Below are 57,671 nucleotides of genomic sequence, written 5' to 3'. Positions count from 1 at the left end.
AACCAATAGCAACTACTAAAGCTGCTGCTACAAAGGCCACAATAATCAGGGCTTTACCTAATTGGTCAACCTCTTTGTCTAACGGTGTTTGTTGATCCTTTTCGCCAGACATCATCTCAGAGATGCGCCCTACTTCAGTTTTCATTCCTGTACCAGTTACAATCACTTGCGCCTTACCGCGTGTTACTGCAGTACCTGAAAAGACCATATTCAACCGGTCACCAATTGACTCTTCTTCGTCGTAAGTCGCATCTGGGTCCTTGTCCACAGCTTCAGATTCACCGGTCAATGACGCTTCCATGACTGCAAAGTTGTTACTTGTAAGCAAACGACCATCTGCAGCAATCGCATCTCCTTCACCAAGAACCATCACGTCTCCTGGGACTAACTGAGAAGAATCAATTTCAATCTCTTCTCCGTTTCGGATCACATGTACACTAGTATTGACCATATTTTGTAAGGCTTCCACAGACTTTTGGGCTTTAGTTTCTACAAAATATCCAGTCAGCACCGAAATAAAAACGGCCAACATCACGGCTATAGCTTCAATCCAATCACCCATTGCAATTGAAATTATGGCTGCGACGGCTAGTAAATAAACGATAATGTTATTTAAATTATCTAATAGGATCTCCCACTTAGACTTACTATCCGATTCTTGTAACTTATTTTCCCCATAAGTTTCTAAACGTTCAGAAACTTCCTGGTCACTCAATCCTTCAGTCTTCGATGTTTCTAATTCATCAATGACCTCTTGTAACTTTTTTTGATAGATGTTTTTGCTCATCGCCTCATCCTTTCTTTAATAGAACGTTCAGCTCTATTTACATATTATGTTAACATAATATTTTATCCATTAAAAATGATTCAACTTGCGAATACGACATTTTTAGCCATAGCTAATCTCAAACATAAATCTTTTCTACCAAAAAAGGCTGGAAGATGACTTCCAACCTTATATATATCTGACTTCATTAGCGGAACTACTCACTAGCGCACCCGATTTAGGCACCTATACCTATAAAAATTAGGCTCACTATCTTTCAATCATCTACCTATTTTACATCTTTTAAAGCACGTTTCGCTAATAACAGTGAACCAGTAATCCCAGCATTATCACCTAGCTTAGGTAACTGGATATAATCTGTCATTGCTGGCAATTCAACATAATTAGCAAGCGTTTTTTCTACTTGTGTACGAATCTTATCTAATAATTGATCTTGATGCATCACGCCACCACCTAGTACGACACGTTCTGGCGCTAAAGTTAAAGTATAATTTGCAATCGCTTGCCCTAAATAATTTGCCACATAGTCCCAGACTTCATGATCTGAAGGTAAGTCAGCACCTTTAATACCTGTCCTTTTTTCAATGGCAGGTCCTGACACAAGTCCTTCAATACAATTACCATGGAATGGACAAGCCCCTTCAAAGTGGTCATGAGGGTCTTGAGCAACTTTAATATGGCCCATTTCCGGATGACTGTGTGCATGGTAAATTTCCCCGTTCATAGAGAAACCACCACCAACACCAGTCCCAATTGTTAAATAAAGACAAGAGCTAGCACCCTCAGCTGCACCCATGGTATTTTCAGCGAGTGACGCGCCATTTACATCTGTTGTCCATGCAATCGGTTTATCACCAAACCAAGTTTTCATTTGCCCTACAAAATCATAATTCTGCCAAGGTAATTTAGGCGTTGAGGTGATATAACCATAAGTTGGCGAGTCATGATTGATGTCGATTGGCCCAAAAGATGAGATACCGAAACTTTCCACTTTATATTGGTCAAAGAAATCTTTTAATTCACCCATGGTTTCTTCTGGAACCGTCGTATCAATACGCACTTGGTCAATGATATTTAAATCTTCGTCAGCTACCGCACAGATAAACTTCGTGCCACCAGCCTCTATACCACCATATAATAAATCTCTTGTCATGATTAATTACCTCCATTGTTGTCATCTTTTCCCATATTATACAATACTTGCTACTATTATAAAAAGAGAGGCTGACACTTTTGTGGCCACCTCTCTACAAATTTGTTTTAGCTATATGATTTACTTGATGACTTATACTTCTTCAAAGAATTGACCAGGATGTTCAATTGCACGTACACGAACAATATCTGGAATTTCTTCTAATTTTGCCACTAAACGCTCAACTTTCTCATAATCTAATTCCTCTAAGTCAACTATTGTATAAGCAAAGTCACCACGACCACGGTTCACCATATTGGCGATATTCATGCCTTGTTCCGCAACAAAGGTTGAAATCTTACCAATCATGTTTGGAATGTTACGGTTGATAATGGTGATACGAACTGGTGAATTAAAGCTCATTTGTACAGATGGGAAGTTCACTGAATTTACAATATCCCCTGTCTGTAAAAAGCGTTTTAAGTTTCCAGCTGCCATACGGGCACAATTAATTTCTGCTTCCTCAGTAGAGGCACCTAAATGTGGTAACACACGAATTTTTTCATGGTGCAATAAATCTGCATCCGCAAAATCTGTTGTATAGCCACCAATACGATTTTCGTTGACTGCTTTTAAGACTGCGTCCTTATCAACAATAGGGCCACGGGCGAAGTTATATAACTGCGCATCCTCTTTCATCATAGCCAACTCACGTTCGCCAATCATACCACGCGTTGAATCCATTAAAGGTACGTGAACTGTAATAAAGTCACAGATTTTCAATAAGTCATCTAATTCCATCACACGGTTAACACGACGAGAAATACTCCAGGCAGTATCCACAGACACATATGGGTCATAACCATACACTTCAATCCCTAAACGGTAAGCATCGTTAGCAATCATAGCACCAATAGCCCCTAGGCCCACAACCCCTAACTTCTTACCTTCTAATTCATTACCCGCAAATTGTTTTTTGTTTGCTTCAACAATCGCTTCAACATCATCATCTGGACCAAACTTGTAATTTTGTATCCATTCATGTCCTTGTAAAATAGGACGAACAGATAATAATAAGTTAGCTAGCACTAACTCTTTAACCGCATTCGCATTCGCACCAGGGGTGTTGAAAACAACAATTCCTGCTTCAGTAGCACGTTGAGTTGGGATATTATTTGTACCCGCACCAGCTCGCGCAATCGCTTTTAATGAATCATTAAATGTCATATCATGCAGATTTTTTGACCGTAAAATCAATGCATCTGGATCATCATTTTCATTAATGGCATATTTCGCTCGTTCGAAACGTTCCATACCCTCAGCAGCAATCGCATTATAAGTCGTTATTTGATAAACTTTATCTTTTAATTCCATTTGTTCAATAATTCCTCCATACTTTAAAGCGGGCACAACATCCGGTTACATGTCGGTTGATAACCATCATTACACTGTAAGCCGACTATTTAAGTTGTTGATCGGCTATTTATTTTCCTCTTCAAATGATTTCATAAATGCTACTAGTGCTTTAACCCCTTCTAATGGGAAAGCATTATACAAACTAGCGCGCATACCACCCACTGAACGGTGGCCTTTTAATTGTTTGAATCCAGCAGCATCCGCTTCAGCGATAAATTTCTTATCTAATTCAGGATCATTCGTTAAGAATGGTATATTGGTTAATGAACGGTTTTCTACTTTTACATGATTTACAAATAAGTCAGATTGATCAATGTAGTCATATAATAAGTTCGCACGTTCTTTAGCGTTAGCATACATGGCTTCTTGTCCGCCTTGTGCTGCTACCCATTCTAATACTAAACCAACCATATAAATCGCAAATGTTGGTGGTGTATTAATCATAGAACCTTTATCTGCTTGTGTTGCATAAGAGAAGAAGTCTGGTAGAGATTTATCTTCTTTCAGTAAATCTTCTCGTACAATAACAATTGTCACCCCTGAAGGTCCCAAGTTCTTTTGTGCACCAGCATAAATTAAACCGAAATCTTCTACTTTATAGTCATTCGCTAAAATATTAGAGGACATATCCGCTACTAAAGTCACGCCATCAAAAGCTGGGATATCATGGAATGTAACACCACCAATTGTTTCGTTAGTTGTGATGTGTAGGTAAGCAGCTTCTGAATCAACAACTTCAATAGCAAAATCAGGTACAGAAGTAAAACCGTCCGCTTTAGAAGATGCAATGACATCAACCGACACATTATCTAAATTTTCGGCTGCTTTAATGGCTTTTGTAGCCCATGAACCAGTATTCACATATTGAGCCTTTCGCCCTTTCGCAAGGTTTGCTGGTACCATGGTGAATTGTTGTGTTGCACCGCCTTGTAAGAATAAAACTTTATAGTGATCAGGAATGTGCATCAAATCGCGTAGTTGTTGTTCAGCTCGTTCGATAATATCAACGAAGGAGGATGAGCGGTGACTCAATTCCATCACGGACATTTCTGTACCGTTGTAATTTAAAAGTTCCGCTTGTGCTTGTTCTAATACAGCCTTGGGCAATACTGCCGGACCAGCTGAGAAATTATAAACAGTTGTCATTTAATTTCCTCCATCTATTGGTTTACATATTTTGAACGACTTCACATCGTCACCACTATTATATATTTTCATCAAATTTTAATCTACCCTAATCTCAACTTATTTTTCTCTCATTTTTTATCCAAATAACACTTTGTGCATATAAAAACAGAATATAATCTTTAATTTTACGAGTTTTGTACGTTAATAAACCCATATTTCACAAATCAATTATATCAAAGTTCGTAAATTAAAGAAATAGAAAAGATACTGATTTCTAACCAATTAGTACATATATTGTTCTTTCTAAATTTTATAAGTTATAATTTTAAAAAAGAAGTGTAAGGGGATGGAAACATGAAATTGTATATCAACTACTCTCTGTTAAAACAGAGAGTTTGTCCTAAACATGGTGGTTGTACAAACGATATAATATCTCCAACCGTTTAAAGACACTAAGGGATGGTTGACTGGCACCCCATCAGTAAGCGGTCTGTAGACACTTACCGAATATTGTTTTACGTTTAATAATTTTGTATTGGCACAACTTTTTCAAACCGCGGGTTTTTCTCACTCGACAGATATCGGTGACCCAATTCTTGAATGTTGATAGCTGCCACACGGTCATCATTTGATTGATACCCACAATTTTGACAAGTAAACAAGTGCTTATCTTGTTGTCTATTAGCTCTATCAATTGATTCGCATTTCGGACAACGTTGGGACGTAAATTGTGCGGATACTTTTAAAACTTGCGAACCACTTTCTAAAGCTTTATACATTAACTTTTCTTCAAAATCGAAGAATCGCCAAGAATGGTGTTCATACCGTGCATCTTGCTTACGGTGGTGAGTCGTGTTAAAAGTAACGTTCGTAAGATCTTCCACCACAAACAAGGTATTGGCCCCGTATCGGTCAACGAGTGTCTTTGATAATTGATGGTTCACATCATTCATCCAGCGGTTCTCTCGTCTTTCAATTGTTTTAAGGCGTCTACGACTTGATTTGGTGTTCTTCGCTTGTAAGGACTGGCGCAATTCCTTAAAACGCCGTCTTTTCTTCATCAAGCTTTTACCCGAATAGAAGGTAGTATGAGCTGTATCATCCGCAATAGTTAGTATCTGTCTTAAACCACGGTCAATGCCTACAATACGTTGAATATTAGTTTCATCTGGGCTGTCTATCTCTTTACTTGCGGACACGTGTAAGAACCACTTACCCTTACGACAGAGTAATTCAGCTTGACCGAACTTGTAAGCATTCTGGCTACATTGTTGAAGATAATCGATATGTTGCTTATCACAAGACACTTTAATTCGTCCTTGATTGGTCGTCAGTGAATAGGTATTGTTTTGGTGATAAGCGTAGTTACGATTACGTACGAACACAGCGACTGGTTGCTTAAACCCTAGGGGTTTCGTTAAATGGTAAAGGTCTTTATATAGCGTATGATATTTACCTGTATGGATATCTTTATAACGCTTATGTTTTTGTTTAAACTGTGTTTTCACGGTCTTATATCTCGCGATTACCGTACGCATCACGGACTGGGCCATTTGCGATTGCAGCCCAAAATCCTGACGTATCTGATGATACAAGGCGTTGTGCAAAGTCGTTTGACCTAATTCAAAGTCATGGTCAAAGATATATGTCGAAACAAAATTACAAGCGTTTAAAAACTGTTGTTGAGTTTCTTCGAACTTTTCAATATCACTAGCACTTGGGTATAATTGCACTTTAATTGTTTTCGTTAACTGCATCTTATCACCTCTTTTCTCTTAAATACATTATACCCTCTATTTAGAGGAAACATAAAAGATAACCTAGTAAAATCAACAAAAAGAGCAGTCTATTTCGCTAATTCCTCCTGGGTATCAATACCTAGGAGGAATTAGCTGACAGCTTGTAAATGAAGCAAAAGTTATTTTCGTTGAAGCAGGATTTTAATATTTACGACCACAATCAAACACCCCTGTTTCGTGTATCTGGCAAATTATTTTCAGTTGGTCGCCAATTACGGATTTATGATGCCCTAACAAATGAGGAACTGGCTTATGTTAAAGAATCTCCTTTTCGCTTTTTAACCCAGCTAAAGGTTTACCAAGGCGATGATTACGTGGCGACTATCCAAAAAAGATGACCTTATTTAAAACCAAAATGGCCATTCAAGATATTGGATGGACAATTCAAGGAGACTTTTTAGGTTGGAATTACGTCATCAAAGATGAACAAAATCAGACAATTGCGGAGGTTAAAGCAAAAATGCTATCTTGGTCAGATACGTTTGAAATGACGATTGATGATACTCAAGTAGACCCCATTATTGTCCTCGCGATTATTCTTGCGATTGATACTATCCGAGACAAGCAACAATCTGGTTGAGAAAGGTAAAAATAACGACCGATAACAAAGCTGAAATCGCTATAACAGAGGTGTACTGAAAATACAACCCAACAATTTTCAGTACATCAATTCACTTTAGCGCCACAGCTTAATTTTTTTCTTCAATACAAACAGGCCTATTCTCATTCCAGGCAAGTTTTTTATGGATAAATTTCACAAATAGCATAGAGATTTGTCTAAAAGTAACACTTCAAAGTGATTGGATAGGGAAAATGCCTTAAATTAACATCGCAACCGGCAATAGTGACCAGAAATACGATTAACCAAAATTCAATTCTTTATTCTATATTCAAAAAAATAGACTAACTTGACCATTCATCTATGGCTTAAGTTAGTCTATTGCTATCTATTCAAATTAAACTTCTACAACCTCTTTAATTAATTGGTAAATGAATTTCTCTGCATCAAATACTTGCAGGTCATCGACTTTTTCACCAAGTCCGATAAATTTAACGGGAATATCCATCTCATAGCGAATCGCAAAAATCACGCCACCCTTGGCAGTTCCATCAAGTTTGGTTAAGACAATACCATCGATATCTACAGTCTTATCAAACTCTTTAGCTTGGACTAAGGCATTTTGTCCTGTTGTTGCATCGAGTACCAATAATATTTCATGAGGCGAACCAGGCAATTCTCTCGTTAAGATACGTTTCATTTTATCTAATTCATTCATTAGATTAATTTTAGTTTGTAGTCGTCCAGCTGTATCTACTAATAAGTAGTCATAACCACCTTCACGCGCAGTTTTAGCAGCGTCAAAAGCCACAGAAGCTGGATCTCCTTGCGCCTTACCAGTCACGATTGGTACATCAATACGGCGTGCCCATTCTTCTAATTGTTCAATCGCACCCGCACGGAACGTATCCCCTGCAGCAAGCAAGACTTTTTTACCATCTTGTTTTAATTGGTAAGCCATTTTCCCAATGGTAGTCGTTTTGCCGACACCGTTCACCCCAACAAATAGAACAACTGTTGGACCATCTGGATTTTCATTGATTTCAACATTCGGCTCGCCACCTTTGTCGTAAATCTCCACCATTTTCTCAATGATGACATCTTTTACTTGTTCACCTGAAATAGCACCGCGACGTTGTACTTCCTCACGTACTGCGTCAGATAAGGCAAGTGTCATGTCAAAACCAACATCAGAAGAAATGAAAGTTTCTTCTAAATCATCAAAAAATTCATCATCCACTTGGCGGAAACCAGCAAACAATTCATTCATACGGTCAGAGAAAGAACGTCGTGTCTTCTCAACACCCTTATCGTACTTTTCAAAGACAATCTGCTCTTGACTAGGTGATTCAGATTGACGCTGTTGCTCAACAATCTCATCCTCACCCGTAAACGCGCGTTTAATACGGTCAAATAATCCCATCGTATCACTCCTTTACTAAAATAAAATCTCGTGTGTAATCATAAAACTATAGGTCAAGTAATATATCAACGAACCTACTCTATATTATAAAATAATCGACCAGAATACTTTTAAAATATTATCCATGGAAAACAATTGAAACAGATTTTCAAGAACCAAATGCCATTTGATAAAGTTGACATTATGATACAAATTTTAAATTTATTGTACTGACTACTTCTTGTATTAAATAGTGTCAGTCGTGTTCAACATAAGGCTGGAACTATCCTAGCATGCCTTAGCAGTGAAAAAGGATGACTGACCCATATCAGAGAGTTGGCATTTATGCCTTACTCTCAGAATCGTCAGACAAGGAATTAGACTTTGGCTAATTCCGGTCCCACTGCATTTAAGGCAATGCTAGAAGTAGTGAAAGCCTACGGCTTACTTACAATTTTAGAAATTTAAAATAGTTATTATAACTATTAATTATCTGTTTCAAAGAAAACAAAATGGTCAATTGCTTTAGCAACCCCGTCATTTTCATTAGAATCTGTGATATAATCTGCGAACGCTTTTACATCTGGGCGACCATTTTCCATCACCACAGATGTACCTGCCCACTTAAGCATAGCTAAGTCATTCTCCTCGTCACCAATTACCATCACTTGGTCTTTAGTTAATTCTAAAATATCGGCTAGATGACTCACACCAGTTCCTTTATCAATCCCTTTAGGCATGATTTCTAATTGGAAAGGATGGCTACGCATCACTTCGAAATCTTCATATACCCAGTTTGGAATTTGATCAATCATACGCATTAAATGGTCTGTTTCTGTATTTATCACCACTTTAAAAATTGCCGTTTCTGGATCTAAATTGTCCATATCAAATTGTTTGAATGGTAAGAAATTCATTGTTTGTTGATAAAGACCTGGATGGTTTTCAGGGAATGGGAATTGGTAAACTGCGTCAATCAATACTGCTTCAAGTGGTAATTCTAGAGACGCCATCACGTCATATAACCGTTTAGCATCCGCCATAGACATGGTCACTTGGCTAGCCACCTTACCAGTCTTATTTTGAATAACTAACCCGCCGTTATAGGTGATAGAATAATGATCCGCCGTATTGGTTGCTAAAGTATCCAAGAAATTTTGGATTGCTTCAAGTGGTCGACCAGTACAAATCGCAACATCCACACCATTATCTATCGCCTTGCGAATCATTTCACGGTTACCCTCACTAATCGTCTTATCATTTCGTAGTAAAGTACCATCTAAATCAATTGCAATTAATTCAATCATAATGCCCTCATATTTCTGTTCAATATTTTCTACATTACCTACATTTTGACACATTTCCCCATGAAAAACGACTAAATCCTCTTTAATTTGATGATTCTAGTAATTTCTCATCAAATTCTTCTAAACGAACAGCCGCCAATTTAGACACACCAGAATCCTGCATGGTCACCCCATACAAGATATTAGCTGATTCCATTGTCCCCTTACGGTGGGTAATCACAATAAATTGCGTCTTATCCGCAAATTCACGTAAAAACCGACCGTAACGAGCTACATTGGCTTCATCAAGGGCTGCTTCCACCTCATCCAAGATAGAGAAAGGCACTGTTTTAACATCTAAAATGGCGAATAATAAGGCGATTGCTGTTAAGGCTTTCTCCCCACCTGATAATAAGGACAAGTGTTGAAGCCGTTTCCCTGGCGGTTGAGCTTCAATATCAATTCCTGATTCTAACAGATTATCCGGCCTCGTCAATTTCAAACTTGCCCGACCTCCACCAAACAATTTAGGAAAGATATCTTCAAAGGCATCCCGGATAGCAATAAAGGCTTGTTCAAACCGTTCAGCTACCTCTTCATCCATCTCAGAAATTGTTTGATAGAGTTTTTCTTTGGCAGCCAACACGTCATCTCGTTGCTTTTGCATAAAGGTAAACCGTTGATTTACTTCTTCAAACTCATCAATGGCTGCTAAATTAACTGGTCCAATTTGTTCAATTTCTTTTTTCAACTGACGAACTTTTAAGGATGCTGATTCCATAGACATGGTTAATTCTGACGTCGCTCTTGCCCGTTCAAATGTCAAACCATATTCTTCCCGAAGGTGGGTTAAATGGTTATCAATCGACACTTCATATCGAGAAGCTGTCGCCTCCACCTTAGCTTGTTTTTCAAGCAAGTCTTGGAGATGAGTATTCATCTCTTGAACTTCTTGGTCTAGGGCATCGGCCTTATTCTGCGCCTCATTGCGGATTTTTCGGACCGCTTTTAATTGAGCTTCACAGTCTTTTTGTGCTTTCACAGCTGCTTGATAGTCAGCTTCCAAGGTGCCAGAAGTTTCAGAATTGGATAAAATAGCTTCCCGCATCAACTTAAGTTCGGCTTCCACTTGGCTTACCTGATTTTCTTTTGCTTTTAATTCAGCTTCTTGACCTGCTAATTGACTTTCAACTTGAGTGTGTTGCGATTTTAAGACCGCTAAATCTGTTTCAGCAGCCTGCAATTGCCCTTGTAATTGCCGCCGCTTTTCAGCCTTATCAGTAGCGGACAAGTTCATATCCTCAATTACATTTTTCAATTGGTTGACTTGATCGTCAACAACTTTTAAATCCGCCTCTAACTTCGCTTTGGCTTTTTCTTGTTTTGCCTTTGTTTTTGCAGCAGAAGCTTGCAGGCTTTCACCAGTTTTTAAAGCCTCAGTTAAATCAGCAATTTGCCCGGTTAACTGGTCAATTTGACTCGTTAAAGTCCGTTCACTAAAGCGTGCCTCATCACCTTGTGCTTTGACTGTTTCAAGCTCTTTCACCATCTTTTCAGATACTTGTGACGCTTGGTGCATCTCTTCTTGCAAGTTGGTGACGGTTGCAGTCAAGGTCTTGATTTCCTGACTTAAATGATCGATATCCGTTTTCCGGGACAATAAACCAGCATTGTTATTACGTTTCGTTGCCCCACCAGTCATTGACCCGCCAGCGTTAATCACATCTGATTCAAGGGTCACAATCCGGTAGCGAGAATACAGTGCTTTAGCAATCGCACGGGCATTATCAAGATTATCAGCGACAATGACATTCCCCATTAAATTGGCCATAATTTGTTGGTATTGGCTATCAAAGTCAACCAAATCAACCATCACACCGATAAATCCAGGCATTGACTGAATTTTATTCAAGTCACTGGGATTTACTGACCGGCCTTTAATCACATCAAGGGGTAGGAAAGTTGCCCGCCCTGCCCGTTGCCGTTTCAATTCGCCAATTAATTGACTGGCTACCTGGCCATTTTCTGTCACAATATTTTGCATGGCGCCAGCAAGTGCTGTTTCAACGGCCCCAGTATAAGTATCTGGTACGCGGAGCAATTGGGCAACTGCCCCGTGGACACCCTGAATTTTATCTGATAGGTCTAAAGCTGCCTTAACCCCCTGGTAGAAACCAGCATGATCGCGGTCCAAATCTTCTAACGACTCTTTACGGGCAGTAGCCTGCATTAGCCGTTGATTCGCTTGGTTCATTTCTTGATTAGCTCGGTAAGCTTCATCTTGCTTGGCTTTGACCGCTTGCTCTTTAGATTGATATTGCCCTAGTAAAGCTTCAATCTCTTGACCCAAACGTGCTTTCTCCGCTTCAGCCTTTGCGAGTTGATCTTTCAATTCAGCTAAAGTAGTTTCTTTAGCTGTTCGCTCAGACTGGTTTTTTTCAACTGAGGCGACTTCATTCGCCATATCTTTTTCCAGCTGACTCAAGTCATTTTGTAGACTGGACTGTTTTTGTAAGGCTGTAATATATTCGGTCCGTTTAGCTTGAACTGCTGCTTCAGAGTCATCTGACAGGTCTTCAAGCGCAGACAGTAAACTATCGCGGTTAGTCGTTTTTTCTGCGATATCTTTTTCCATATCCCCTAATTGGGCTTTTAATTGGATAATGGAAGCTTTAAAGTCTTTTACCGCAGCCTTCAAACTATCAAGATTCTCAGCTTGGCTGGCTTGGTTATTTTCCTTGAAAAGGACTTTTTGATGGTGAACCTGAATTTTAGCTTGTAATTGCTCCGCATTTTTCACCAAATCAACATATTGCTCTTGCATTTGATTAACAGACGCATCTGCTTCATTCGCTTTACCTTTATAATCCGTAAGCGAAGCTTGTGTTTTAGTTAAAGCAGCTCGACGGTTATGAATATCCTCACCGTAAGCTAAGATATCATTCTTGGCTACTTGCCATTGTTCATTCAAGGTTTCAATCTGAACTGCCGTTAATGCAATCTCAATGTCCGACAATTCTGCCTTTGATGCTTTATAACGTAAAGCTGCATTCTTCTGTTCTTCCAAGGGCTCAATCCGGTCAGCAAGTTCAGATAAAATATCATAAATCCGGTGCAAGTTCTCCTCAGTATGCTTCAACTTCCGTTCAGCTTCATGCTTACGTGACTTGTACTTCATAACACCAGCAGCTTCTTCAAAAATACCTCTTCTATCCTCTGGCTTCTGGGTGAAAATCTGTTCTACTTTACCTTGTGAAATAATGGAGAAAGAATCCCGTCCAATTCCCGTATCCATCATTAATTCGGTGATGTCACGTAAACGGCAGGGACGACGGTTAATCATATATTCAGAATCCCCGGAAGCTGTATAACGACGTGAAACAGCCACTTCATCTGTTTCAAAATTCAAGGCGCGGTCGCTGTTGTCAAAAGTGAGGGTTACTTGGGCGTACTGTCCCTTACGGCGGTCTTCAGCACCTGCAAAAATCACGTCAGACATCTTAGATCCACGCAAGGACTTGGCAGATTGCTCCCCCAGAACCCACTTAATGGCCTCTGTAATGTTCGACTTCCCTGAGCCGTTTGGTCCTACAATAGCTGTAAACCCATTATCAAATTCGATTGTCGTCTTATCCGCAAAACTCTTAAAGCCGACCATTTCAACTGTTTTTAGGTACACAGGCTAATTCCTTTCTCCTACTATTTCTTCAACATTTCTAAGGCATTGGCCGCCGCAGCTTGTTCCGCTGCCTTCTTAGAATGGCCCACACCTCGTCCAATGATTTCATCATATAAACGAACTGCCACATGAAATTCTTTACTATGGGCTGGACCAGATTCATTTTCAAGTTCATAGGCCAATTGGATCGCACCTTCTTTTTGTAACTCTTCCTGTAAGGCCGTTTTCGCATCAGATAAACGTGTAAAATCACCATTCTTGATCTTAGGATAAATGGTTAGGGACATCAAATGCTCTATCGCATCTAACCCAAGATCAAGATAAATCGCACCTAGAACCGACTCAAATAAATCACATAATAAAGACGGGCGCTTGCGACCATTACTCGCTTCCTCACCATTACCCAAACGTACAAACTGGTCAAAACCACACTCAACACAACGTTTAGCCAATGACTCCTCGCGAACAATTAAAGCACGTAAAGACGACATCCGTCCCTCATCCATCTCGGGATAATTTCGGTATAAATAATTAGATACCACTAACTCTAAAACCGCATCCCCTAAAAATTCAATCCGCTCATTATCCTCTAAAGCTAGCTTTTGGTTTTCATTCACATACGAAGAATGGGTAAACGCCTCAATATAATGCGTTTCATCTTGTAATTCCAAATCAAACTGTTCAGCCAATAAAGCCTTCACACCTGACAAATCCATGAAAATTCCTCCTTCTTTATTTTCAATAAAATAAGGCTGGACAACCAACTGCCAGCCTCCTCAAACATCGAATCATAAACCTACTTATGGCTATCGATATACTTCACAATATCCGCAACAGTTTTAATTTCTTCAACATCATCATCAGAAATCTGGATGCCGAAATTATCTTCCAATTCCATTACCAATTCCACAACATCCAAGGAATCAGCACCCAAATCGTCCGTAAACGACATCTCAGGCGTCACACTAGAAGCCTCTACACCGAAACGTTCCACAATTAAAGCCGCTACTTGTTCAAAAGTTGTATTCTCTGCCATGAAAATCCTCCTAAATAAAATCCTAACTTACACATCAACTAAAACCTTTTATTTTTTGAAAAGGGGGAAACTAGGTCAAGCTAGCCCCACTTTTAGTAAATTTATTCTGCCTTCTTAGCAGCCATTTCTTTTTCAAATGTTGTGGCCAATTCCTCAATAATACCTGCATCTACAATTGTCGCTGCTTGTAAAATTGTATGGAAGACACTGGTCGCATTTGAAGAACCATGTGCTTTTAATACTGGTGCTTTAACACCAAATAAAATACCGCCGCCTGCTTGGTCTAAATCAATTTTAGTCATCGTATCTTTTAATGACCCTTTGATTAGTAAACCACCAAGTTTAGAGCCAATCCCACCATCCATAATCGCATTTTTAACCAATTTCATTACAGCAGCTGCTGTTCCTTCCACTGATTTTAATACGGCATTTCCAGTAAATCCATCGGCTACGACAATATCTGCTACCCCGTTTAAAATTTCACGAGATTCGATATTACCAGTGAAGTGAATCTGATCATTGGCATTTAATAAACCAAAGGCTTCTTTCGTCAAATCATTCCCTTTATTGTCTTCAGTACCGTTATTTAATAAACCAACTGAAGGTGCAGCTTTTTTCAAGACTGCACGGGCATAGGCTGTTGCCATGACTGCATATTGATTTAAATATGACGCTTTTGATTCCGCATTGGCACCACAGTCTATTAATAATACTGAGTCCCCAATATTGGCTAAGTTTGGTAGAGCTGCCATTAAGGCTGGACGCTCAACACCTTTCATCCGGCCGACCACTAGTAGGCCTGCTGTTAATAAGGCGCCTGTGTTACCAGCTGAAATCAAGGCATCTGCTTCACCGTTTCGTACTGCCCGCGCTGCCATCACCATAGATGATTCACGTTTTGTACGTACAGCTCTTACTGGGTCATCTTCAGATAATATCTTATCTGCTGCGTGAACAATTTCCACGTTTTTAGGTGTAGACCCTTCAATTTCTGCTTTGATCGCATCTTCATCTCCATAAAATATGATGGTGACGTCTTTACGTTCAGCTGCAGCTTTTAAGCCACCCAAGACGATTTCTTTAGGCGCGTTATCGCCACCCATTGCATCTACTGCAATTCTCATTTCTATGCCTACTTTCTACATTCAATAAATTCAAAAAGCTGCTCTTATTATATCATACCCAGAGCCACTTGTAGCCTATAAGGGAAAAAGGATTTCAGCTTGAAAACTTACACCACCTTGGCCCTGATTGTCTTTATTTTGCCTAAATTTTTATTTAAAGTCGCCCCTTGAGAAAACCGTGTAATTCATTACATGGATGAATCAAGTTCTAGGGCGACCGTCATTGTATTCCGTTAATTGATTTTCTATATACTTTTTAACAGTTTCTTTAGACATACTGCCTACTGTTGACATGAAATAACTAGGTGTCCATAAATGGCCACCCCATAACATTGTCTTTGTTTCTGGATATGCTTTGAACCATAGACGTGCAGATTTTTCCTTTAAGTGTTTTGACGATACTACTTGCGGCATGTGTAGGGTTGAACGAAATCAACATATGGATATGGTCAGGCATAACTTGGAGCGATTGGATGACAATATCGTGTTCATCACAAATATGCGTCAATATATCTTGCATGGCATTTTGTTTTTCAATGGTTGTAAATATTTCTTTACGATACTTTGTTACCCAAACCAAATGGAAATTAAAATCATAGACATTTGTCCTTGTTTTCACTATCATATGTAAACACCTATTTAATTATATTATAGCAATTGTTATCGCTGTAAACAACAGTCACACGTATGGTATAATATATCTATAAACGCAAGGGGGGTGAAAACATGTATCAAGGAATTGAGTGTAAAATCTATCCTAACGAAAAACAGCGTCAGTTAATTCATATGACCTTTGGTCATACCCGATTCATCTGGAACGAAATGTTGGCCATGTTGAATGCGCGGTACGAAAACAATCCTGACCTTCAAATGCTATCTTATAATGCGTTATCCTCTCTTATTCCACAAATGAAGAAGGAATATCCCTGGTTGCGTGAAGTTGATAGCGTAGCTGTTCAATGTAGTGTTAAACGCTTATCCGAAACTTTTGTCCGTTTTTTTAAAGGCTATTCAAAATACCCAAAATTCAAATCAAAGAAGAACACCAGACAGTCGTATTTAAGTACCATACGTGGCAACAACATTCGTTTTAATGACAATCAACGGTATATCAAATTACCTAAATTAGGTTGGATAAAATGTAAGTCAAGTGTGTTTCATATTGAGAATGAACGCATAAAATCTGTCACCGTTAAATATACACCTAGTGGGGACTACTATATCTCCCTTTTGGTCACAAGCGATAATCAAGCAATGCCCAAAACAGGAAATGTAGTCGGTGTCGATTTAGGTGTAAGTGATTTAGCTATTACGTCTGATGGTCAAAAATATCAAAGTCAGCGACTACATTTGTCTTATAAGAAGCAATTACATTATTGGGAAAAGCGAATGGCCCGTAGACGTTTACAAGCCAAAAAGAACGGTGTAGCTTTAGTGGATGCGAAAAACTACCAGCAAGCCAAACGCCAAGTGGCCCGTATTCATCAACGTATCAAAAACATCCGTAAGGATTACATTCATAAAATCACAACCGATATGGTTAAAAGTTATGACGTTATCGTTCTAGAGGATTTAAAGACGACTAATATGATGAAAAATCATCAATTAGCCCGTTCAATCGCTGGCCAATCCTGGCGGATGTTTAGAACAATCTTAGAGGCAAAGTGCGAAATGTACGATAAGACATTTGTAGCTATTAATCCGTACAAGACATCCCAAAAATGTTCTAATTGCGGTTATGATAGCGGTAAAAAAGCGTTAAATATACGTCATTGGACTTGTATGAAGTGTAATATGCATCACGATAGAGATATCAACGCAGCTAAAAATATATTAAATATTGGCCTGGAACGGGCCTTAGTTAAATAGCTTAGACCGCTGTTTTGCTTTGAAATAAGTGGAACAAGTCATGAGTGTTCCTAGAAACACGCCATTTTAATGGCGTTGTAGTTCATTGCACCAATAATCCTAAGCGTTGATTGTTGTCACTTGCTGGTCAAGCCATTCGGCTAATTCAGTGAATTCATTTAAATGGCCTTCAAAGTAAGGCATAAATTGAATGGCGTCTTCACGAGCCACTTCTAAAATGACACCATCTTCAATTGGGTCAGCCACCTTAAATTCTGGTAGACCAGACTGACGGGTACCAAAGTAATCACCGGCACCACGTAATTCTAAGTCTTGCTGGCTAAGGTAAAAACCATCTGTCGATTCAACCATGATATTCATCCGCTGTTTCCCGTTATCTGTTCTTGGATCAGCTACTAAAACACAGTATGATGCATGCTCACCACGTCCCACCCGTCCTCTTAACTGATGGAGCTGTGCTAAGCCAAACCGGTCAGCATCTAGAATCACCATATAAGTCGCATTTGGCACATTAACCCCTACTTCAATCACCGTTGTTGACACGAGTATTTGAATATCATTCTTCTTAAAGGCTTCCATGACTTGGTCTTTTTCATCCGCACTCATTTGCCCGTGCAATAAACCTACTGAGAATTGCCCACCAAATTGAGCGGCATAAGTTTCATATATATGCTCAGCATTTTGCGCTTCTAGGGCTTCTGATTCACCGATTAAAGGGCAAATAATATAAACTTGTCGGCCTTTTCTCACTTCTCGCCAAATTTGTTCATCCACTTGGGCTTGTCGGTTATGACGGACCCATGATGTTTCAATCGGAATTCGTCCTGAAGGCATTTCCTTTAATTTAGAAACGTCCATATCCCCCATCATCGTAATCTCCAATGTACGCGGGATTGGCGTTGCAGTCATATACAGGACATTGGGCGCTTTGAATTCGCCTTTTGCCACTAATTTAGACCGTTGGTTAACCCCAAACCGGTGCTGTTCATCAATCACAACCATCCCTAAGTCAGCGAATTTCACATCATCTTGAATCAAGGCATGCGTCCCAATTAAAAGGTCAATGTCCCCGTTTACCAAATCGGCTAAAATTTCCCGCCGAGCTTTAGTTTTCGTCGACCCCGTCAGTAAAGCTACTTTGTAATCCGTTTTTTCAAAGAATCCTGAAATGGAGGCATAATGTTGGTCAGCTAAAATTTCAGTTGGTACCATCATAGCACCTTGAAAACCCGCATCAATCGTTGCCACTAAGCAAATCATAGCTACTACCGTCTTCCCAGACCCAACATCTCCTTGAAGGAGGCGGTTCATCTGGAAGGGTTGCCGTAAATCCGCACAAATTTCATTGACTACAGCCTTTTGGCCAGCTGTCAATTCAAAGGAAATCGTCTGGATAAAGTCACGAAGATGGTCGTTATCATAAAGTATTTGAGCACCATTGGCAATGCGGCGTTGTTGTAATTTGCGCCATTGTAATTTCAAGGCGTACAAGAAGAGTTCTTGGTATTTCAATTGCCGACGTGCTTGCCGGTTATTTTCTTCACTATCTGGAAAATGAATTTGCTGGATGGCTAACTTATGCGGCATGAGTTGGTATTTTTCCCGCAAAGCTTCGGGCAATAATTCCACAACTAGGTCTCCATATAAATCAATCGCTTGTTTGATTAAGTCCGTTAACGATTTAGTCGACAAGCCTTGAGTTAAATGGTAAATCGCTTCAAAATCATTATCACCATTCTCCTCATCTTGGTGGTTGGAGAACAGTTTAATCCCTACAATTTGCTGTTTAGCCGCTTCAAATTTCCCATAAACAACAATTTCTTGGTTGACCTGAATATTCTTTTTTAAGTAAGGCTGGTTAAAGAAGATAACCTGCAATACCTCATGGTCCATAGCTAAGCGAAACGTCAAACGGTTACGGTTGCGCCCAAAATATTGTACAACGGGTTCCGTCACTATCACGCCTTTTACTGAAGCTTTGGTATTATCCATTAATTCACCGGCCGATTTTACAGACACATCTTCGTAGCGGAAAGGAAAATGGTAAAGTAAATCTTCAACCCTTGAAATCCCAACCTTTTCTAATAATGCCGCTTTTTTTGCGCCAACACCTTTCAAAACTGTCACTGAATCGGATAAAGTTCGTGCCATCATAATCCCCCTTTCCATAAAAGTAGCTAGTTATAAGGAAAGAAACCCGGTTAAACCAGGCTTCTTCCATTAAATTCACCTTATTATTAAGATCATTAGCGTTTTGACCTTTAAATATTGACCTGGCTCAAGATTTCAATTAACGCACGGCGATTCGCAAACCCAGATAAATGATTGGCAATTAAGAACCCATCTGCGTCGGTTTCTTCTTTCAAACGGCGCAACTGCATTTCCACTTGTTTAGGTGTGCCGTATACTTTTTTAGACGCATGTCTATCTATTTCATCCGGATCAATAGTTGTGACAAAATCTCTTGCTTCAGACACTTCCATCAATTCTAAATAAGCACGTTTGTCATCTTCTAGTGCATCTATCCAATCATTTAAGGCATAGTTTAATACTTCCTTCAGATTGCGCTTTGTAGAAGTCACTGCATAAAGGGCGATGAATACTGAAGGTTTTGCCATCCCTTTAGAAGGTTTGAAGTGTTTTCTATAAATCTTGATTGTTTCAATACATTCTGCCAAATCTCCTGAGAAGAATAAACCGAATACCATTCCTAAACCTTTCTCCGCAATAAACTGCGCGTTACGGCGTGAACCTAGCATAGTATAAAGTGGCGTCACGCCGTCAAAATAAGTAGGCATTACACGTAGCCCATGCATCTCATCTTCAGTTGCTAGATCATCATAAAGTAAACCTGCAATTTGTGAAATCGTCTTTTCATAATCTAGTCCACGGTTAATCTGCATCCCTAATGTTTCCTGACGGGTAATTTCTTTTGGCATAGAATGGCCAACACCTGCTTCAACACGTCCAGGATACATGGCTTCAAGCACCATATAGTTTTCTGCAATTTGATAAGGAGTAGAATTATTGATAATCACCGCCCCCGTACCCAACTTAATCTGCTTTGTTGCTGCACCGAAACGGGCTAATAATAACTGTGGCGTTGATGATAAGACAGCTGGCGTTGAGTGGTGTTCTGTTAGCCAGTACCGGTCCAAACCCTTTTCATCCGCCAGTTTAGCTAGTTCTATTGACTGCTCAAAGGACTCTAATACCGAGGTATTTTTATCCCGAGGTATAAAATCTAAAATACCTATCCCTAAAGTCATTTTGTCACTCCTCTTACTGATTTCAATAACCTTATTTTAACATATGTAGAAATAGAATAAACTGTTCAATTACTTTTACAAAATTTGAAATAAAACAACTCTCTATCAGTAAATCAACCACAAGCAGTAACCCTACACAAGCATATTGTATCTCAATTCATGACAATCTGTGATAAGTTTAAGTGGATGAATAAAACACCTTTGGGAGGTAGAAAAATGAAAAAATATTTGCGTTATATTGGACTGGCTTTAATCACTTTGGTGGTCGCTGCTTGCGGAAAGCAGACGGAAGATACACAAACCATCAAAGTGGCCACCTCACCTGGCCCCTATTCTATTCTATTTATGGAAGAAGTGGCCCCCAGATTAGAACAACAGGGCTACACCGTTGAAGAAATTCAGTTTTCCGAACTACGACAAGCCATGATTGCTGTTGATGAGGGTGAAGCGGATATCAATGTTGACGGTAACCGGTTGAACACTGAAAGTTACAATGATACTCTGGACGCTAGCTTTCAACAAATTGTCCGTATCCCAACCGTACCGGCAGCTATTTATCCGGGGCAAAAAGACAGTCTTGATGATGTTGCAGAAGGTGATACCATCGCTTTCGGTAATGGTACAGTTTCCATGATGCGTGGTTTATTATTGATGCAAGACCTTGGGTGGATTACATTAGATCCAGACGTTGAACCAGCCAAAGTTACCGTTGACGATATCGAAGAAAATCATGTAGGTATTGAAATTGTCGAAATGCAAGGTGCCGCTATCCCACCCGCAATTCAAGACGTTTCTTATGCCTTAGTTGCTGGATCAATTGCTTATGATGCAGGTATGGACTTAGACTCTCGTTTAGTCACAGAACAACCAATCGAAGGTTTACTACTTGAAGCTATTACCACTGCAGATAAAATGGACCAAGCTTGGGTAGAAGATATTAAAGCTATTTACCAATCAGACGATTTCAACCAAGCAGTTCTTGACCGTAACGAAGAAATTGGCACAGAGTTTTGGATTATCCCTGAAGAAAATCAATAGATTATAGACTTATACAAAAGGCAAAAAAGCCATCGCGGTAAGGGTTCATCCCCAACCACGATGGCTTTTCTTATATACACATTGAAGTAATTTTAGGTCTTTCACACATCGCTATGACACAGTGACCCTAGCTAGCGCGTACACTGGCATACTTTATCATCAGCAATTTGGAAGCCGACTACAGCTTCCACCATATTTTTAGCCACTAAGTCTAAATTAGCTAAATAATAGTGTCGGTCAGTTGCATCTGCTAGGAAAAATAATTCTAGTAACCGGTAATTAATTCCCCAACGGCGTGCATTGTTACAATTCAACAAGTCGCCTCTTTTTGATAAGCCTAAACCGTTTCTAGTGACTAAGCCAAAATGCTTTTGAATCATCGCAATCAAGTTATCATCTATGGCATCTGTCACATAGTCCGAATGAATGATTATATGGCCACCTTTTTGTGGTTTAGCCGCCGCATCCATATGTACTTCAACCACCACCCAATCCGCATAGGTCTTCATATCTGTTGCATGTTGGTAAAGATTGTCCATATAGAAAGCCACTTTGATGCCAGCTGCTTTAGCCCATTTTTCAATATAGGACTTTAACTTCCGCACCATTTCTGCCTCAGTAAATTGCCCAGATACGGCGCCTGGGTCTCCATTTCCATGTCCAAATGCAATTAAAAGGCCTTTATATTCTTTAAATGTTGTTGATTTCATCTTGTCTCCTAACCCACCAACAAATGGCGAATAGATTGTAGTTTGTCCATCAAATTGCGCTTCTTATTGTAAATCGCTTGGCGAGAAATCGGGTAAATTTCAAGTAATAACTTGGTCTTGCCCTGACAAGCAATCACCTGGTATAGAAAGTCTAAATCACGATGCTGTAATATTTTCGCCGCCTCAGCTAAGAAATGCTGAATATCAGCCGTTATTTCAATCGGATGCCCCGCGCCCAAACCAGCCTCAAATACCCATTCATCCGTTGTTGAAAATTCCTGACCACCCAAACGTGTATGCTTACGCAATTCATCCAACACCCGCCAAGCCATCACCCGCTTCACATAAGCTACAAACCGGTAACGGTCAGCCTCACTTAGCGGGTCCCCATCAAAGTCTTCCGCTGCTTGATATAAAGCAATCTGAGCTAACTGGTAAATATCATCATAATAAGACTTATACACATCCACATGATACCGTTTTAAGACATGTACAATCACGCCATGATATTGGTCCAACAACTCCGGATACTGATATTGATCAAACATAAAAGCAATTTCCTCCCCTAAACGAGCCTAAAGTATCTTGTCATCACCTGCAGGTAACTTAAAATACGTTTAATACTCGGAAAAAGGCAAGCCCGCGCCACGCTGATTGCCTGGTATTTTTGATTGCAATTATCACCTAAAAGATAAAAACATTGAATCAAAACGGCTAATTCCCGTCAAATTATCACTTATTCAATATAAAACAATCTATTTTCAAGTCCTTTCAATTATTTGGTTTCATAAAAATAAATACAATGTTATAAATAAGATAACAAAAAGTATAAAGGTGGTAGAACATGCGCATAGATAACAGTAATCTTGAAACAGTCCCAGAAAAATTCATTTGGCAAGACCATCTCAACATCCTCATCGAAAAAGCCATCACTGGCAATCCCCGTCACTTCAATCAACTGCTTCAAAACATGTCCCTCCTCTACAATGTATCGACATTCAAACTACCGTTTAAGACAATTATTCTTTTCACCGACCAATCCTTTGGCATTAGTCACCTAGACACCATGTCACTCTTGAAAGCTTGGCATGACCAATACGCCTTCCCGGCGACTTATTTCAACCAAACACACGCGGATATTCTGGATAGTAATAAGCGGTTACCGGTTACCCTTGGAAAATTTGCCTTCCAACGCTTTGATGACAAAAAGGAGATCAATCACATCCTGGCCTTACATAATATTCAAGTCTACTATGCAGACGCCCAGTGCAAGAAGGATACCTGGATTGAAGTAGACAACCACTTAAAATATAAAATCAATCTAAAAAATAAATATTTAAGAGAAAAAATAGGTTTTTATACTACCTTCCGCCAACAACACTTACGATTCTTTAATCAAATGGCTTTTTATAGTCAGTTCAACCACTTCACTCATCATCAATCATTAAGCAATCAAGCGGATGAGGATACACTTGACAATCAACAATTTATGGTCAGCGAATCTGCCTATCAACCCATTAAAGCATATCTAGACTTTGGCCAGCTAGATAGTATGTACCAACTTTTCGCCAATATTCTCTATTATGTTTTTGGTCAAGAGAAATTAAAGAAAATCGCTGGTAAAAATACACAAAAAAAGATACGGAAAATTCAAAAAGGCGTTAAAGAATAGAATCAAACGCTGTACACGGATAAGTGTAAATTAAAAAAGCTGAGCTACCATTAGCCCAGCCTTATGAGTGATTATCTTCTTTAACTAGATATCAATTTCTAACAAAATTGGTGTATGATCTTGACGCGTACCAGAGTCTAGCATTTCAGATTTTTGCACTTTGTCTGCAATTCGGTCACTCACCAACCAGTAATCAATGCGCCATCCTGAATTATTGATTTTACTTGTTTTCACTCGTTGTGCCCACCAAGTATAAACACCTTCAACGTCGCCATGAATATGACGGAAAGTATCTGTGAAACCGCGGTTTAATAGGTTGGTAAAGCCAGCACGTTCTTCATCAGTGAAACCAGCAGAAAAATGATTATTTTTGGGGTGTGCCAAGTCAATTTCCGTATGGGCGACATTAAAGTCACCACAAGCTATCACTGGTTTCTTAGCATCCAAGTGCGCTAAATAGTTTGCATACTGAACGTCCCAAGCTTGGCGGTCTTCTAAACGTGCCAGAGCAGAGCCTGCATTAGGTGTATAAACATTGGTTACATAGAAATTAGGAAATTCTAATGTAATCATCCGACCTTCGTAATCCATCGTCGTTGGTGCCCCAATTTGCGGGAAAGTGACTTCTGGCGTGTATTCTTTCTTGTATAAGAACATGGTACCAGCATACCCTTTACGGGCAGGCTCCACACTAGACACCCACTGAATCTCATAATCTGGTACATTCGCTTCCAATATCTCAAGGTGCTTTTTCGTAGGCCCCTTCGCAGATAATTTCGTTTCTTGAATCGCAATCACATCTGGTTGATGTTCACGAATCATCTTTAAAACCGCACGTGATAATTCTGCACGCGGAGACGCACCAGTTAAGGCTGCATTTAAAGAATCAATATTCCATGAAATTAACTTCATTATTAAACCCCTTTACTCATATGATGACTATATTTTAGCATAATCACTAACGTAACCGAAATGAGACAGAGGGAGTGAGTTAGTTGACTTGTTGTAAATATTGCGCAAATAGTGGTGCTAATATTTTTGTCGCTTCCACATCGGGCTGTATCACTTTATATTTTCCCTTGGATAACACATCGTGCACTAAATGTATTGTGCCCACAGTTTCAGCATTTTCAATTTGTGGAATATATAAATCCTTATTCAAAACATCGGCGATTAACTGGGTTAAACCCGTCATCTGCGTTACACCGCCCACTAAACCAATTTTATCAAAGGCAACTAAGTCTCCTAAATGCGTTACATTTACCTTTATATTGAACACCATGCCTAAGATAATGGCATATAAAATGGATTCTCGACTAGCATTTCTAGTTAAATTTAATAGACTTGCTGTCGCATAATCCTGCCAAATGGGCGCTCGTTCCCCGTTAATATAGGGGATAAATATTGCTTGGTCAGCAGGTCTATTTATACAAATTTCATTTAATTCATTAAAATCAGTTTTGAAGATATCACAAGCCCAAGCTAAAATATCTGCCCCATTATTACTCGCTAAACCAATAAGATAGTGGTGAGCATCTATGGCATATGAAAAATTATTTAAGTTAGCATTGGTTGATGGTGAATCAGCCACTACACGTACTGCATGACTGGTACCTATGGAAAGTACAGCATGATGGTCTAAATCATTAAAAATATAGTTAGAAGAAACACCATCAGATGTCCCGATAATGACTTTTATAGGAATTTGTAAGGATTTATGAAAAGTCATCACTGAATAATTGACTGGTTGAATCTTTGGTAAATCTTCCACACTCAAACCTAACTGTGTTAATAATGCCTGATCCCAATCCAAACTAGACAAATTTAGTAAGCCTGAACTCGAAGCATTACTTAAATCAATCGCCCATTCACCTGTTAAACGGTAGAATAACAAATCTTTTATAGAAGCTATTTTCATATCCGGTTGATAAATGGATAATAGCTTGATATAAGGATTCATCGAATGTATCGGTGTCCCTGTCCGTTGATAAACATTTTCTTTTTCTGTTTTGGATAATTGTGGTATTAACTCATGCCCTCTTTTATCTGCCCAAGTAATCGTTTGTCCGAATAAATTAAAATCTTGATCCAACAATTGAACGCTATGCATAGCTGTTGTTAGGATAATTTCTAACGCTTCTATTTCATACAGGTTGATTAAACCTCTTAAGCCATCTGTTACAATTTGCCAAATTTCTTCAAAATCCATTTCATGTAAATCGTTCTGCTTATTTGTTCTCTGATAACCAGCTTTAAACGTATCGATTAATTGATCATCACGGTTAAATAGATTGATTTTAGTATTCGTTGTGCCAACATCAATACTCGCGGTATAAGTCATCAATATTCTTTATGCCCCCCAAATCGATAACGCATTGCTGAAATCACTTGATTTGAGAAAGAAACTTCATGTAGACTCGCATTCCGGTTCATCAATGATAAGGCGATGACAGGTGTTGGGACTTCCTCAGTTAAGGCTTCATTAACCATCCATTTCGCCTCACCTGAAGCAGCAACTTTATGTTGGAAATTGCCTAATAAAGTATCTTGATTCAACTCATCGTAAATATTGTCTAATAAAGCTGATTCAATAATAGAGCCTCTAGACCAGTTACCAACTACATCATCCAATTTAAAGGCATAATGACTTTGCGCTTTCAGTAAATGAAGTCCCTCAGCAATTGCCTGCATCATCCCATATTCAATACCGTTATGAACCATCTTTAAATAATGGCCACTACCCGGCTCAGGATAAAAGCGATAACCACCAGGTACACAAAGCCCCTTCAATACATCATCCACTTGCTGATCCAATGGGTCTGGCCCACCTACCATCATGCAAGCTCCGTGTAAAGCACCCTCAACCCCACCTGAAATCCCGCAATCATAATATAGGATAGCTTTTTCTTCAAATAGCGCAAAATTATCCAAAGAATCCTTATAAAAAGAATTTGAGAAATCAACAACCACATCACCCGGGCGTAGGATATCTTTTAAAGTTTTCATAGTAGATTTGGTTGGTTCACCAGAAGGCAGTAAAGAAAATACTACATTCTTGTCTGCAGTATCCGCCAAAACTCTTAAATCAGTTAATAGCTGACACTTATCGGTTTCTAATTGGTCAACAATTAACGGATTCAAGTCGAATCCGTTAATATGCTGTCCTTGTTTCATTAATTGTTTAGCTAAGGCTAAACCCATTTTACCTAATCCTATCACTGTTATCTTCATACATGACTCCTATTTTAATTCCGGCCAAAATTCGCCATTTGCTTGAATTAAGTCATCTAATACTTCACGCGCTTTAGTAGCTGTCGGAATTGTTCTTGATAATGTATAAGCTTGCCAAACCTTTTGATAGCTACCTTCAATAAACCCTTCCACTAATAACTTCTCAGATGTTAATTGTTGGAACATTAAAGCTTGTTCAAATTGTGGAATTTTCCCTTGGGTGATTGCCTCTGGCCCCTTACTACCGATAATACACGGTACTTCAACCATTGCATCATCAGGGAAGTTGGCAATTGCCCCGTTATTTTCAACAATCATAATCATTCTTTCATGCGTATTAAAAGCAATTGCACGTGCTAAATCTACAATAAAGGAAGCGTGACTATCGATATGGAAATTATTTTCTTTTGCTGTACCATTTCTAATAATATTTCTTGCTGTATCAAATACTTCTTTCTCACGGCCATCCATTACCTCATTAGCACGAGTATAATCTTTATTGGCGTGGGCCACCATATCCTCTGGGAATAAGTAGTATTGTAAATAGGTATTTGGCAAGAAGCGTGGTTCAACAGCAAATAAATCTTTAGCTTTTTTGTGCGTTTCTTGCCAAGAAGGATCTGTATGCTGGGTATCAATCTCCACTTGATTAAGATAGCCATTCTCCTTAACATAAGCTTTTACTTTTTCGGTGTAGTCAGTACCATCCTTACCGCGAATAGAAGTCCACCAACCAAAGTGGTTTAAACCAAAGTAATCGACTTCAAGGTCATCTGGTGTCATCCCTAAGATTTGTGACATCCGGCGTAATGTACCCACGGGCATATCACAGATATTCAATACTTTAGACGTTGGACGTAATACTCTACAAGCCTCAGCAACGATTGATGCAGGATTTGAATAGTTCAACATCCAGCAATCCGGTGCATATTCTTCCATCAAATCAATCAAGTCCATCATGCCACCAATAGAGCGCATTCCGTAAGCCATACCGCCTGGTCCACAGGTTTCTTGCCCCACTATATCGTGTTTTAACGGTATTTTCTCATCTAATTCACGCATAGCATATTTCCCAACCCGAATATGGGCCATACAGAAATCCATACCAGTAAAGGCAAGCTTTGGATCATCTGTATAAGCAAATTCAATTTCTGGTGCTTCTTCTTTTAGCATGATATCAATCGCTTCACCAAGAATGGCTTGACGCGCTTGATCATTGTCATATAAGTAAAGCCTTTCTAATGGAAATCGTTCAAGATTATCCACCAACATTCTCACAATACCTGGTGTAAATGTGCTTCCGCCACCTGCAATAACAACTGAAAATTTTTTCATCTTTATTCGCTCCTCATTTATGCCTATAATCATTCTATTTAATCTTCTGATTCGAATCCTAGCACTTGGTCGACTGCTTTTCTGACAGATCCAACTTGAACCCCGTACACAACCTGGACATTGTTCCCTTTCTTGACCACACCACTGGCTTGGGTTTCATTTTTCAAACCAGCTTCGTCAACTAAATCTGGATCTTTTAAAACGGTTCTTAATCTTGAATAACAGTTTGTCACAGATTCGATATTGTCCTTACCACCTAACAACTCAACAACAGTCAACCCTATACCCTCGCGATCATTATTTGAAGCAGTGGCTGTTTGCGTTTGTCCAGTAGATTTTTTCTCCATATAGTCTTGCTTAGAATAAAGTTTGGTTTCATTTCCATCATCTTCTCGACCAATCGTTTTTAGATTCATTAATTGAATTAATACTCTAAAGACAACAAAGTAAATAACAAAGAATACTAGGCCCACTAATATATACATTGGCCAACCTGTCTTTTGAATACCCAAAGGTACATTCATTAATAAGAAGTCTATAAAACCATTTGGACCAATCGAGCGTACGTTTAATACATTTAAAACTACCATACTTAAACCACTTAAAGCTGCATGTACAACATATAGAATTGGTGCAATAAACATGAATGAAAATTCAATAGGCTCTGTAACCCCTGCTACAAATGATGTAAAAGCTGCTGGGATTAGAATTGCTTTAGCTTGTTGTTTCTTCTCTGGTGTTGCTGTAACATACATCGCCAAACAAGCACCTATTAAACCAAACATTTTAGAAATACCACGCGCATCCCAAATCACACTTTGTGATAACTGTTGGATAGCCGGATCGACCATTTCAGCATAGTAAATATTTCTTGATCCTTCATAAACCACATCACCAATCGTTTCAATCCCACCCAATGATGTATAAAGGAATGGTGTATACACTAAATGGTGTAAACCTGTTGGAATTAATAAACGTTCTAATGCACCGTAAACGAAAATTCCAAAATTACCTGCTTGCTGAATCCATCCCCCTAAAGAATTAATCCCTGCTTGGAAGAATGGCCAGATAAAGGTCATACCAATTGCAAACATCACAACTATTGGAATCAACACAATAAAGGCAAACCGCGTACCACCATAAATATTAAAGGCATTATTAAATTCAATCTCAGCATATTTATTGAAAATAAGCGCAATGATTAAACCTAGCATAATCCCGGCAAATACACCCATATCTAATACTTGAACGCCTAACACCATTGTTTGTCCGCTACCTTGTAAGGCTTCAGGATCTACCAACATACCGCGCAAGTCCATAAAACGATTCATCGCATTGATAAAGACAAGAAAGGCTAACATTGCAGTGAAACCAGCTTCACCTTTTTTCTTGTTAGCTAAACCAACTGAAATTCCTACACAAAATATCAGTCCTAAGTTTTGTAGAATCGTTACCAGTGACCCTGTTAGGATACTACCAAAACTAGTTAAGACTGGGTTATCTAAAAATGGCATAGCGGCTAACAAGTTAGGATTTACCAGTATGTTGCCAATCGCAATTAATAAACCAGCAATCGGTAGAATTAAAACTGGAATAAACATCGCCTTGGAAAATCGCTGCATTACATCCATTAAATTTTGACTCTTGTTCATATTTCGAACCTCCTTTGAATAAAACTACTTTAACATTAAAACGCTTACAAATGTTTGCTCTTAGTATTTTTGAACATTTTTTCTTAAAAATGAAACATTTTCCATAAAAAAAGCGTCAACCCAATCAAAGGATAATGACGCTTTGCTTACTATTTAAACGATTCTTCAATGACATACTCCAAGTAAAGAAAGAGTAAAGAATAAAAGTGGGTTGAATATACATTATTACGATCTAAAAACTGGTTATCATCTACTATAAAAGCGATATCTGATTGCTTGGCCAACGTATTGTCAGAGGAATGCGTGAAAGAAATCACCCCTTTACCATGTTCTTTCGCAATCATGGCCTTATTATTGACCAGTGCTGTTTCCCCGCTTTTAGAAATACAGATAATGTTTGAAATACGATTTAGGTTGTTTAAGTATAATGTATTTGAATCAGCACCATTCGCGTAATAAACAAGTTCACCTTTCCCAAGCACCTTTTATAAAAATACTCACCTAAAATACCAGAATACCCCGTTCCAATTACGTATAAGGCACTTTTATTTGCTCGTATCATTTGTCTAAATTGTGCTAGTGCCTTTTCATTTTGTATGAAAATATTTCTCACATCTTCATTAATGCCCCTGACGTAGGTATCTAGGTCCTTATTTTCAACATTTACATCCTGTTTACTCAAGTGATATATCATATCCGTAAACCCTTCAAAACCTAACTTCTTACTTAAACGAAAAATCGTCGACTTTGATATATACGTCTCATCAGCTACTTTTTGAATAGTTAGCTGCTTAAGATTACTTTTATGTAACTTTAAATATTCTAAAACTGAATTTTCCATTTCTGAAAAAGATTTACCGGATGTAAAAAATTCGTTAACCATATATACCCCTTAGCTTTTTTAAAAAATTTCGGAATTTTCGTTGTCTTCATTATACATTTTACTATGCACTTAAACAAAATTTAGCAGACCGACTGCTTGTATCGTGTTATAACTGTAACGCCCGTACCGAGTACTTAGCGCTTATTCTAAGGATTTGAGAAGTCCCTTGTCCCTACTAGAGTAATACCTTGGCCTGCAATAGGCGAAAATACGTCAAATATGCCGCATTTACGGCTAAAAAAAGCCACCCTAGTTGGATGACTTTTTTACTCACTTGCTAGTCTTCATCTACCCAATGGTAAAGGAAGAACATGTAGCCCCAAAATTTCTTGATTTCTTTAAAGCCAGCTTGACGATTGGCTTGCCACCAAGTCACTTCCTCACCGGCAACATCATGATAGGTAGCGACGTATGTTAAATCAAACCCGTAATGGCGATTTTGCCGTTCGTAAATCATTTTTGTCCGCAGCATATGGTAGTCAGATGAAGTAATAATGGCTGAATCATAGCCCATTTCTTGCATCATCTTCAAGGTGTTTCGTGCGTTGGTATAGGTAGACGTAGCGTTCCCTTCGTTAATTAAAGCATCACTTGGTGCACCCGCTCCCACATAAAAATCTAGATTTGACTGGGTTAGTGGACTTACAATAATTTTTCCTGACCGTGAATAACCTGCTTCAAGCAAATCAACTGCTTCACCAGCCCGCTCACTAGCGCCTTCTGGTACAACAATAATATCCGATACTTTCGGTTCCTCATCAACAATGAGGTTACTGATGGTAATCACACATACTAACCCAACAGCGATACTCATGCCGGCAAAAAAGCCCGCAAGTCGAACAAGATTAATTCCTTTCATCTGCATTCCCCATTTTGATAAGCAATTTCCTTTTGTCTTATCTTACCACATGGAAATCATCGAATGAAAAGAAAGGAGTCATTTTCAAAAATCAAATATAATCGTATTATTGTGTTTCCTTGCAAGCGAAGCAACATCCCTTTGGATCAATTCAGTAAATTGATCTGCAAATTTAAACATATCGATTGGCTGTTGATTTAAGTCAGCGTTCTCGATATATGCTTTTAATCGTTTTTGTACTTGCTTCATTTCAAAATCAATCTCATCTGGATGCTCAGCACTCGCTACAGTATAGTAAAATTCATCTATCGGTAAGTCTTCACAGATGTCAATAATATTGAATAACCGTTCCTCATAGTTAATAAGTTTTGGAATATCACAGATTTCTGTAACTACCGGTAATATCACAATCCGCGCTTGCTCCAAGATATCCTCAACAATCGCAGTATCCCCCGGTTGAATAAAAATATATTCCACACCGGGTAAGTTTGGAACTTCAACATCTTCATAATGTGCAGCGATGACTTCATAGCCCGCCATAGAAAATTGTTCTACCGCCTGACGGCCAATCGCGTTCGTTGCACCGATAATAGCTACTTTATCCATTTTCTCCACCACAATTTCATTATAAAAATAAATGCCACGCACCAACTGTTACTGATCTTCATATCAATAAATGTACAATCATATTCTGTATTTCAACATATATTAAAACAACATCCCATAGAATGTATACTGACTAAAAATACAAAATAACAACAACATACTTTTGCGTTTTTTCTCTTCATAACCGTGAATGTAAAACGGATATTTGAAAAAGGTTATTCACACAAACATTGGCAAAACGAAATTACATGTTTTATTTAGAAATCTCCCTCAGTTTAGAATATAAAGATACAAATTTGCTCGCAATTATATATCATGTTGTGTTTCTTGATCAATTTATATTGCTAGATAAACTTTGTATCCCCTTACATTATAGTCCTAGATATAGCTCGAAAGAAAGGTTTTTTCTTATTTATACAATATTACTTGTCATATACTCATTTTTATAATCTATACGTAATTGAATCAGTACAATTATGTTTTCTAAGAAAAAATTGTGATATGTAGTGATTTTGCTGTTCAACCTATGATAGTAAAATTTTTCACCATTTCAAAAGTATCTGCGAAATTTATTTTCATTAAACGTGTCTCATCGATACCTAAATCATCAAAAACTTGTTGAGTTAAACCACCATTTATTATTGTAGTAATCCCCTTTATCGCCCACCTCATCCTTCATCACTGAAAAAATTAGCCCCTTATTAGCAATGGACAAAACTAAGGCATGATAATGAGAAGTAATCACTATTTCTGCTTGACCCAAAATACGCAACGCATTTTGCATCGGTAAATAATCTTTATCTGAATAATTGATTAAAATCAATTCAAGAATTCGCTCGTTCAAGAACTGTTCCAAATCATTTCCACTATTAATGATAGAAAGACAATAACTAAATCATGATAGCGCTTCATATCTCCTACAAAATTTTTATTCACATTCAATAGTTGTTAGCCCTCCCGCACAATATAGCGATCTGGATCGACCTAATTGTTAGTGTCATAGCTTGAATATCTAGATGAATGATAGGCAAGTCATCACGAATGAAAGTAACCTCATGAGACGTTGCCAATTGATCAACCCAGATTTTTGAATATATTTGGTCTCTCGCTGCCACCTTTAAGGACTTCATCCGCCCAAACATATTGGTAAAGAACGCTTTTCCCAAGTAAAAAGGTCCAAGCCTATTGCCAGTAAACACCCTCGGAGTACCCATTTGGTCTGCCAATAACATAGGTATGAAAAATCTTAAATAGCTTAGCCATTTGCCCTTCAGTCCACTCATCATTAAAGTAGCTGCCACTATTAACAAACAGCTTATCTACTCCACGTAAATGCACTTTTATCACATCCAAATTCTTCACACTACCAAGGATTTCAACAGTTATATAGGGAAAATGAGATTTCTCATCAAAATCATCCAAAAGCACTTCTACAACCTCAATATCATAATCAGCCAAATTCGCCGGACCATCAGGTAATCTTACAAATGTCGTTCTAAAGCCATACTTAATAATATCTTCAGTCGATTCATTTTTGACTCCACACGCATCACAAGCCCTAAGCTTGAATATAAGGATACCGATAATTGGGATATAAGTCAGTTTGCCTGAAGTTTCTTCACCAGAAACGTTGCATGCCGTTGCGATATCTTTAAGTGACCACGCATTGGTAGCAAAGTCTAATATCATCCGTTTAACGCGCTTATAAATAAAATAGTTATCACCGACTACCTCTGATTTAGCAGTGAAGTAGCTATCACATTCTCTACAGTGATAGCGTTGTTTTCGTAATTCAAGGTAGGCAGGTAACCCTGATATATTTGTTAGCGTGATTCTGGATTTTTTTAGCCCCATTCTTAACGATACTATTTCCTTGTTTAACACAGCCGCAGGCTGGACAATACTGAGGATTTACATCTAACCTGCCGAAATAGATCGGTGACTTTATATTCTTAACTGTTATTTCTTCAACTTTATCTTCAAAGGTTATATTTTCATCTTTCAATTGCAACGTGGTATTGATAACCTTATTCATACGGGAATCTCCTATTCTATCTATGATTGTGGTTAACTTTATGATAATAGAGATTCCTCTTATTTTGTAAAAAAATATAGAACTAATGACTTTTTGATATGCTCCCTCTAAAGCAGACACTTAATAAAATAAGTCTACTTTAGAGGGGATTTTTTTATGAATAGAAAAGTATATTCTGCAGATGTGTTAGAAAAATATATTCTGATGTTCATCAAAGATGGTATAAATTATCCAACTTTGGTAACAGAGTATGGGTTATCGATACATAATACAATATTCTATCAATATGATAATAAATATCGAAAGTATGGTTTAGAGGCTTTGAAACCTAGAAAATTAAATAATATATATTCTGAAGAATTTAAACAAGAGGTAGTTAATGCTTATTTAAACGATGAGGGATCTCTTCGAGATCTAACACTAAGATTCAATGTTCCTGCTGTAGCAACTGTAAGTTATTGGATAATGAAGTATACTGAGGGTAAAAGTAGTAAGAGTTACAGTACGAAACCCGAGTTGTACACTATGAAAATGAGAAAAACAACGACCAGTGAGCGAATAGAAATGGTCAAGGATTGTTTATCCAATAACTTATCATATATGCAAACAGCAAAAAAATATCAAGTATCTTATAATAACGTTTACTTATGGGTTCAAAAATATAAAAAACATGGAAGTGAAGGCCTAATAGATGGACGAGGACGCCGAAAACCTTCTACGATTCAAACTGAAACTGAACAGTTACGTACAGAAATAGCTACTTTAAAAGCTAAAAATGAGTACTTAAAAACAGAGAATGCGGTATTAAAAAAGCTCGAGGAGATAGAAAGAGGGTCGATATTAAAAGAGCACGATATGAAGCGGAATTTCAAACCATCTCCTGCCTAAAAGAAAAAGGATTCAAAATAACTCTTTTATGTCAGGTATTAGGGGTTAGTCGTGCTGGATATTATAAGTGGTTAAAACGAAAGCCGACGGCTGAGGAAATACGCTTAAATAATATCATGAAGACAATTATTGACGTGAATGAAGAAGTTAATGGTATATATGGATATAGGAAATGACGATTTATTTGAATCACTATTGTGAGGAGAAAGCTAATCATAAATGTGTATGCAGAGTAATGACTCATTTAGGTATAAAATCAGTTATTCGTAAGAAACGATACCACTATAAACCGCATAAACCACAAAATGTAGCTGAAAATGTGTTAAATCGCGAATTCAAAAAAACTTATAAAGCAAATGAAGTCCTGTTAACTGATGTAACAGAATTAAAATACAATAACCACTCTAAAGCCTATTTGAGTGCAGTTTTGGATTATGGTGAGAAGAAAATTATTGCGTGGAAATTAGGAATTTCCAATAACAACCACCTCGTAGCTGAAACATTTAAGCAAATTGAAGGTCAACTGTTACCAAATAAGACTTTGATACATAGTGATCGTGGTTATCAGTATACTTCCCATTGGTTCAAAGAATATATAAAGAGAAATGAGGTTATACAAAGTATGTCGAGACCAGGCTATTGTATTGATAACGGACCTATGGAAAGTTTCTGGGGCATCCTTAAGGATGATTGTTATAGAAGAAGACATTTTGAATATTTTGAAGATTTAGAGAGCGCCATTAATACTTACATTAACTTTTATAACTCGAAACGCGTTACTTTATCAATGGGATTACGGATTCCATTATAAGAAAAAGCCATGCATGAGAAATTCATACATGGCACACAAAAATTTGTTTATTTGCTTGTCTACTTGACAGGGGGCAGTTCATTTTTGAAGTCATCAGTCCTATATATTGTAGAGCCAAATTCCTAAGAATTTCCTACCAACACTATTTGATACAGAACTCTTTCTTCAAAAAAGTTATCAGCCCTATATACTATGGAACCATAATTTTCTGATACATTATCGATTATGAGCCTTTAGTTCTTTTCTAATATATTTACAATTTGTTTTGCAGCCGTACCATCTCCATAAGGATTGCTCGCATTGCTCATTGAATCATAAATCTGTTGATTTTCTAGAAGCTCTTTAAAAGTTTTATAAATTACTTCTTCATCTGTTCCAACTAATTTTAAAGTACCTGCTCGTATACCTTCAGGTCTTTCAGTAGTTTCCCTCATTACTAGTACTGGTACACCAAGTCCAGGGGCCTCTTCTTGGATACCCCCGCTATCAGTTAAAATTAAATAAGAACGCGCTATAAAGTTATGAAAATCAACAACTTCTAAAGGATCAATTATTTTAATTCTGTCCACTTGTCCTAAAATTTTCTCTGCAGCGTCCCTAACCATTGGATTCATATGGATAGGATAAATTGCTTTAACATCGGGTGTCTCATCTATAATTCGTTTAATAGCTTTAAACATATTTTCCATGGGCTTACCTAAGTTTTCTCTTCTGTGTGCAGTAATTAAAATTAGCCTACTATCTGATGCCCAATCCAAATAATCATGAGTATATGTATCGTTTACTGTAGTCTTTAAAGCATCGATAGCTGTATTTCCTGTTACATACACATCATCAGAATTTTTCCCTTCACTTAGAAGATTATCTTTTGCTGATATTGTCGGTGCAAAATGATATTTTGCAACTAATCCTACAGCTTGCCTATTAAACTCTTCGGGAAATGGAGAGTATATATTATTCGTCCGCAAACCTGCTTCAATATGACCTACTGGAATTTGTTTATAATAACAAGCTAATGAAGTTACAAATGTAGTAGATGTATCACCATGAACTAAAACAACATCAGGATTCTCTTTTTCCAAAACTATCTTAATACGGTCTAAAATATTGATAGTCACATCAAATAGTGATTGGTTATCTTTCATAATTTCTAAATTATAATCCGGTATAATATCAAATGTACTCAAAACTTGTTCCAACATCTCTTTATGTTGACCTGTAACACAAACAATCGTTTGAATTGACTTTCGCGCTTTTAATTCTTTTACCACAGGACTCATCTTAATGGCTTCCGGTCTGGTTCCAAATACTACCATTATTTTTTTCATTATTTTTGACCTCCATTTTTAAATTTTCCTTTTATTTTTAAACTTAGGATAAATGTAAGTATCAGTTCAGATAAAAATGGAGCAATTGCTGCACCATTTCCTTCAAAAAGTTTTATTAATACAAAATTCAAAAATATATTAATACAAATACTAATTTGAAATGCGTTGCTGTACTCTTTTTCAAAACCTGCTGCTAATAGAATTTGCACGCCCATAAAATTATTCACTATTGAAAATATCATCCATCCTAGTAAAGGAAATATCCAATAACTATAAATATAATACTCATTTCCGAAAACTAATTTTATTATTGATTCTGAAAATATAGCGATAGCTAATGCTACTATGATAAAAATGGGAACAATATATTTGGAATTTTTTTTCACTGATGACAGACCCTCAGTGAAAGATTTCTCCATTTTTTTGCTGGAGATAGGATACAGTATTTGGCTTATAGGTTGCCATACCATAAGTAGCGTCGTTGGGATCTTATTTATAGCTGAATAAATTCCAACTATACTACTAGAAGAAAATATTCCTAGAAAGGTAATTCCAATTGACCCGAATACTTTACTACTAAAGGAAGTAGTAAAGACATACCAACCGTCCCTCAATTCTTCAACAAGATTATCTATGTGTACTTTAACAAACTTTAGTTTAAATTTTGTCAAAGCCAGTAAAACCGACATAATCCCTCCAATAACAGGAGAAATTGAGTATAACAAACCATAAATTATTAAATCGTTTGGGCCTTTAACTAACAAAAATGTTAGTAATATTGATATTGACCTACCTGTTATATTAATTATAGAAATAAATTTCATTTGTTGTAATCCTTGAAACAACCAGTTATGCTGTAACGAATATCCTATCAATGAAATAAATAAAACCATAAATACCAAATTTTGAGTTTGATTATAGTCGGAAAAATATAAATATGTTATAAGAATAATCAAAGCAATTAGTAGCAAAAACTGTTTGATGATTACAATTGTAGAAAATAATCTATTTAAGCCTTCTTTGCTATTGTTTAGAGCAACTTTTCGAGTCGCTGATAGATTAAAACCATAATCTACCATAACAACCATGTAATTTATAATGTTTAATGCTATTGCAAAATCTCCGTACTGTTTAGCTCCTAAAACTCTAGTCACATAAGGTAACGTTATTAATGGTATTACAGTATTGAATATTTGGAGCATGTATAACCATATTCCATTATTAATATTACTATTTTTCAAAATTTTATTTAATTGATTCACTCCCTTTCTCTCCTTCTAAGTTCAACGTTAACTTCCTTCAAAACATTATCTATAATCTCATGAACATTTACTGAATCGTAGTATTTTTTTGCATTGGAACTAAATAAATTATAATTTTGTTCTACTAATAGTATAGATTTTTTAATTTGATTGACATTATCCTGTGAATAGATAGCTCCCATATTAAACTTTTCAATTGGGAATTTAAGTCCTGGAACATCATTTCCTATAACTGGAATGCCAAAAGAAGTATATTCAAACAATTTATTAGGAGCACAATAAAGTGCATTTAATTTTGAATAATTACTGTCAACTGGTTTATAAGAGAGTACACCGATAAAAGCATATTTAGTAATTCTTAAATGTTCGGGTGGATTAACGAAAGGGATGTATAAGTAATTTTCCTTTTGTAATTGCTCATAAGGATTTTTATTAGACATTAAAACAAATACGTAATCATCACCCAACTGATTTACAGCTTCAATTATATTATCTAACGGTCTCTCCTTACTCACTACGCCTTGATACAAGACAATTTTCCGATTAGATAATTTTGAAATTTCTATTTCAAAATCTCTTACTTCTTTTGTTTCAATTACATTTTCATATGGTTTATTGGGTAAAATAAATGGCAGTTTTTCTAGATTCCACCATATTTTTGAAATTTGAGATCGGTTATATTCTGCTTGTATGACTGCAAGTGCTGATTTTGCATATCTTTCTGTAGAAATTGTTAAAAAAGGTAATTTAGAAATGATACGGATTTTTTTACTCAATTCGTACATATGCAGAATATAATTTTTATTTAGTAATTCTTTCCCTAGATGTTTTATGGCATTATCCGAACAGACCCAAACTACAGTGTTATCATCATAGATTTTATTAATTTCTTTCCAAATTAATTTTCTTACTTTGAAAAGTCTTCTTATCTTTTTAGTAACTGAAATATCATGTGATAGCTCAGGTAAAATCTCAATATACTTTATATTTCTATTTAAACAAATTTCCTTAACTTCTTTAGTAATCTGGTTAGTTATTAATATAACTTCCACGTTTAAATCATCAAGAGTTTGTAAGACATTCATTGCAGGCGGGAATTGAGCTATCGGTCCTATTTCAACTAGTATATATTTCATTTATTATCTCCTAACTATATTAAATAAAAAATTATATTAATTATTCCAAAAAAATTTATATGGATAAATCGAATCCCATTCTGGTCTAATGGCATTTACTATCATTGTATACATAAAGAAAATAAAAATTATAGTGAACATTAAAGCCATTCGAAGATTTCTTTTCTTTACCAACTTTGTTACATTCGGAAGTAATAAAATTGACATTATCATGAAGTAATAGCTAACTCTAGTTAGTAAACTAAATCTAATTGCTAAAAAAGAGAGAGAAACGCCAATAAGGAGAATGTTTAGACTTTTATTAAATATATTGATATCTTCTGGACGCATTAGTTCCCTATTAACATATGAAGAATTGTACAGTAAATAAATTATTATAAATATTAGTAAATTAATAGAAAAATTTATGACACTAGCTAATTTAACGCCATCTTCGTAAAAACTACTACTCAAGTAATTCAAATATGTGGGAAATACAATCACTATTAACCTAAGCAGTAATGGCAAAAACAAAAAGATTAGTAAATTTAAGCTTGTGAAAATTAGGAGTGTAAATTTATTCAATTTAATTTTTGAAATAAACCATGCTATTATGAATATAATAGCACTTTGGTGAAAAGTGGTTGCTACCATAACAACTATTAAAAATTTAAAAAAGTCGTTTTTAAAAATAAACTGAATAGAGAATAAAAGTATCACTAAAGATAAGAAGGTTCTGGTTGTATTCATCGATGATGTAAAAAAATTTAGTCCAAAAAACAAAAATGTACTCATCCATATATTTTTTGAGTATCTATATACAATAATGCCAACCCCAGTAAATACAATTGCGCTTGTAGTTATTAATAACCATTGAGGATTATTAAATAATATTGCTAGAATTTTATTAAAAAATAAATAACCCGCCTCCATATCAAAAGATTCAAAGTTTAACGAAGCTGCAGTTGAAATTATTTTAAATGTCTGAATATAATTTTGTGTATCTGTACCTACACTATCTGAGCGAAAAGCAGATAGTATAAACAAAAATAGGAATAATACAATTGTAGTCAACCCTCTATTCATATTTTTCTCGAAATTTGAAAAAATTATACCGATTAGCAATATATATATCCCAATTGTGAAATGTAAAATCATAAAGTTTTCCCTTTTGTTTTTTGTAAGCTTACTATTTTCCCATATTCTTCAAGAGCGATAGTGCTTATTTTTTCCCATCCATAATTAACTTCTACAAACTTGGTTGCATTTGCCTTATACTCATCAATCTCTTCTTCTGTAGAATTGATTAAAACTTGTTTAATTTTACTAGAGATTTCTTTAGTATCAGCTTCAACTTTCCAACCGCATTTATTTTTTTCTACTTCATCTGCAAGGTTAGTACCTGGTGTTAATAGTGTAGGAATACCATAAGAAAGAGCTTCTAGAACAGTTGTAGGCAATCCTTCGTGTCTTGATAATAATATATTTATATCAGTATTTAAGAACATTTCTTCCTTTTCAATACCGTATATTGGTCCCATCATATTTACAATTTTATCTAATTTATTCTCTTTTATATATTTAGAAATTTTTTCTTCATTATTCTTCTTACCAGGACCATATATATTTATACTAATGAAATTATCCTCTAAATGTCTTTTGATTATATTCACAGATTCCAATAAATAATCTAACCCTTTATGGCTAATATCTAATCTTCCTATATAGTTAATATTTATTGGCTGATTATTTTTATTTTTAAAGTTTCGCTTATTACTTTTCTTTGGTATATCTATACCGTTTCCTAACACAAAATAATTACTACTCCATCCCGTAGAAGCTTCCGCCTCTCCACTAGATAGGTACTGAATTTTTTTTGCATTTTTAACAATGCTATTGAAAAATAGTTTATTACCAATTTGTTTTTTTATTTTATTTTGGTTTTGGGCAGTAACCGTTATAGATCCATGAGGCACGAGAATATAAGGAATCTCCTTTTTTATAATTTCTTTAATTAGATCATTTATCCTCCACTGGTATACTCCATGTATTATCACTATATCCGGCCTATCAAACGGAACAGATAACCCTTCAAGTGATTTAAGCTGCTTATTGTATGGGATATAATCAAAATTATAATTTTCGTTAATTTGTTTATCAGTAAGTTCTACATTCCTACTATAATTTAATAATGCTACATTTGTATTTTTAAGTCTATTTTGCTCCTCAACTATCTTAGGTATAACAACACTAGTTCCAGACTTTTTGTTAAAAGAAACAGCTGCTATGTGTAAAATGTTCAACTTATATTATCCTTTCTACAACAAAAAAATATCAATAAATGGCTATTGTCTTGTACTTTCTGCTTTTTCCCAAACCGGTTTCGCTTTTCCACTTAAAATATTTATTATACCATTCCATTGTGCTATTATCGTTATAACATAATAATGAATTAAATTTATATACCTATTATTGCTGCTATAAAATGGTTTAAATAAGCCTAAAATTAATATAGCAATATGAATTATAAAAGCGTAAAAATAAAATCGAGCATACAATGCCAAAAATACGTTTGAAATTAACAACAAAGCATGAGCTAACCACAATAAATTACGTGCGGTTCTATGTCCTAGATAAAAATAAGAAAACCAGCGAAATTTAAAAACGTTTAGTATTCTTATATCAGGTATAATATGCGACAGTAGTGCTCTGTTCATCCTAACCTTACGCCCATACTCATCCGAAATAGTCTCACCAGCTTTTTCATAAACTAATGCCTGATGATTAGCAATTGCTCTTTCTTTCTTAAGTGCAAAAAATAGAGGCATCATACTATCATGACTATTTATGGGATTGAAATCGTAATATTTATCATTTTTTATTGCATATAAAGCCCCATTGCCTGCAGTAATAGTCTGAATTCTACTTTCTATTTCTCTAACAGTTAAATCTAGTTTCCAATAAAAAGATTCATTTGAACTGGTTGTACTAGATTTTTCATTTATATATTGTAATTTTCCTGTTACATACGCGATATTATCTGATGTAAAACTAGACATTAGTTCAATAATAGCATCTTTATCAATCATAGAATTTGCATCTGTCATTACTAAGTATTCTGTTTGTACTCTTTTTTGTGCTTCATTTTGTGCGTTGGTCTTACCTTTATGCTCTTTGGATATATACAGTTCTAAAGGGAAATCAGGATTTTTTTTCTGATATTCTTCTACTATTCTATTGGTATTATCCGTACTATTATCCGATGCTATTAAAAACTTGATATTTTCTTTAGGATAATTCAACTCTTTTAGATTTATTAATTTATTTTCAATAACCTTTTCCTCATTGTGGGCAACTACCATGACAGTAACCGAAGGTTTATTTGAATAGTTTTTTTTATTATCTCGCTTAATTACTTTTCCTATCGCTAAAATTGATAAAGGATACCCTATGTTAGCCCAAAAAATTATAAACAAACTCATATAAAATATACTTCTCATATTTACTCCCTATTTGAATAATTTACTTAATAGAATATTTCTACTCATCCGCTCTATATGCAGGGAAGTAACTGGAATTATATGAATTCCCAGTCATTTTGCATAATTTCTGATATAAAGGTTCTTGCCATATCTTTTTACCTACATGGAAATCAAATGTTGTATTTTTCCCAAACTTCTTTTTAAAACTTAATAAGCTATCTTCTTCAGAAGATGTCTTGCCTCCACCATAATGAATTAGCTCAAAACCATTTCTCTTACCAAATTGAACTAAAGCGAATTTCAGTAGATAGGCCGGTGAAAATTCTATATATTCTGACAATGTTCCCGATAAATGAGTGTGTAGTACATTGTGGTATTTAAAATTTATATTCATTGCTATTAAAGTACCTTTAAAGTAGACTTTTACGACAACTATATTCTTTGACAATTTTTTAATCATATCATTAAAATAATTTTCTGAAAAAAAATAGCTATCATTGGCTTCATTTCGATCCATAGTAGAATAATATATTTTTTCAAAATCTTTTAACGAGGACGGTTCCTCAATTATTTCAAATGTAATATTGTTGTCTTTTAAAATTTTTCTAATAAGTTTTTTTGTAGATTTTGAAAATTCAGAAGTAAAAGGATCATCATAATTTAAATTAGTACCAACAGTTTTTCGATTAAAGGAAATTTCATAGATATCTTGGAAATCATGAGCATTTCTAACTATAGGATGGAAACGTACAAATTCAGAAACTATATTGTTTTCTATCGCATATTCTTTAAAACTTTTCTCATATCTTTTTAGTAACTCTTCCTTTTTCTCGGGTATGTTAATTTTTTCTATTACGGGCCCCCCATAACCATATGGAGTAATCAGGTCAAAATACTCTTCTATAGAGTCTAGTATATTCTCTGGGATTTTCCTTTTTAAAAAACGATTAGTTATCACCCCAATTTCATCTTCATATTTAAATTTTATAAATTCTTGGGTAGGTAATTTTTCATACAATTCTCCATACTCATCTTTAAAATATATATCAATCATCTATATTTCTCCTCATTAATATCCGTTCAACTTCAAATCCATGATTAAATATCCGTTCAACTTCAAATCCATGGTTATCGTAAAATTTCTTTGCTCCCATGTTAGCTTTTGATACAAAAAGCTCAATTTCATCTATCCCCTCTTTCTTTGCTTCTTCAGTAAGCATATTCATTAATTTACTACCCACACCTAATCGCCTAGCTTTTTCTGAAACGACTAACTGGTTAACATGATAAATAAAGCCATTTTTAGTAAAATACCAGAGAATGCCTATTATTTTGTCATCTCTTATTGCAGCTAATACTTTTGCTTTTTTTAGCATAATATATTCTACTAAAGACTTATATCTGGCTCTCACTTTAACTTCCTTGTCAAAATCATTTGGAAAACTGATTTCCCACGATTCCATCATCATAGAAATGATATAATCTTTCTGATCTATTAAATTTTCTACATTAAGATAATCGATTTTCGTTATTTCTTTCAATATCTAAACTCCTAATTTCTAATTCATCCCCATCAGCAATATCAGATTTTTTAAAAACTTTTATAAAAGTTTTTAAAATAATTTTCAGGTCTAAAAGAAAAGTGACATTATTAGCGTAAAAACTATCCAAAGCTAAACGCCTATTCCATTCTAAGTTATTTCTTCCGTTCACCTGAGACAAGCCAGTTAACCCTGGTTTAACATTATGCCTTTGTTTTTCCTTAATTGTGTAATAAGGCAGGTATCGAATTAATAGTGGTCTTGGACCTACAAAACTCATATTACCTATAAATATATTCCATAATTCTGGTAATTCATCAAGAGAGGTTCTTCTTAATTTTTTACCAAAACCTGTCAATCTTTTCGCATCTGGGAGCAATTGCCCAAGAGAATCTCTTTCATTTGTCATAGTTCGAAATTTATACATTTTAAAATTTTTTTCATTTTGCCCTGGTCGGTCTTGACTAAAAATTACAGGGCTGCCTAGTTTTATTTTTATAAGTAGGCTTATAAACAATAAAAGTGGTAGTAAAATTACTAGCAATAGTCCTGAAACCACTACATCTAAGATTCTCTTTATAACATTTTTATAAACACCCATTCTAACTCCATAATTCCTTTACTAATTTAATAACTTGGTTTTGTTGGTCTATTGTCATTTTTGTATCACTTGGCAAACAAATACCTGTTTCAAATAATGTTTCGCTAACATTATCACCATAGTATGAATAACCTTTGTACACAGGCTGTAAATGCATCGGCTTCCATATCGGTCTTGATTCTATATTTTCTTCATTTAGCCTATCAATTATCATTTGGGGGGTAACTCTTTTAGTTTTAATAATCATTGGGGATAGCCAATGATTTGAACGTTCATCGTCCTTGTCAACAAGCATAATAATTTCATCAATATCTTCAAAAGCATTTTTATATCTATTGAAAATATCATTTTTCTTTTGAATACGTTGTTCTAAAACCTTTAACTGACCACGTCCAACACCTGCAGATAAATTGCTTAAACGATAATTATATCCATAGTCTTTATGTTCATAATGTAATACTGGCTCGCGTGCTTGTGTTGCCCAATATTTTGCTTTAGCAATTCCTTCTGCATTTTCAGAAATTAGCATTCCACCACCAGAAGTAGTAATAATTTTATTTCCATTAAATGAGAAAATACCGTAATCTCCAAAAGTACCTGTCCATTGTCCATTTACAATCGTTCCTAAGCTTTCAGCCGCATCTTCAATTAAAGGTGTATCGTATTTATCACAAATTTTTTTAATTTTATCTATTTGTGCTGCTACACCATAAAGGTGCACAACAATTACTGCCTTAGGTTTATGATTTTGAAAAGCTTCTTCTAAGGCTTCTGGATCCATATTCCAAGTTTCATATTCAGAGTCAATAAAAACGGGTTCTGCACCTTGGTACATAATCGGATTTGCACTTGCGGCAAAGGTTAATGACTGACAAAAAACTTTATCCCCTTGACCTACTCCTACTGCTTTTAACGCTAAATGAATTGCTGCAGTACCAGAGTCTAATGCTAAACTATTACTAGTTCCTACCATTTCAGCTAATTCTTCTTCAAATCTATTCACATTATTACCCAGTGGTGCAATCCAATTGGTATCAAAAGCTTCGTTAACAAACTCACGTTCAAATCCTTCTTCACTCATATGAGGAGAAGATAGTAAGATTCTTTCTATCATATTTAATACTCCTTTTTAGGCTAATTATACTTCATCATTTATCGCTGAAAATTTGTTGCACTTTACTATAACTATCCACTGTACCTATATCGTAACGCTTACCTTTAAACATAATGGCTTTTACGTCAATGTGTTGAATTAAATATGGGATAAAGTTACCAGGTACATCTGGATTATTACCTTCATTCAAATATTCGTTAATTAAAGGAAGTGTGCTCTCCTTTAATACATAAAAAGTTGGTACACAGTGATGATACGTTGGATTATATGGTTTCTCAATAAATTTATTACTTTTCTATTTTCATCAACTTCAGGAACTTGAACAATTTCTCCACAATATGGTCTGTAATTTTTTCTCCCGCAACCTCTAATAACAGCTTACCCTTATCCTTTGATAATGGATATAAGCGAGTTGCATAACCAGCACCCCATAAAATTGCCTTCAATAAATAAGTTCCTCCACATCTACAAATCTTGCCCCATCTTCGGTCACACAGAAACTCACTTTATACTTATCTTTAATTTATGGATATTCTAAAGGATAAACTGCATCAATCTGAGTTTTAATCCGTTCTTTGTAAGTTGGATCCATTAAACTAATAACCACCCCACGGAATCCAGCACCACTTGGGCGAGCGCCATAGACACCTTCTGCATCTTTTAAAATTTCATAAATTGTCTTCATTTCAGCAATACCTGTTTCTTGTTGGTAGAAAGTGCTATTAGATAAGCTGTAGTAACTGCTAAAGATGAAAATAATCCACCGATAGAGAAGCTTTTACAGCACCATGGATATATGTACCCCAGAAACCTGGAATATATTCTATATCATGGTCATATGAAAAAATTTTCTTATGAGGGAAATTTAGACACTGAATTTGCACATACTGATTCTAACGTGGTTAATAAGCCAAATCTACATAATGATCTAAAGCCATTCCTGTTAGGCTTCCCCCATGACATAAAAAGAGGCGTCGATTGTACAGATGCTTAAAGATGACTTGACCGTTCTTAAATCATTTAATCTATCATATTCAACCATAAATGTTTCCATAAAGTGAGGTATAAACTCTCGACCTCCAATCCATTTTAGGTAATTCTTCATTATTATAGCAAACAAATATCACTTTTTAGGCTCAATTTTTATTTTTTACTAGATATTTGTTAAATTATTCTAAAATTTTTATCATATGAATAAAATAAGTCCGATTTAGTATATATATATCTATTTAATAAATGTTCAGAGGTGAGACCATTAGAAAATGGTAAACAATATGATATATTTGAACGTCGTGTAAAATAGATGAGTAGAGAGACAAAATCGACATAAAACCTATTCACTCACGAGATTGATTGTAAGTGAAGTTGCTCGTGATTCAAATTATAACTCAAACATCAACATTCTATCATAGATCCCGGATTCCTTGAGTAATTTGTCATACATACGAACTTATATCATCTTATTTTCCTCTACAAGCATAATCACCATACTAAAAAGCATCAAAACCATTCCTCTATTGGTTTTGATGCTTTTTTGGATTATCTTCTTTCAAATTCTCTAAGTACTTGTCCTAAATGATTTGTGGCAAGTAGATTCCCTGCTTGATTGCTTGGTATCAAGACGCGGTGGCTTGGTATCATAATAGCTATTGGATTACTTGTTACTGCACCAATCAAAGTATTTACTGATCCTCGCCCTTTAGTTTGTCTAGAATCAATTCTATCTAATAATTGCTCTAAGGTAATCGTTTCGCCATAAGGGATTTTTTGTAATTCGGTCCACACATCTTGCTGAAAGGCAGTCCCTTGAGGCCTTAATTGAAAATCGACTGTTTCAAGTGGTTGCTTTTTAAAGTATGCGTCTAACCATTTTACCACTTCATTGATAATCTTTGATTGCTCAAACTCTGCAATAGGTTCAATCTTTTCGAGATCAAATGTACCGCCAAAATTGGATTGATCCTCAAACCATGCGCCTAATAATCCATGGTCGTTTGCTAGTAATGTAATGATGCCTAATTCAGATTGATAAGGATATTTATATAACATGAGAGAACTCCTTTAAATATGATGGTTTATATTATAACAGAGTCCTAGTTGTTAGCGAGTAATTCCTTACTAGTATATATACCCGGTTGATAGGTTATACCGTTTAATAATTCAGTCATTTCATTAAAGGTATAGTGATCTTCTAAAATCATAATTTTGTCGTAGGACGCAATTAAATCCTTAAATTCCGCTAGTGACATATTAAAGTCTTCTCTACCATCGACGTTGGGTGAGTATAACCAGTATTTACCGAAGAACCGAACGAAGTAGTTATCGACTTCTTCTTTATTTGGTGTAACGATTAGGTATCGGTCATCATTTAAGGTCATATGATTTCCTGTTATGCTAGTGACTTCACCTGCAGCTGATGTTTGATAATTGACGTCGTTATATAACAATCCGCCTGATTCTGAAATAATCAATAAGACTGATGAGAATAACAAGAATATTGAAGTATATTGGCATAGTTTTTTTGTCTTGATGGATTTATAAGATTTAAAATTTCTATAATTGATTCGTTGTTCATAAAAAGCATAATCGATTTGTCTAGCAAGAAACATCCCCGCTAGGCCTAGCGCCATAATGACCATGCTTGATGCATACCTGTCAAACCCAGCGAGATACAAGGCTTCTTCTGTTGGCATGGAGAATAGAAACATCGCATATATGCCTATATAGTAGACAATTGCAATGATATTGATTAATGCTAATTGCCATAGGACAGGGTTCTTCCTGCCAATTCCCCAACGAATGATGATATAAACGCCAATCATCATCACATGAACCAGTAGAATACCTCGGGTGGAAACTGTGGATAGACTTGTGATAGTGTTAATGAATAAATCAGTAATTTGGTGAATAATTGTGCCATCTTTTGCTTGAAATATCTCTTGGTAAGAGGTCACTGAAACTTCATGTTTTGTCACATGGAAATTAGCCTTTACATGGATGTTCCAATGCCAAATAGGCATAAAGGATAAGACACTTGTCATTAGCACAACCAAGCTTGATTTGAATTTACCCCTCTCCCCTAAAAGCTGTCTGATACTTTCGTATAGGTAGTAAACCATGATAATTGCTGCAAAGAAAATAGCACTTGATTTGACTAAGGTTAAAGCAGAAACAACCAGTAAGGTATAGATACTCATGGCTTTTAGATTATGGCGCATATTATAAATGCCAGCAATCCCAGCTAATGCGAGTAAAGGCAATAAGAAATCAACGAGTAGGTTGTTCATACGAATAGCCTTATTGAAGTGGTTAAAAGCAGCGATGATATTAAATAACATAGCAAGAATAAGGATCCGACTAGAATCTCTGACTACTGAAAACATCGCGTAAATACAGGAGAGAATTAATGCAAACTGCCCTATCATTAAAACACTATCCGTATAACCTGCAAGATAGGTTGCAAAGTATACTAACAAAGATGACCCCATTGGATAAGAAGTATAAGCGATTAATGTATCACGTACATCCGGTAACCGCCCTTCGGTGTAAAGAAATTTAACGATGGTCGCTCAGTGAGAATAGTTATCATAATGATTTAAATGAATCTGCAAGAAAATATTAATAAACACACCATTAGGAAATAGTTACCAAAGCTAATTGGCGTCACTTTAAAGATTGCTGATTTAGATTTTCATCCACTGATATAAGATCCATATCGCATAGATAAAAATACATACTATAAGGAATAAAATGAAGGCTTTAACCCGTCAATATAAGCAGCAAAGTATAAATGGCACATTTCTATCAAATTGTCCTGTTCCTAAGACGAGTCCATCTGGATATTACTTTGCTAATTCAACCGGCTTCATCATATCGCTGCAAGAATTTGGGCCGTCAGAATCAATGGTAACAATCAAATCTATTTCGGGATAGTTAACCAATAAAGCCGCCATCGCTGTCTTTAATGCATCATCCTTGCCATGATTTTTAGGGTGTTGAATCACTTGTGCATTAAAATTTTTCTCTGTTTGATAAAACATATTTTGGTATTTATTTCCACTACTATCATTAATAATCAAGATAGATAAATCTTGATTATCCTCCCTAATATTAGCTAATAGTTAAATCAATTCTTTATCAAGTTCTAGTGTTGAGATAACAATTAATGGCTTAACCATAAGTAGGCTCCTTATACAACAACGACACGCATAAATGTAGTACGCATTCACTTGGATTGATAACACATCTATCGTTTTCCTTATTTAAATTTTTTTTGAATATTTTTTCAGATTGATTTTCTGAACAATTATATTCACCTTAATGCTCAATAGAATTCATTTCCGATGAATTTACTCATTCATTACTTAAGTTTTAATAAATACAAATATTATTTAATTTTGTTTATTTTTTGTTATGCTAATTTACTTTCGTAAATATTGCAAGATTTTTTACATGTTACTAGCCTTTAATACAAATACATTATATTATATAGGGGAGATATCTTTGTAGAAAGGAGTTTTCTAATTTTAAATTAGAAGTGATATATATGCGAGAACTTTTGACAAATAAACAAAGACGAGAAATCGAAGTATTAGAATTTTTGACTCATATTGGTACACCACAACAGGCGAAAGATATTGCAACCTACGCTAATATTAGTAACCGTATGGTGATGGAGACTATTCGTAATATTAATGATAATTATGATTTCATAGATATTTTTAAAGTAGACGATTTATATGGTATTCAATACAAAAACAACACTTCGATTGATAATCTGTATCGTGCAGTTTATAACTCAAATACCTATTTCACCATTGTTCAATATATCTTCTTCCATGATAAGGCTACTTTGGGAGAGCTTTCAAATATCCTTTTTGTCTCTGAATCAACAACTTACCGATCTATTCTAAAAATTAATAAAGTACTCACTGAAAAGTATGGTTTTTCCATTGACTCAGACCCTTATCAATTTAGTGGGGATGAACTAAATATACGCTTATTTATGCAACGTTTTTTCATAGAGTCTTCTGATATCTTACATTGGCCATTTCCAGACCATGATCGTAATTTTTATCAAAATTTACTCTTACATATGGCTTCATATACCCCATACAAATTAGATATCTATAGTTTACATTCACTATCTATTAGTGTAATTGTGAATGAAATTCGCTATGAATATGGCCATAAACATCCTCTACCAATTACACGATTGCAAGACTCTTTATCTGAAGCGATAGTTATCTACGATTTTGATTTAGACGAATTAAATAAAAAATTTGATTTAGACTTTGACAAAGAATATATTGAACAAATTTTAGGTTTGTTTATTGAACAAGATTTTAAATATGATTATGCAGAAATTGAAGCGCTCAGGAGTTCTGATGAACATATAGGAAACATTTTAAATTATCTTGAAGAAACGCTAGATAGATTAATTCACAAATTTAAGGTTCCCTTGCCAAATCGGGAGGCACTTTTACTGGAATTATACAATATTATTTTAATTGAAGGTCAAACAGTCTCTAAACCATTTATTTTACGTGACCATTTTTTGGAACACAACCAAATAATCCGTAATTATAATCCTGCTTTTTACGACGCGGTTTTTGAAGGTATGCAGAATTATTGTAAACTAGTTTTTGGTGATAATTATAATCCCCACGTACTTTACGCTACTGTTTACTCTGTTTTAAATTATTGGGAAGATTTATTTAATAATCTAACCAATAAAATGCCAGCTGCAAATATTCTTGTTTTGGCTAAAATTACTTGGGAAGGTTCTAAGCAAGCAGCAAATATCATTAAAGCCATTTTTGGGCCAAGAGTAAAAGTTGAAACTTGGGACAATTGGGATATATCAATACCACTATTAGCCGAAAGTCCTTATGATATTATTTGTAGCTCATTTTCTATTCCATCTATTCCCGGAAAGGAAATTTATACAATCACAAGTGAATCGTATCAGTATAATTTCCAGTCTTTGGAAAATATTATTAATAGAGTACGCTATCAAAAATTTAAGCAAGAAATGGCCTCGGACGAATAAGAAAGCAAAAGGAGTTGATTGAAATGTATTGTGTCAATCAACTCTTTCATTTTTATTTATAGCCTTCAATACCTTTTGTGCCCGTTGTCGGGTTTTACGATTGGGACTTTTCATCCGGCGGCGTGCACTAGCTAGATCCATTCTTTCTGCCATCCTTCTGCCTTCTTATATTTTTATTCCAACTATCTTAAATCGTAATGGTTATGATTTGAAATTATGTATTTATGTTACTGGCGGCCAATATGTCTGTCAACCTAGGATAAGAAAGGTTTAAAAAAGAAGCGAAAACACAAGTTGTTTGTCTCCTCTTCTAATAGATTACTATAAGACAGCTAAAAATATGATATAGTAGGATAAAAATGGACTAGGTAAATTTCTTTTACCACTACTTTTTATGCTTGAACTATCCTCTTACACTCCATCTATCTAACTATACTTTCATTTAAACCATCTGTACATCCTTAGTCGTATCAATATTTTCTCTTAAGGTTAAGACTCCATCATTCATTTCATAGACTTTATCGCATTGGTCTATTAAACGAAGATCGTGTGTAACCATGATGGTCGTTTTATTTTGTTGTTTAGTCATTTTGGCCAAGATATCCACCACATCCATCGCCCGTTTAGAGTCTAAGCTAGCTGTTGGTTCATCAGCAAAGATGATTGAAGGGTTATTATATAAGGCGCGTGCAATCGCAACACGCTGCTTTTCACCCCCAGAGATTTGCTCTGGAAATTTATTTTTTAATTTTTCAATACCTAGTAGTTGCAGTAAATCTAATTGGCTTTTCTCTTTTTTAGATAGTTTATCTACTAATTTTAATTGATCAGATACTTTGAGGAATGGAATAAGATTTGACGCTTGTAAGATAAATCCTACTTCTTCAAAACGAATGCGCGCCCGCTCTTTTTCTTTCTTTTCACTAAAGGGTTTGTCATTAATCATTACTCTACCTTGTGTTGGTTCCTGTAATCCGGCAGCAATACTTAAAAAGGTACTTTTTCCTGAACCAGATGGACCGATAATAGCAATAAATTCACCTTTCTCTGCTGTAAATGACGTTTCTTCAAGGGCCACAATTTCCGTATCCCCATCTTTAAATTTTTTCTGTACATTTTCAATTGTTAATACACTCATAATGACCTCCTAGGCGATTGCTCTTACTGGATCGACGTTCACTATTGTTTTCACTGAGAATAAAGCACCAATTAATGAACAAAGTAAAATCAAACCGCCAACTACTATAAAGAATAGCCAATTGATTTGGGTTGGCACCTGAGCTGGTAGGAAATAGATGCTCAAAATGGTCACCGCAACGCCTAATACTAGACCTATTAATGTAAGGATAAAGGTTTGTACAACCACAGAACGACCAATTGTGCCTGTTGAAATACCTTGAGCTTTCATCACGCCAAACACGTCAATTTTTTGAATAGTCAGTACATAAATAAAAATACCAATCACAACTGCTGCAATTAAAATTAAAAAGCCAATCATGAAAATAAATGTAAGTAACTGGGCGCTATATCCTGGTAAATTATTGATAAAATCTGCCGTTGACCATACTTCCAAATCGTCAGGTAGGTCTGTTGCTTCACCGCGTACGATAATAGCATTAATTATTTGATTATCCGCCTCTTGCCCTAATTCACCTTCAGACATTTGGTTACTATCTGATGCATTCGATGTATTCAATGAAGCATCTTGAATGTTTCTAAAAGCATTTTGTGTGATATGAACCATCGGCGCAATACTATATTTCGTATTTGTCGTTAATCCCACAACTTCAAACGCTTGTCCTTCAATCGTTACAGTAGCCCCTATTCCCAGGCCATATTGTTTAGTTAGACTATCGTCGATTAAAGCTTCATTATCAGCGTTCACCTGACGACCTTCAGTCACTTCAGGTGCAATAAAGTCATCAAAATTAATACCAAATAGGAAAATAGATAGTTGTTCATCGCTTTCGATATTATCTGAATTCATATTGGTTGGCATCTGTAGTATTGCAGCTTTATCTTCTGCATCAACCGCATCATAATCCTCTTCACTTATATTAGAGCGACTTATTGTCCCATCTGCTTCTTCTGTCAAGATGATTTGGTCAGCCTGCCACTGGTCAATCCCCATTCGATTCTCCATCGCTAGGCCATAAGCCAAACTAATTAAGAAAAAAACCAAAAAAGCAATCAAAAACATGACCCCAACAACCAAACTATACTTTTTCTTTGCATATAATATTTCTTTAATGGCTAAAAACATGCTTATTTGCTTCCTCTCTACCTGTTGAATCTAATTATTCACCTACATCAAATCAACTATTGATGTACGTCATATTTGATGACTGCTGTCTATAAAACGTATGCCTGTCCCTATATTTTAGTCCTATTAGTAGGTTTGCACAGTTGACACTCTAAACATCCTAAAAATAGGATAAAATAAGCGCCCATCCGCATTATTAAGACATTTTGCGGTCCTATTTATGTGTCATCTAACACTTTCTTGGCTTGGTAGATCAGGCGGGCCCGCTCAATGCTACTGGTATAATTTCTTTGAGTGAAGCAATTGTAATTCGCTTTTCTAACAGCATCGCCAATTCCATGGTAGATATAGGCAGATGTTAGGATGGGCAGTTGTGCCGCTTGGCTAAAATCTTTTAGAAAGGGTTCAATACTATAATAGTATTGGTCAGCAATCTGATAGAGATGCTCCCATAAATCAATCCAATTCTGAGGAATATTGCCACCCTTGTATGACAATTGTTTGATCATGGCTTCATCAACACCATAAAGATCAAGCAAGGTCTGTGGAAGATATATCCGTTGTCTTTCACGGTAATCTTCACCAACATCCCTTAAAATATTTGTTAACTGCATGCCAATACCTAAATCTATTGCTGCTTGACACATAGCTTGATTAATCTCAGTAGCTTCATCCACTAGTAGGGGTAATAACATTTCCCCTACTGACCCAGCAACATTTGAAGCGTAAGCAACCAAATCGGCCATATCGACTACTTTGTAGCCTAAAATATCCATTCGTTGTCCTTGGATCTGTTTCAACAAAGCATCAGTAGACACTTGATAGGTAGATATCGTATCTTTGAAGGCCAACCACCAAGCAAATGGTTCCTCTTCACTCGTTTCTATATTTAGAATTTGTGCTTCTAAATCATCTAACCTTCTCAAAGCTTCTTCTTGTGTGAGGTCTCCGCTATCTGCAATATCATCTACATAACGATTGTAGGTGTATAAAGCCGCAACACTTTCAAATGTCTCTTTTGGTAGTAAGCGGAAAGCTTGGTAAAAGCTCTTTGATGCTTCTGCCATCGTATTTTCAGAAGCTTTATAAGATGCGCTAAGCGAACGATTTCTTGCCATAATCTCCCTTTCCTCTCTAACTCTAACCCTCGTCATCTAACATCAACTCATCGGCACAAATTTTGCCACTCTCGATGACTATAGGAACCCCTGCACCTGGATGGGTGGAGGAACCTGTGAAATATAAACCCGACACATTTTCAGCTTTTGCTTGCGGTCTGAAGTGGTTACTTTGCATTAAAGTTGGTTGCAAACCAAAGGTAGCCCCGCGGTATGCATTATAGTGGGATTCAAAATCATTAGGCGTAAATACACGTTCTACTTCAATTTGACTTTCAAGGTCTTCTAATCCAGGTATACGCGCCAATGTCTCCAACGCTTTCTCTTTATAAAATTGCACTGTTGATTGGTCATAAGCATACTGTGCTGTGCCTAATTCTGAAACCGGCATCAGGAGATAGAAATTAGCTTTTCCTTCTGGTGCACGTGTTTCATCAACTTGAGAAGGTACGTGAAGGTATATTGATGGGTTGTCAATCAAACGTCCGTCAAAGATGCGTTCCATGTTATCGTCTAAATCTTCTGAGATGATAAAGTTATGGGTCTTCAAGTCTTTAAACGTACCATCTACGCCCCAGTAGAATATTAAACAAGAGCAAGAATAATCCATTTGATCTATCTTCTTGGCTGTATATTTACCTCGGTTTAAATCGCCATCTATTAAATGTTTCATCGTATATGGGAAATCAGCATTTGAAATGACTCTCTTACTAGGAATAAAGTGCTCTCCAACTTGTAGACCATTCACTTGTTGTTCATCGATTAAAATCTTATCCACTGGTGTATTATAATGAATGACACCACCTAATTCTTCAAACAATTCAGCAAAACCTTTAGCTACGGTGTGCATGCCACCTTTGACATAATGAATGCCGTATAATAGTTCAATCATCGGGATCATATTATAAAGCGAAGGTCCATTTTTAGGAGAAACGCCTATATAAAGTGTTTGAAAAGCCATTAACTGCTGAATATCTTTATTTGGAATAAATTTCGCCATCATATGTTCTGCACTATCAAATGTTTTTAATTTAAGTGCATTAATCAACATAGAAGGATTGTATATATCCGATTTATGTCTAAATGGTCGTCTAATGAAATGGTCCATAGCCACTTGATATCGTTGGTACATCTCTGCAAGGTATTGAAGAAAACCAAGTGCGGTTTGGGGATCTTTTGACTCCATTAAAGCCATTAAATCAGTCAAATCATTACTCACGCTATAGTGGCGGTAAGGCTCTCCTTTAAAATATACATCATACATCGGGGTTAGTTTCTGCATAGGAATGTAGTCTTCTGGGTCCCGACCAGTTAATGTAAATAACTCTCTATATGCTTCTGGCCACATGACAATCGTTGGACCTACATCAAAGGTATAGCCATCTATTGCCATCTGATTCATCTTACCGCCCGGCAACGATTCTTTTTCAAAGATTTCAACTTGGTACCCTGCATGCTGCAGGCGGATAGCTGCAGATAAACCACCTATCCCTGCCCCAATGATTGCGATTCTTTCTTTAGTCGTCATGTTATTGGTCCCCTTTTTATAGATCCATTTTATTATTTTATCACTTGATAAGTTTATTAAT

Annotated in this window: 54 protein-coding genes and 1 pseudogene (1 of these 55 running past the window's edge); 7 read left to right on the top strand and 48 right to left on the bottom strand. The window is 36.0% G+C overall.

Annotated elements, in window-relative coordinates; all coding sequences use genetic code 11:
* From A6J77_RS07035 to A6J77_RS07015, 5 genes are all read right to left on the bottom strand, one after another.
* On the bottom strand, window positions 1-787 hold the beginning of the coding sequence (locus tag A6J77_RS07035; protein ID WP_083069442.1) for a cation-translocating P-type ATPase. The gene continues 2,009 nt to the left of window position 1, outside the view; only the first 787 of its 2,796 coding nucleotides appear in the window; its start codon is at window positions 785-787; its stop codon lies beyond the left edge, outside the window.
* Window positions 788-1,055: 268 nt separating this feature from the next.
* Window positions 1,056-1,940 carry an ROK family protein gene (locus A6J77_RS07030; protein ID WP_083069441.1) on the bottom strand — a complete coding sequence of 295 codons (885 nt, stop codon included), beginning with the start codon at window positions 1,938-1,940 and terminating at the stop codon, window positions 1,056-1,058.
* Between the two features lie 132 nt (window positions 1,941-2,072).
* The gene (locus tag A6J77_RS07025; RefSeq protein ID WP_083069439.1) at window positions 2,073-3,293 is read right to left on the bottom strand and encodes a phosphoglycerate dehydrogenase; all 1,221 of its coding nucleotides are present in this window, start codon (window positions 3,291-3,293) and stop codon (window positions 2,073-2,075) included.
* 105 nt (window positions 3,294-3,398) lie between these two features.
* Window positions 3,399-4,481 carry a 3-phosphoserine/phosphohydroxythreonine transaminase gene (serC, locus tag A6J77_RS07020; RefSeq protein WP_083069437.1) on the bottom strand — a complete coding sequence of 361 codons (1,083 nt, stop codon included), beginning with the start codon at window positions 4,479-4,481 and terminating at the stop codon, window positions 3,399-3,401.
* Between the two features lie 503 nt (window positions 4,482-4,984).
* A complete protein-coding gene (locus A6J77_RS07015; RefSeq protein ID WP_083069435.1) occupies window positions 4,985-6,220 on the bottom strand; it encodes an RNA-guided endonuclease TnpB family protein in 1,236 nt (411 codons plus the stop codon).
* Between the two features lie 376 nt (window positions 6,221-6,596).
* On the opposite strand from A6J77_RS07015, the gene A6J77_RS09430 reads away from it, so the two are divergent.
* Window positions 6,597-6,842: an LURP-one-related family protein gene (locus A6J77_RS09430; protein ID WP_227645143.1), complete on the top strand. Its 246-nt coding sequence runs from the start codon at window positions 6,597-6,599 to the stop codon at window positions 6,840-6,842.
* A 376-nt stretch (window positions 6,843-7,218) separates the two neighbouring features.
* Here the strand turns inward: A6J77_RS09430 and ftsY are convergent, their stop codons facing one another.
* The 7 genes and pseudogenes from ftsY to tnpA form a co-directional block, all read right to left on the bottom strand.
* Window positions 7,219-8,244, bottom strand: a complete 1,026-nt coding sequence (gene ftsY / locus A6J77_RS07005) for a signal recognition particle-docking protein FtsY (RefSeq protein WP_083069433.1) — start codon at window positions 8,242-8,244, stop codon at window positions 7,219-7,221.
* A 464-nt stretch (window positions 8,245-8,708) separates the two neighbouring features.
* Complete coding sequence (locus tag A6J77_RS07000; RefSeq protein ID WP_193756652.1) at window positions 8,709-9,530, bottom strand: Cof-type HAD-IIB family hydrolase; 822 nt, start codon at window positions 9,528-9,530, stop codon at window positions 8,709-8,711.
* Between the two features lie 82 nt (window positions 9,531-9,612).
* A complete protein-coding gene (gene smc / locus A6J77_RS06995) occupies window positions 9,613-13,188 on the bottom strand; it encodes a chromosome segregation protein SMC (RefSeq protein ID WP_083069429.1) in 3,576 nt (1,191 codons plus the stop codon).
* A gap of 20 nt (window positions 13,189-13,208) precedes the next feature.
* Window positions 13,209-13,904 (bottom strand): ribonuclease III, encoded by a 696-nt coding sequence (gene rnc, locus A6J77_RS06990; protein WP_227645142.1) that lies wholly within the window; start codon window positions 13,902-13,904, stop codon window positions 13,209-13,211.
* Window positions 13,905-13,984: 80 nt separating this feature from the next.
* The gene (gene acpP / locus A6J77_RS06985; RefSeq protein ID WP_083069425.1) at window positions 13,985-14,224 is read right to left on the bottom strand and encodes an acyl carrier protein; all 240 of its coding nucleotides are present in this window, start codon (window positions 14,222-14,224) and stop codon (window positions 13,985-13,987) included.
* Between the two features lie 101 nt (window positions 14,225-14,325).
* Window positions 14,326-15,348, bottom strand: a complete 1,023-nt coding sequence (plsX, locus tag A6J77_RS06980) for a phosphate acyltransferase PlsX (protein ID WP_083069423.1) — start codon at window positions 15,346-15,348, stop codon at window positions 14,326-14,328.
* Between the two features lie 201 nt (window positions 15,349-15,549).
* A pseudogene (gene tnpA, locus A6J77_RS06975) lies at window positions 15,550-15,973 on the bottom strand (IS200/IS605 family transposase).
* 101 nt (window positions 15,974-16,074) lie between these two features.
* On the opposite strand from tnpA, the gene A6J77_RS06970 reads away from it, so the two are divergent.
* Window positions 16,075-17,217, top strand: a complete 1,143-nt coding sequence (locus tag A6J77_RS06970; protein ID WP_083069421.1) for an RNA-guided endonuclease TnpB family protein — start codon at window positions 16,075-16,077, stop codon at window positions 17,215-17,217.
* A gap of 99 nt (window positions 17,218-17,316) precedes the next feature.
* Here A6J77_RS06970 and recG read toward each other — a convergent pair whose 3' ends face one another.
* Together recG and A6J77_RS06960 are read right to left on the bottom strand one after the other, a co-directional pair.
* Window positions 17,317-19,368 (bottom strand): ATP-dependent DNA helicase RecG, encoded by a 2,052-nt coding sequence (recG, locus tag A6J77_RS06965; RefSeq protein WP_083069419.1) that lies wholly within the window; start codon window positions 19,366-19,368, stop codon window positions 17,317-17,319.
* Between the two features lie 110 nt (window positions 19,369-19,478).
* Complete coding sequence (locus tag A6J77_RS06960) at window positions 19,479-20,486, bottom strand: MsnO8 family LLM class oxidoreductase (RefSeq protein WP_083069417.1); 1,008 nt, start codon at window positions 20,484-20,486, stop codon at window positions 19,479-19,481.
* A 216-nt stretch (window positions 20,487-20,702) separates the two neighbouring features.
* On the opposite strand from A6J77_RS06960, the gene A6J77_RS06955 reads away from it, so the two are divergent.
* Window positions 20,703-21,524 carry a MetQ/NlpA family ABC transporter substrate-binding protein gene (locus A6J77_RS06955; protein WP_227645141.1) on the top strand — a complete coding sequence of 274 codons (822 nt, stop codon included), beginning with the start codon at window positions 20,703-20,705 and terminating at the stop codon, window positions 21,522-21,524.
* 131 nt (window positions 21,525-21,655) lie between these two features.
* Here the strand turns inward: A6J77_RS06955 and A6J77_RS06950 are convergent, their stop codons facing one another.
* Together A6J77_RS06950 and A6J77_RS06945 are read right to left on the bottom strand one after the other, a co-directional pair.
* Window positions 21,656-22,234: an N-acetylmuramoyl-L-alanine amidase gene (locus tag A6J77_RS06950; RefSeq protein ID WP_083069415.1), complete on the bottom strand. Its 579-nt coding sequence runs from the start codon at window positions 22,232-22,234 to the stop codon at window positions 21,656-21,658.
* An 8-nt stretch (window positions 22,235-22,242) separates the two neighbouring features.
* The gene (locus tag A6J77_RS06945; RefSeq protein WP_083069413.1) at window positions 22,243-22,782 is read right to left on the bottom strand and encodes a sigma-70 family RNA polymerase sigma factor; all 540 of its coding nucleotides are present in this window, start codon (window positions 22,780-22,782) and stop codon (window positions 22,243-22,245) included.
* A gap of 296 nt (window positions 22,783-23,078) precedes the next feature.
* Between A6J77_RS06945 and A6J77_RS06940 the strand changes: the two genes are divergently transcribed.
* Window positions 23,079-23,906, top strand: coding sequence for a hypothetical protein (locus tag A6J77_RS06940; RefSeq protein ID WP_083069411.1), 828 nt, complete (start codon window positions 23,079-23,081; stop codon window positions 23,904-23,906).
* A gap of 84 nt (window positions 23,907-23,990) precedes the next feature.
* Here A6J77_RS06940 and A6J77_RS06935 read toward each other — a convergent pair whose 3' ends face one another.
* From A6J77_RS06935 to A6J77_RS06885, 11 genes are all read right to left on the bottom strand, one after another.
* Window positions 23,991-24,818 carry an exodeoxyribonuclease III gene (locus tag A6J77_RS06935; RefSeq protein ID WP_083069409.1) on the bottom strand — a complete coding sequence of 276 codons (828 nt, stop codon included), beginning with the start codon at window positions 24,816-24,818 and terminating at the stop codon, window positions 23,991-23,993.
* 79 nt (window positions 24,819-24,897) lie between these two features.
* Window positions 24,898-26,247, bottom strand: a complete 1,350-nt coding sequence (locus A6J77_RS06930) for a gluconokinase (RefSeq protein WP_083069407.1) — start codon at window positions 26,245-26,247, stop codon at window positions 24,898-24,900.
* A complete protein-coding gene (locus A6J77_RS06925) occupies window positions 26,247-27,137 on the bottom strand; it encodes an NADP-dependent phosphogluconate dehydrogenase (RefSeq protein WP_083069405.1) in 891 nt (296 codons plus the stop codon). Before A6J77_RS06925 ends, A6J77_RS06930 begins: the two co-directional genes overlap by 1 nt.
* A gap of 9 nt (window positions 27,138-27,146) precedes the next feature.
* Complete coding sequence (locus tag A6J77_RS06920; RefSeq protein ID WP_083069403.1) at window positions 27,147-28,472, bottom strand: 6-phospho-alpha-glucosidase; 1,326 nt, start codon at window positions 28,470-28,472, stop codon at window positions 27,147-27,149.
* Window positions 28,473-28,510: 38 nt separating this feature from the next.
* Window positions 28,511-30,124, bottom strand: a complete 1,614-nt coding sequence (locus A6J77_RS06915; RefSeq protein WP_227645140.1) for a PTS transporter subunit EIIC — start codon at window positions 30,122-30,124, stop codon at window positions 28,511-28,513.
* A 149-nt stretch (window positions 30,125-30,273) separates the two neighbouring features.
* Window positions 30,274-30,606 carry an SIS domain-containing protein gene (locus tag A6J77_RS09580; RefSeq protein WP_083069402.1) on the bottom strand — a complete coding sequence of 111 codons (333 nt, stop codon included), beginning with the start codon at window positions 30,604-30,606 and terminating at the stop codon, window positions 30,274-30,276.
* The gene (locus tag A6J77_RS06905; protein WP_083069401.1) at window positions 30,543-31,007 is read right to left on the bottom strand and encodes a MurR/RpiR family transcriptional regulator; all 465 of its coding nucleotides are present in this window, start codon (window positions 31,005-31,007) and stop codon (window positions 30,543-30,545) included. Before A6J77_RS06905 ends, A6J77_RS09580 begins: the two co-directional genes overlap by 64 nt.
* A gap of 277 nt (window positions 31,008-31,284) precedes the next feature.
* Window positions 31,285-31,866: a YdcF family protein gene (locus tag A6J77_RS06900; RefSeq protein ID WP_083069400.1), complete on the bottom strand. Its 582-nt coding sequence runs from the start codon at window positions 31,864-31,866 to the stop codon at window positions 31,285-31,287.
* An 84-nt stretch (window positions 31,867-31,950) separates the two neighbouring features.
* Window positions 31,951-32,472 carry a hypothetical protein gene (locus tag A6J77_RS06895; RefSeq protein WP_083069384.1) on the bottom strand — a complete coding sequence of 174 codons (522 nt, stop codon included), beginning with the start codon at window positions 32,470-32,472 and terminating at the stop codon, window positions 31,951-31,953.
* A gap of 607 nt (window positions 32,473-33,079) precedes the next feature.
* Entirely contained in the window at window positions 33,080-33,316 is a 237-nt protein-coding gene (locus A6J77_RS06890) for a hypothetical protein (protein WP_127885816.1), read from the bottom strand.
* Between the two features lie 338 nt (window positions 33,317-33,654).
* Window positions 33,655-34,326 (bottom strand): transposase family protein, encoded by a 672-nt coding sequence (locus A6J77_RS06885; RefSeq protein ID WP_107645673.1) that lies wholly within the window; start codon window positions 34,324-34,326, stop codon window positions 33,655-33,657.
* A gap of 337 nt (window positions 34,327-34,663) precedes the next feature.
* On the opposite strand from A6J77_RS06885, the gene A6J77_RS06875 reads away from it, so the two are divergent.
* Window positions 34,664-35,395 (top strand): helix-turn-helix domain-containing protein, encoded by a 732-nt coding sequence (locus tag A6J77_RS06875; RefSeq protein WP_083069374.1) that lies wholly within the window; start codon window positions 34,664-34,666, stop codon window positions 35,393-35,395.
* A gap of 172 nt (window positions 35,396-35,567) precedes the next feature.
* Window positions 35,568-36,206: an IS3 family transposase gene (locus tag A6J77_RS06870; RefSeq protein WP_102950026.1), complete on the top strand. Its 639-nt coding sequence runs from the start codon at window positions 35,568-35,570 to the stop codon at window positions 36,204-36,206.
* A gap of 233 nt (window positions 36,207-36,439) precedes the next feature.
* On the opposite strand, the gene wecB is transcribed toward A6J77_RS06870, so the two are convergent.
* From wecB to A6J77_RS06805, 16 genes are all read right to left on the bottom strand, one after another.
* Window positions 36,440-37,534, bottom strand: a complete 1,095-nt coding sequence (wecB, locus tag A6J77_RS06865; RefSeq protein ID WP_083069370.1) for a non-hydrolyzing UDP-N-acetylglucosamine 2-epimerase — start codon at window positions 37,532-37,534, stop codon at window positions 36,440-36,442.
* Window positions 37,534-38,796: a flippase gene (locus A6J77_RS06860; protein ID WP_083069368.1), complete on the bottom strand. Its 1,263-nt coding sequence runs from the start codon at window positions 38,794-38,796 to the stop codon at window positions 37,534-37,536. The genes wecB and A6J77_RS06860 overlap by 1 nt, the downstream gene beginning before the upstream one ends.
* Entirely contained in the window at window positions 38,793-39,932 is a 1,140-nt protein-coding gene (locus tag A6J77_RS06855; RefSeq protein ID WP_083069366.1) for a hypothetical protein, read from the bottom strand. Before A6J77_RS06855 ends, A6J77_RS06860 begins: the two co-directional genes overlap by 4 nt.
* A 36-nt stretch (window positions 39,933-39,968) precedes the next feature.
* Window positions 39,969-40,997 (bottom strand): EpsG family protein, encoded by a 1,029-nt coding sequence (locus tag A6J77_RS09575; RefSeq protein WP_227645195.1) that lies wholly within the window; start codon window positions 40,995-40,997, stop codon window positions 39,969-39,971.
* A gap of 68 nt (window positions 40,998-41,065) precedes the next feature.
* Window positions 41,066-42,214, bottom strand: coding sequence for a glycosyltransferase (locus tag A6J77_RS06845; protein ID WP_083069362.1), 1,149 nt, complete (start codon window positions 42,212-42,214; stop codon window positions 41,066-41,068).
* Between the two features lie 42 nt (window positions 42,215-42,256).
* Window positions 42,257-43,393 carry a glycosyltransferase gene (locus A6J77_RS06840; RefSeq protein ID WP_227645139.1) on the bottom strand — a complete coding sequence of 379 codons (1,137 nt, stop codon included), beginning with the start codon at window positions 43,391-43,393 and terminating at the stop codon, window positions 42,257-42,259.
* 58 nt (window positions 43,394-43,451) lie between these two features.
* Window positions 43,452-44,447 (bottom strand): GNAT family N-acetyltransferase, encoded by a 996-nt coding sequence (locus A6J77_RS06835; RefSeq protein WP_083069359.1) that lies wholly within the window; start codon window positions 44,445-44,447, stop codon window positions 43,452-43,454.
* Window positions 44,440-44,934: a GNAT family N-acetyltransferase gene (locus A6J77_RS06830; RefSeq protein ID WP_083069357.1), complete on the bottom strand. Its 495-nt coding sequence runs from the start codon at window positions 44,932-44,934 to the stop codon at window positions 44,440-44,442. The genes A6J77_RS06835 and A6J77_RS06830 overlap by 8 nt, the downstream gene beginning before the upstream one ends.
* Window positions 44,903-45,535: a sugar transferase gene (locus A6J77_RS06825; protein ID WP_083069355.1), complete on the bottom strand. Its 633-nt coding sequence runs from the start codon at window positions 45,533-45,535 to the stop codon at window positions 44,903-44,905. The genes A6J77_RS06830 and A6J77_RS06825 overlap by 32 nt, the downstream gene beginning before the upstream one ends.
* 1 nt (window position 45,536) lies before the next feature.
* Window positions 45,537-46,649: a DegT/DnrJ/EryC1/StrS family aminotransferase gene (locus A6J77_RS06820; RefSeq protein WP_083069353.1), complete on the bottom strand. Its 1,113-nt coding sequence runs from the start codon at window positions 46,647-46,649 to the stop codon at window positions 45,537-45,539.
* A gap of 34 nt (window positions 46,650-46,683) precedes the next feature.
* Window positions 46,684-46,929, bottom strand: coding sequence for a sugar phosphate nucleotidyltransferase (locus tag A6J77_RS09570; protein WP_107645672.1), 246 nt, complete (start codon window positions 46,927-46,929; stop codon window positions 46,684-46,686).
* 7 nt (window positions 46,930-46,936) lie between these two features.
* Complete coding sequence (locus A6J77_RS09280) at window positions 46,937-47,095, bottom strand: sugar phosphate nucleotidyltransferase (protein ID WP_193756651.1); 159 nt, start codon at window positions 47,093-47,095, stop codon at window positions 46,937-46,939.
* A gap of 77 nt (window positions 47,096-47,172) precedes the next feature.
* Window positions 47,173-47,334 carry a hypothetical protein gene (locus tag A6J77_RS09275; RefSeq protein WP_107645668.1) on the bottom strand — a complete coding sequence of 54 codons (162 nt, stop codon included), beginning with the start codon at window positions 47,332-47,334 and terminating at the stop codon, window positions 47,173-47,175.
* 854 nt (window positions 47,335-48,188) lie between these two features.
* Entirely contained in the window at window positions 48,189-48,698 is a 510-nt protein-coding gene (locus tag A6J77_RS06815; protein WP_083069351.1) for a methylated-DNA--[protein]-cysteine S-methyltransferase, read from the bottom strand.
* Window positions 48,699-48,742: 44 nt separating this feature from the next.
* Window positions 48,743-49,987 carry a hypothetical protein gene (locus A6J77_RS06810; RefSeq protein WP_083069340.1) on the bottom strand — a complete coding sequence of 415 codons (1,245 nt, stop codon included), beginning with the start codon at window positions 49,985-49,987 and terminating at the stop codon, window positions 48,743-48,745.
* Between the two features lie 504 nt (window positions 49,988-50,491).
* Complete coding sequence (locus A6J77_RS06805) at window positions 50,492-50,728, bottom strand: hypothetical protein (RefSeq protein ID WP_083069338.1); 237 nt, start codon at window positions 50,726-50,728, stop codon at window positions 50,492-50,494.
* Between the two features lie 467 nt (window positions 50,729-51,195).
* Between A6J77_RS06805 and A6J77_RS06800 the strand changes: the two genes are divergently transcribed.
* Complete coding sequence (locus tag A6J77_RS06800) at window positions 51,196-52,701, top strand: helix-turn-helix domain-containing protein (protein WP_083069336.1); 1,506 nt, start codon at window positions 51,196-51,198, stop codon at window positions 52,699-52,701.
* Window positions 52,702-52,734: 33 nt separating this feature from the next.
* Here A6J77_RS06800 and A6J77_RS09360 read toward each other — a convergent pair whose 3' ends face one another.
* The 5 genes from A6J77_RS09360 to A6J77_RS06780 all read right to left on the bottom strand — a co-directional run bounded on the left by A6J77_RS09360 (window position 52,735) and on the right by A6J77_RS06780 (window position 57,610).
* Window positions 52,735-52,854: a putative metal homeostasis protein gene (locus A6J77_RS09360; RefSeq protein WP_193756650.1), complete on the bottom strand. Its 120-nt coding sequence runs from the start codon at window positions 52,852-52,854 to the stop codon at window positions 52,735-52,737.
* Window positions 52,855-53,143: 289 nt separating this feature from the next.
* Entirely contained in the window at window positions 53,144-53,839 is a 696-nt protein-coding gene (locus tag A6J77_RS06795) for an ABC transporter ATP-binding protein (protein WP_083069334.1), read from the bottom strand.
* 9 nt (window positions 53,840-53,848) lie between these two features.
* Entirely contained in the window at window positions 53,849-54,964 is a 1,116-nt protein-coding gene (locus tag A6J77_RS06790; RefSeq protein ID WP_083069332.1) for an ABC transporter permease, read from the bottom strand.
* 218 nt (window positions 54,965-55,182) lie between these two features.
* Window positions 55,183-56,082 (bottom strand): phytoene/squalene synthase family protein, encoded by a 900-nt coding sequence (locus tag A6J77_RS06785; protein ID WP_193756649.1) that lies wholly within the window; start codon window positions 56,080-56,082, stop codon window positions 55,183-55,185.
* Window positions 56,083-56,104: 22 nt separating this feature from the next.
* Complete coding sequence (locus A6J77_RS06780; protein WP_083069328.1) at window positions 56,105-57,610, bottom strand: phytoene desaturase family protein; 1,506 nt, start codon at window positions 57,608-57,610, stop codon at window positions 56,105-56,107.
* Between the last annotated feature and the right edge of the window lie 61 nt (window positions 57,611-57,671).

It is taken from the genome of Aerococcus viridans (assembly GCF_002083135.2).
Lineage (GTDB): Bacteria > Bacillota > Bacilli > Lactobacillales > Aerococcaceae > Aerococcus > Aerococcus viridans_C.
The sequence above is the reverse complement of the archived record's forward strand: the minus strand, read 5'-3'. Positions and strand labels throughout refer to the sequence as shown.

Coding starts and splice junctions, on each gene's coding strand:
- A6J77_RS09575 (WP_227645195.1), bottom strand. CDS start 40,997: ATGAATAGAGGGTTGACTACAATTGTATTATTCCTATTTTTGTTTATA.
- A6J77_RS06920 (WP_083069403.1), bottom strand. CDS start 28,472: ATGAAAAAATTTTCAGTTGTTATTGCAGGTGGCGGAAGCACATTTACA.
- A6J77_RS06840 (WP_227645139.1), bottom strand. CDS start 43,393: ATGAGTTTGTTTATAATTTTTTGGGCTAACATAGGGTATCCTTTATCA.
- A6J77_RS06835 (WP_083069359.1), bottom strand. CDS start 44,447: ATGATTGATATATATTTTAAAGATGAGTATGGAGAATTGTATGAAAAA.
- A6J77_RS06895 (WP_083069384.1), bottom strand. CDS start 32,472: ATGGATAAAGTAGCTATTATCGGTGCAACGAACGCGATTGGCCGTCAG.
- rnc (WP_227645142.1), bottom strand. CDS start 13,904: ATGGATTTGTCAGGTGTGAAGGCTTTATTGGCTGAACAGTTTGATTTG.
- A6J77_RS06820 (WP_083069353.1), bottom strand. CDS start 46,649: ATGATAGAAAGAATCTTACTATCTTCTCCTCATATGAGTGAAGAAGGA.
- A6J77_RS06955 (WP_227645141.1), top strand. CDS start 20,703: ATGAAAAAATATTTGCGTTATATTGGACTGGCTTTAATCACTTTGGTG.
- A6J77_RS06875 (WP_083069374.1), top strand. CDS start 34,664: ATGAATAGAAAAGTATATTCTGCAGATGTGTTAGAAAAATATATTCTG.
- A6J77_RS06935 (WP_083069409.1), bottom strand. CDS start 24,818: ATGAAGTTAATTTCATGGAATATTGATTCTTTAAATGCAGCCTTAACT.
- A6J77_RS06885 (WP_107645673.1), bottom strand. CDS start 34,326: ATGGGGCTAAAAAAATCCAGAATCACGCTAACAAATATATCAGGGTTA.
- A6J77_RS06950 (WP_083069415.1), bottom strand. CDS start 22,234: ATGAAATCAACAACATTTAAAGAATATAAAGGCCTTTTAATTGCATTT.
- A6J77_RS06870 (WP_102950026.1), top strand. CDS start 35,568: ATGACGATTTATTTGAATCACTATTGTGAGGAGAAAGCTAATCATAAA.
- A6J77_RS06945 (WP_083069413.1), bottom strand. CDS start 22,782: ATGTTTGATCAATATCAGTATCCGGAGTTGTTGGACCAATATCATGGC.
- A6J77_RS06940 (WP_083069411.1), top strand. CDS start 23,079: ATGCGCATAGATAACAGTAATCTTGAAACAGTCCCAGAAAAATTCATT.
- A6J77_RS06915 (WP_227645140.1), bottom strand. CDS start 30,124: ATGAACAAGAGTCAAAATTTAATGGATGTAATGCAGCGATTTTCCAAG.
- A6J77_RS07030 (WP_083069441.1), bottom strand. CDS start 1,940: ATGACAAGAGATTTATTATATGGTGGTATAGAGGCTGGTGGCACGAAG.
- A6J77_RS06785 (WP_193756649.1), bottom strand. CDS start 56,082: ATGGCAAGAAATCGTTCGCTTAGCGCATCTTATAAAGCTTCTGAAAAT.
- A6J77_RS06800 (WP_083069336.1), top strand. CDS start 51,196: ATGCGAGAACTTTTGACAAATAAACAAAGACGAGAAATCGAAGTATTA.
- A6J77_RS06855 (WP_083069366.1), bottom strand. CDS start 39,932: ATGAAATATATACTAGTTGAAATAGGACCGATAGCTCAATTCCCGCCT.
- A6J77_RS06810 (WP_083069340.1), bottom strand. CDS start 49,987: ATGTTATTTAATATCATCGCTGCTTTTAACCACTTCAATAAGGCTATT.
- A6J77_RS06900 (WP_083069400.1), bottom strand. CDS start 31,866: ATGAAAGGAATTAATCTTGTTCGACTTGCGGGCTTTTTTGCCGGCATG.
- A6J77_RS06970 (WP_083069421.1), top strand. CDS start 16,075: ATGTATCAAGGAATTGAGTGTAAAATCTATCCTAACGAAAAACAGCGT.
- A6J77_RS07015 (WP_083069435.1), bottom strand. CDS start 6,220: ATGCAGTTAACGAAAACAATTAAAGTGCAATTATACCCAAGTGCTAGT.
- A6J77_RS06905 (WP_083069401.1), bottom strand. CDS start 31,007: ATGGTTAACGAATTTTTTACATCCGGTAAATCTTTTTCAGAAATGGAA.
- acpP (WP_083069425.1), bottom strand. CDS start 14,224: ATGGCAGAGAATACAACTTTTGAACAAGTAGCGGCTTTAATTGTGGAA.
- A6J77_RS06790 (WP_083069332.1), bottom strand. CDS start 54,964: ATGTTTTTAGCCATTAAAGAAATATTATATGCAAAGAAAAAGTATAGT.
- A6J77_RS07025 (WP_083069439.1), bottom strand. CDS start 3,293: ATGGAATTAAAAGATAAAGTTTATCAAATAACGACTTATAATGCGATT.
- A6J77_RS06795 (WP_083069334.1), bottom strand. CDS start 53,839: ATGAGTGTATTAACAATTGAAAATGTACAGAAAAAATTTAAAGATGGG.
- A6J77_RS06925 (WP_083069405.1), bottom strand. CDS start 27,137: ATGAAGATAACAGTGATAGGATTAGGTAAAATGGGTTTAGCCTTAGCT.
- plsX (WP_083069423.1), bottom strand. CDS start 15,348: ATGAGAATTGCAGTAGATGCAATGGGTGGCGATAACGCGCCTAAAGAA.
- recG (WP_083069419.1), bottom strand. CDS start 19,368: ATGGCACGAACTTTATCCGATTCAGTGACAGTTTTGAAAGGTGTTGGC.
- A6J77_RS06825 (WP_083069355.1), bottom strand. CDS start 45,535: ATGGGTGTTTATAAAAATGTTATAAAGAGAATCTTAGATGTAGTGGTT.
- A6J77_RS07000 (WP_193756652.1), bottom strand. CDS start 9,530: ATGATTGAATTAATTGCAATTGATTTAGATGGTACTTTACTACGAAAT.
- serC (WP_083069437.1), bottom strand. CDS start 4,481: ATGACAACTGTTTATAATTTCTCAGCTGGTCCGGCAGTATTGCCCAAG.
- ftsY (WP_083069433.1), bottom strand. CDS start 8,244: ATGGGATTATTTGACCGTATTAAACGCGCGTTTACGGGTGAGGATGAG.
- A6J77_RS06780 (WP_083069328.1), bottom strand. CDS start 57,610: ATGACGACTAAAGAAAGAATCGCAATCATTGGGGCAGGGATAGGTGGT.
- A6J77_RS09275 (WP_107645668.1), bottom strand. CDS start 47,334: ATGAAGACAATTTATGAAATTTTAAAAGATGCAGAAGGTGTCTATGGC.
- A6J77_RS06960 (WP_083069417.1), bottom strand. CDS start 20,486: ATGACTTTAGGGATAGGTATTTTAGATTTTATACCTCGGGATAAAAAT.
- A6J77_RS06930 (WP_083069407.1), bottom strand. CDS start 26,247: ATGACTTATACCGCGAGTATTGATGTTGGCACAACGAATACTAAAATC.
- wecB (WP_083069370.1), bottom strand. CDS start 37,534: ATGAAAAAAATAATGGTAGTATTTGGAACCAGACCGGAAGCCATTAAG.
- A6J77_RS09430 (WP_227645143.1), top strand. CDS start 6,597: ATGACCTTATTTAAAACCAAAATGGCCATTCAAGATATTGGATGGACA.
- A6J77_RS06815 (WP_083069351.1), bottom strand. CDS start 48,698: ATGTTATATAAATATCCTTATCAATCTGAATTAGGCATCATTACATTA.
- A6J77_RS09360 (WP_193756650.1), bottom strand. CDS start 52,854: ATGGCAGAAAGAATGGATCTAGCTAGTGCACGCCGCCGGATGAAAAGT.